49 protein-coding genes (2 of these 49 only partly in view) are annotated in these 57,671 nt (G+C 51.9%); 15 read left to right on the plus strand and 34 right to left on the minus strand.

The window, feature by feature from the left end:
- From pssA to ACJJIV_RS08095, 4 genes are all read right to left on the minus strand, one after another.
- Positions 1–543: the 5' portion of a CDP-diacylglycerol--serine O-phosphatidyltransferase gene (pssA, locus tag ACJJIV_RS08080; protein WP_252084473.1), read on the minus strand. The gene continues 333 nt to the left of window position 1, outside the view; 543 of the gene's 876 nt are visible here — the first part of the coding sequence; it begins with the start codon at positions 541–543; its stop codon lies beyond the left edge, outside the window.
- 112 nt (positions 544–655) lie between these two features.
- On the minus strand, positions 656–1,681 hold the full coding sequence (gene ilvC, locus ACJJIV_RS08085; protein WP_444891386.1) for a ketol-acid reductoisomerase: 1,026 nt from the start codon (positions 1,679–1,681) through the stop codon (positions 656–658).
- Positions 1,682–1,705: 24 nt separating this feature from the next.
- Positions 1,706–2,197, minus strand: coding sequence for an acetolactate synthase small subunit (gene ilvN / locus ACJJIV_RS08090; RefSeq protein ID WP_252084471.1), 492 nt, complete (start codon positions 2,195–2,197; stop codon positions 1,706–1,708).
- Between the two features lie 11 nt (positions 2,198–2,208).
- A complete protein-coding gene (locus ACJJIV_RS08095) occupies positions 2,209–3,945 on the minus strand; it encodes an acetolactate synthase 3 large subunit (protein WP_444891387.1) in 1,737 nt (578 codons plus the stop codon).
- 459 nt (positions 3,946–4,404) lie between these two features.
- Here ACJJIV_RS08095 and ACJJIV_RS08100 point away from each other — a divergent pair, with 459 nt between their 5' ends.
- Positions 4,405–4,884, plus strand: a complete 480-nt coding sequence (locus ACJJIV_RS08100; RefSeq protein WP_444891388.1) for a DUF4124 domain-containing protein — start codon at positions 4,405–4,407, stop codon at positions 4,882–4,884.
- Between the two features lie 10 nt (positions 4,885–4,894).
- Here the strand turns inward: ACJJIV_RS08100 and ACJJIV_RS08105 are convergent, their stop codons facing one another.
- The gene (locus tag ACJJIV_RS08105; protein WP_444883730.1) at positions 4,895–5,974 is read right to left on the minus strand and encodes a DUF4785 family immunoglobulin-like domain-containing protein; all 1,080 of its coding nucleotides are present in this window, start codon (positions 5,972–5,974) and stop codon (positions 4,895–4,897) included.
- Positions 5,975–5,993: 19 nt separating this feature from the next.
- Positions 5,994–7,211, minus strand: a complete 1,218-nt coding sequence (locus ACJJIV_RS08110; RefSeq protein WP_444891389.1) for a hypothetical protein — start codon at positions 7,209–7,211, stop codon at positions 5,994–5,996.
- A 252-nt stretch (positions 7,212–7,463) separates the two neighbouring features.
- Between ACJJIV_RS08110 and ACJJIV_RS08115 the strand changes: the two genes are divergently transcribed.
- The gene (locus ACJJIV_RS08115) at positions 7,464–8,528 is read left to right on the plus strand and encodes an AraC family transcriptional regulator (protein WP_444883728.1); all 1,065 of its coding nucleotides are present in this window, start codon (positions 7,464–7,466) and stop codon (positions 8,526–8,528) included.
- 20 nt (positions 8,529–8,548) lie between these two features.
- On the opposite strand, the gene ACJJIV_RS08120 is transcribed toward ACJJIV_RS08115, so the two are convergent.
- The 5 genes from ACJJIV_RS08120 to rluD all read right to left on the minus strand — a co-directional run bounded on the left by ACJJIV_RS08120 (position 8,549) and on the right by rluD (position 17,857).
- The gene (locus ACJJIV_RS08120; RefSeq protein WP_444891390.1) at positions 8,549–11,620 is read right to left on the minus strand and encodes an efflux RND transporter permease subunit; all 3,072 of its coding nucleotides are present in this window, start codon (positions 11,618–11,620) and stop codon (positions 8,549–8,551) included.
- Between the two features lie 18 nt (positions 11,621–11,638).
- Positions 11,639–12,745, minus strand: coding sequence for an efflux RND transporter periplasmic adaptor subunit (locus tag ACJJIV_RS08125; RefSeq protein ID WP_252084464.1), 1,107 nt, complete (start codon positions 12,743–12,745; stop codon positions 11,639–11,641).
- A 338-nt stretch (positions 12,746–13,083) separates the two neighbouring features.
- Complete coding sequence (gene clpB, locus ACJJIV_RS08130) at positions 13,084–15,687, minus strand: ATP-dependent chaperone ClpB (RefSeq protein ID WP_444891391.1); 2,604 nt, start codon at positions 15,685–15,687, stop codon at positions 13,084–13,086.
- A 359-nt stretch (positions 15,688–16,046) separates the two neighbouring features.
- The gene (gene pgeF, locus ACJJIV_RS08135) at positions 16,047–16,820 is read right to left on the minus strand and encodes a peptidoglycan editing factor PgeF (RefSeq protein ID WP_444891392.1); all 774 of its coding nucleotides are present in this window, start codon (positions 16,818–16,820) and stop codon (positions 16,047–16,049) included.
- Positions 16,821–16,900: 80 nt separating this feature from the next.
- Positions 16,901–17,857, minus strand: coding sequence for a 23S rRNA pseudouridine(1911/1915/1917) synthase RluD (gene rluD, locus ACJJIV_RS08140; protein ID WP_444891393.1), 957 nt, complete (start codon positions 17,855–17,857; stop codon positions 16,901–16,903).
- 118 nt (positions 17,858–17,975) lie between these two features.
- Between rluD and ACJJIV_RS08145 the strand changes: the two genes are divergently transcribed.
- Positions 17,976–18,908: an outer membrane protein assembly factor BamD gene (locus ACJJIV_RS08145; RefSeq protein ID WP_252084460.1), complete on the plus strand. Its 933-nt coding sequence runs from the start codon at positions 17,976–17,978 to the stop codon at positions 18,906–18,908.
- Between the two features lie 58 nt (positions 18,909–18,966).
- Here the strand turns inward: ACJJIV_RS08145 and ACJJIV_RS08150 are convergent, their stop codons facing one another.
- A complete protein-coding gene (locus ACJJIV_RS08150) occupies positions 18,967–20,595 on the minus strand; it encodes an NAD+ synthase (protein ID WP_252084459.1) in 1,629 nt (542 codons plus the stop codon).
- An 89-nt stretch (positions 20,596–20,684) separates the two neighbouring features.
- Between ACJJIV_RS08150 and ACJJIV_RS08155 the strand changes: the two genes are divergently transcribed.
- Both ACJJIV_RS08155 and ACJJIV_RS08160 read left to right on the plus strand, forming a co-directional pair.
- Positions 20,685–22,265 (plus strand): sensor histidine kinase, encoded by a 1,581-nt coding sequence (locus tag ACJJIV_RS08155; RefSeq protein ID WP_444891394.1) that lies wholly within the window; start codon positions 20,685–20,687, stop codon positions 22,263–22,265.
- 131 nt (positions 22,266–22,396) lie between these two features.
- Positions 22,397–23,803 carry a sigma-54-dependent transcriptional regulator gene (locus tag ACJJIV_RS08160; protein WP_444891395.1) on the plus strand — a complete coding sequence of 469 codons (1,407 nt, stop codon included), beginning with the start codon at positions 22,397–22,399 and terminating at the stop codon, positions 23,801–23,803.
- 90 nt (positions 23,804–23,893) lie between these two features.
- Here the strand turns inward: ACJJIV_RS08160 and ACJJIV_RS08165 are convergent, their stop codons facing one another.
- The 6 genes from ACJJIV_RS08165 to ACJJIV_RS08190 are packed head-to-tail and all read right to left on the minus strand — an operon-like array spanning position 23,894 to position 30,405.
- Positions 23,894–24,325 carry a type IV pilin protein gene (locus ACJJIV_RS08165; RefSeq protein WP_252084456.1) on the minus strand — a complete coding sequence of 144 codons (432 nt, stop codon included), beginning with the start codon at positions 24,323–24,325 and terminating at the stop codon, positions 23,894–23,896.
- Between the two features lie 13 nt (positions 24,326–24,338).
- Complete coding sequence (locus tag ACJJIV_RS08170) at positions 24,339–27,752, minus strand: pilus assembly protein (protein ID WP_444891707.1); 3,414 nt, start codon at positions 27,750–27,752, stop codon at positions 24,339–24,341.
- 6 nt (positions 27,753–27,758) lie between these two features.
- Complete coding sequence (locus tag ACJJIV_RS08175; protein WP_252084455.1) at positions 27,759–28,304, minus strand: pilus assembly PilX family protein; 546 nt, start codon at positions 28,302–28,304, stop codon at positions 27,759–27,761.
- Positions 28,305–28,321: 17 nt separating this feature from the next.
- Entirely contained in the window at positions 28,322–29,389 is a 1,068-nt protein-coding gene (locus ACJJIV_RS08180) for a PilW family protein (protein ID WP_444891396.1), read from the minus strand.
- A gap of 10 nt (positions 29,390–29,399) precedes the next feature.
- Positions 29,400–29,837, minus strand: coding sequence for a type IV pilus modification protein PilV (gene pilV, locus ACJJIV_RS08185; RefSeq protein ID WP_252084453.1), 438 nt, complete (start codon positions 29,835–29,837; stop codon positions 29,400–29,402).
- Between the two features lies 1 nt (position 29,838).
- Positions 29,839–30,405, minus strand: coding sequence for a GspH/FimT family pseudopilin (locus tag ACJJIV_RS08190; protein WP_444891397.1), 567 nt, complete (start codon positions 30,403–30,405; stop codon positions 29,839–29,841).
- A gap of 190 nt (positions 30,406–30,595) precedes the next feature.
- Between ACJJIV_RS08190 and ACJJIV_RS08195 the strand changes: the two genes are divergently transcribed.
- Positions 30,596–31,111, plus strand: coding sequence for a GspH/FimT family pseudopilin (locus ACJJIV_RS08195; RefSeq protein WP_444891398.1), 516 nt, complete (start codon positions 30,596–30,598; stop codon positions 31,109–31,111).
- A gap of 35 nt (positions 31,112–31,146) precedes the next feature.
- Here ACJJIV_RS08195 and ispH read toward each other — a convergent pair whose 3' ends face one another.
- The 6 genes from ispH to murJ form a co-directional block, all read right to left on the minus strand.
- Entirely contained in the window at positions 31,147–32,079 is a 933-nt protein-coding gene (ispH, locus tag ACJJIV_RS08200; protein ID WP_444891399.1) for a 4-hydroxy-3-methylbut-2-enyl diphosphate reductase, read from the minus strand.
- A gap of 51 nt (positions 32,080–32,130) precedes the next feature.
- Positions 32,131–32,571: an FKBP-type peptidyl-prolyl cis-trans isomerase gene (locus ACJJIV_RS08205; protein ID WP_252084449.1), complete on the minus strand. Its 441-nt coding sequence runs from the start codon at positions 32,569–32,571 to the stop codon at positions 32,131–32,133.
- Positions 32,572–32,577: 6 nt separating this feature from the next.
- Complete coding sequence (lspA, locus tag ACJJIV_RS08210) at positions 32,578–33,105, minus strand: signal peptidase II (protein ID WP_444891400.1); 528 nt, start codon at positions 33,103–33,105, stop codon at positions 32,578–32,580.
- Positions 33,098–35,902, minus strand: coding sequence for an isoleucine--tRNA ligase (gene ileS / locus ACJJIV_RS08215; protein ID WP_444891401.1), 2,805 nt, complete (start codon positions 35,900–35,902; stop codon positions 33,098–33,100). The genes lspA and ileS overlap by 8 nt, the downstream gene beginning before the upstream one ends.
- A gap of 49 nt (positions 35,903–35,951) precedes the next feature.
- Positions 35,952–36,935 (minus strand): bifunctional riboflavin kinase/FAD synthetase, encoded by a 984-nt coding sequence (gene ribF, locus ACJJIV_RS08220; protein WP_444891402.1) that lies wholly within the window; start codon positions 36,933–36,935, stop codon positions 35,952–35,954.
- 111 nt (positions 36,936–37,046) lie between these two features.
- On the minus strand, positions 37,047–38,657 hold the full coding sequence (gene murJ / locus ACJJIV_RS08225) for a murein biosynthesis integral membrane protein MurJ (RefSeq protein ID WP_444883707.1): 1,611 nt from the start codon (positions 38,655–38,657) through the stop codon (positions 37,047–37,049).
- A gap of 4 nt (positions 38,658–38,661) precedes the next feature.
- On the opposite strand from murJ, the gene ACJJIV_RS08230 reads away from it, so the two are divergent.
- The 5 genes from ACJJIV_RS08230 (at position 38,662) to rpsT (ending at position 43,212) form a co-directional block, all read left to right on the plus strand.
- Positions 38,662–38,970 (plus strand): hypothetical protein, encoded by a 309-nt coding sequence (locus ACJJIV_RS08230; RefSeq protein WP_444891403.1) that lies wholly within the window; start codon positions 38,662–38,664, stop codon positions 38,968–38,970.
- 151 nt (positions 38,971–39,121) lie between these two features.
- Positions 39,122–39,808, plus strand: coding sequence for an OmpA family protein (locus ACJJIV_RS08235; protein ID WP_252084444.1), 687 nt, complete (start codon positions 39,122–39,124; stop codon positions 39,806–39,808).
- Positions 39,809–40,029: 221 nt separating this feature from the next.
- On the plus strand, positions 40,030–40,719 hold the full coding sequence (gene pdsR, locus ACJJIV_RS08240; RefSeq protein ID WP_252084443.1) for a proteobacterial dedicated sortase system response regulator: 690 nt from the start codon (positions 40,030–40,032) through the stop codon (positions 40,717–40,719).
- Between the two features lie 49 nt (positions 40,720–40,768).
- A complete protein-coding gene (locus ACJJIV_RS08245) occupies positions 40,769–42,802 on the plus strand; it encodes an ATP-binding protein (RefSeq protein WP_444891404.1) in 2,034 nt (677 codons plus the stop codon).
- 143 nt (positions 42,803–42,945) lie between these two features.
- On the plus strand, positions 42,946–43,212 hold the full coding sequence (rpsT, locus tag ACJJIV_RS08250) for a 30S ribosomal protein S20 (RefSeq protein WP_020411431.1): 267 nt from the start codon (positions 42,946–42,948) through the stop codon (positions 43,210–43,212).
- A gap of 70 nt (positions 43,213–43,282) precedes the next feature.
- Here rpsT and proB read toward each other — a convergent pair whose 3' ends face one another.
- The 4 genes from proB to rplU all read right to left on the minus strand — a co-directional run bounded on the left by proB (position 43,283) and on the right by rplU (position 46,530).
- A complete protein-coding gene (gene proB, locus ACJJIV_RS08255) occupies positions 43,283–44,419 on the minus strand; it encodes a glutamate 5-kinase (protein ID WP_444891405.1) in 1,137 nt (378 codons plus the stop codon).
- 120 nt (positions 44,420–44,539) lie between these two features.
- Entirely contained in the window at positions 44,540–45,745 is a 1,206-nt protein-coding gene (gene cgtA, locus ACJJIV_RS08260; RefSeq protein ID WP_444891406.1) for an Obg family GTPase CgtA, read from the minus strand.
- Between the two features lie 198 nt (positions 45,746–45,943).
- Entirely contained in the window at positions 45,944–46,201 is a 258-nt protein-coding gene (gene rpmA, locus ACJJIV_RS08265; RefSeq protein WP_067086922.1) for a 50S ribosomal protein L27, read from the minus strand.
- Positions 46,202–46,218: 17 nt separating this feature from the next.
- Positions 46,219–46,530 (minus strand): 50S ribosomal protein L21, encoded by a 312-nt coding sequence (gene rplU, locus ACJJIV_RS08270; protein ID WP_252084438.1) that lies wholly within the window; start codon positions 46,528–46,530, stop codon positions 46,219–46,221.
- 247 nt (positions 46,531–46,777) lie between these two features.
- Between rplU and ispB the strand changes: the two genes are divergently transcribed.
- Positions 46,778–47,740 (plus strand): octaprenyl diphosphate synthase, encoded by a 963-nt coding sequence (gene ispB / locus ACJJIV_RS08275; RefSeq protein ID WP_444891407.1) that lies wholly within the window; start codon positions 46,778–46,780, stop codon positions 47,738–47,740.
- Positions 47,741–47,882: 142 nt separating this feature from the next.
- Here the strand turns inward: ispB and ACJJIV_RS08280 are convergent, their stop codons facing one another.
- Both ACJJIV_RS08280 and galU read right to left on the minus strand, forming a co-directional pair.
- Positions 47,883–49,232, minus strand: a complete 1,350-nt coding sequence (locus ACJJIV_RS08280) for a phosphohexomutase domain-containing protein (protein WP_444891408.1) — start codon at positions 49,230–49,232, stop codon at positions 47,883–47,885.
- Positions 49,233–50,081 carry a UTP--glucose-1-phosphate uridylyltransferase GalU gene (gene galU, locus ACJJIV_RS08285; RefSeq protein WP_444891409.1) on the minus strand — a complete coding sequence of 283 codons (849 nt, stop codon included), beginning with the start codon at positions 50,079–50,081 and terminating at the stop codon, positions 49,233–49,235.
- Between the two features lie 276 nt (positions 50,082–50,357).
- Between galU and fabA the strand changes: the two genes are divergently transcribed.
- Both fabA and fabB read left to right on the plus strand, forming a co-directional pair.
- A complete protein-coding gene (gene fabA, locus ACJJIV_RS08290) occupies positions 50,358–50,882 on the plus strand; it encodes a 3-hydroxyacyl-[acyl-carrier-protein] dehydratase FabA (protein ID WP_252084434.1) in 525 nt (174 codons plus the stop codon).
- A gap of 65 nt (positions 50,883–50,947) precedes the next feature.
- Complete coding sequence (gene fabB, locus ACJJIV_RS08295) at positions 50,948–52,171, plus strand: beta-ketoacyl-ACP synthase I (protein ID WP_444891410.1); 1,224 nt, start codon at positions 50,948–50,950, stop codon at positions 52,169–52,171.
- A gap of 65 nt (positions 52,172–52,236) precedes the next feature.
- Here the strand turns inward: fabB and ACJJIV_RS08300 are convergent, their stop codons facing one another.
- The 4 genes from ACJJIV_RS08300 to ACJJIV_RS08315 form a co-directional block, all read right to left on the minus strand.
- Positions 52,237–53,085, minus strand: a complete 849-nt coding sequence (locus ACJJIV_RS08300; protein WP_444891411.1) for a sugar nucleotide-binding protein — start codon at positions 53,083–53,085, stop codon at positions 52,237–52,239.
- A gap of 14 nt (positions 53,086–53,099) precedes the next feature.
- A complete protein-coding gene (gene ssb, locus ACJJIV_RS08305; protein ID WP_444883695.1) occupies positions 53,100–53,687 on the minus strand; it encodes a single-stranded DNA-binding protein in 588 nt (195 codons plus the stop codon).
- 161 nt (positions 53,688–53,848) lie between these two features.
- On the minus strand, positions 53,849–55,030 hold the full coding sequence (locus ACJJIV_RS08310) for an MFS transporter (RefSeq protein ID WP_252084430.1): 1,182 nt from the start codon (positions 55,028–55,030) through the stop codon (positions 53,849–53,851).
- Between the two features lie 90 nt (positions 55,031–55,120).
- A complete protein-coding gene (locus tag ACJJIV_RS08315; protein ID WP_444891412.1) occupies positions 55,121–56,527 on the minus strand; it encodes a mannose-1-phosphate guanylyltransferase/mannose-6-phosphate isomerase in 1,407 nt (468 codons plus the stop codon).
- 160 nt (positions 56,528–56,687) lie between these two features.
- Between ACJJIV_RS08315 and uvrA the strand changes: the two genes are divergently transcribed.
- A protein-coding gene (gene uvrA / locus ACJJIV_RS08320; protein WP_252084428.1) for an excinuclease ABC subunit UvrA crosses the window boundary here: on the plus strand, positions 56,688–57,671 show its 5' portion. It continues 1,842 nt past the right edge of the window; 984 of the gene's 2,826 nt are visible here — the first part of the coding sequence; the start codon lies at positions 56,688–56,690; its stop codon lies beyond the right edge, outside the window.

Here is a 57,671-nt window from a genome sequence, read left to right on the forward strand (position 1 = left end):
AACCATGCTGGCAACAATTGCCGCAGCTGTTGGACTGGCAAGACCAATAAATACCCCTTTATCGACGGTATCTACCTGGGTATTAAATCGGGCCAAGCGCAGGGCGGCGCAAGCCGCATACAAAAATGCGATAGCCCAGCCAAATTTGCCCAAAGAATCCAACCCCCAGCTAAAAGCTACCAGAGCTGGAGCAAGGCCAAAAGAAACCATGTCAGAGAGGGAATCATATTGCACACCAAAGGCACTTTGAGTGTCGGTCAGACGTGCAACCCGCCCATCCAGGCCATCCAAAACCATAGCCACAAAAATTGCGATCGCGGCAGCCTCAAAGTTTCCGCTCATACCGGCAATAATTGCGTAGAAACCGCTAAAAAGGGCTCCGGTGGTGATTAGGTTGGGCAAGAGATAGACACCGCGCGCGCGCACCTTTTTGCCATTCTCTGCAACCTCTTCCTCAATGTGCTCGTCGACGGGCAGACGAATTTCCTCATTCAGACCACTAATTGGGTCTTCGGGCTGCTTATCATCCCCTTGAACGCTCATAGACTCTCCGTTAATGCATTTTGCAGCCAGCGAGTGTACGCCATTGCCCTGTGTGGGCACAGGGCAAAAAAAAACGGCGGGATATCCCGCCGTTTTTTTAGTTAAACAGTTCTCAACCGTTGCCTTCTGTCCGATCAATAATTTTATTCGCTTTGATCCAGGGCATCATGGCACGAAGCTTGGCACCCACCTGCTCAATTTGATGCTCTGCCCCAATACGGCGCTCAGCCTTTAAGCGCGGCTGTCCAGCGAGAGATTCCAACATAAAGTCCTTTGCGAATTTCCCGGTCTGAATATCCTTCAAAACGCGCTGCATTTCTGCTTTAGTCTCATCGGTAACAATCCGCGGCCCAGTGACATAATCACCGTACTCTGCAGTATTGGAAATAGAATAGCGCATGTCAGCAATACCGCCCTGATACATCAGGTCGACAATCAACTTCAGCTCATGTAGGCACTCGAAATAGGCCATCTCAGGCGCGTAACCGGCCTCAACCAGAGTTTCGAAACCAGCGGTCACCAGAGCGGAAACCCCCCCGCACAATACAGCCTGCTCTCCAAAAAGATCTGTCTCAGTCTCCTCACGGAAATTGGTTTCAATAATTCCAGAGCGGCCGCCACCATTTGCACTGGCGTAGGAAAGTGCCAGTTCTTTCGCATTGCCGGAAGCATTCTGGTAAACCGCAATCAGAGTTGGCACACCGCCCCCTTCAAGATAAGTGGAGCGTACAGTATGCCCGGGACCTTTTGGCGCAATCATAATGACATCTATATCTGCCGGCGGCTCAATCAGTTCGAAGTGCACATTGAACCCATGAGCAAAGGCGAGCGCCGCACCAGATTTTAAATGGGGGGCCACTTGCTCTTTGTAAATATTGGCTTGGTACTCATCCGGTGCCAGAATCATTACCACATCAGCATCTTTGACCGCACTCTCTACCTCGGCAACACGCAGGCCGGCACTCTCCGCTTTGCTCCAGGAGCCAGAGCCTTTGCGCAAACCGACAACAATATTTTCTACACCGGAATCCTTGAGATTATTGGCGTGGGCATGCCCCTGAGAACCGTAACCGATAATCGCAACATTTTTCCCGCGGATTAAAGACAGTTCACAATCTTTATCGTAATAAACTTGCATGACTAAATTCCTATTTCCTGCTATCTAAACACTTAATACTTTTTCACCGCGGGCGATTCCAGAAACCCCGGAGCGCACGACTTCCATAATGGTGTGCTCTCCCAATGCCTGTAAAAATGCATCGAGTTTTTGACCGGTACCGGCAACCTGAACCGTGTACATACTGCTGGTAACATCCACTATCTGCCCACGAAAAATATCTACACTTCGCTTGACCTCATCGCGCTGGGCTCCATTGGCACGCACCTTTACCAGCAATAATTCCCGCTCGATATGAGAGCCTTCAGTAAGGTCAACCAGCTTCACCACATCAATTAATTTGTTGAGGTTTTTGGTTATCTGCTCGATCTTGTGATCATCACCTATGGTCACCATGGTGAGGCGTGACAAAGTAGCGTCTTCTGTAGGCGCCACAGTCAAGCTCTCAATGTTGTAGCCGCGCTGGGAAAACAATCCCACAACTCGGGATAGCGCTCCCGGCTCGTTCTCCATCAAAACCGAAATAATTCTCCGCATTTCCCTAACCCCTATGTCCGTTCGGTTTTGCTCAGCCACATATCACGCATGGAGCCACTCGGCATGACTTGCATCGGGTAGACATGCTCAGAGGGATCGACGTAGACATCGATAAACACCGTGCGATCTTTATGCGCAAAGGCCTCTTGCAGTTTTTCATGCAAGTCTTCTCTTCGCTCAATCTTCACACCCAGGTGGCCATAGGCTTCTGCAAGCTTGACGAAGTCCGGCAGAGACTCTTCGTAGACACTGTTGGAAAGGCGCCCTTCGTACTGCATTTCCTGCCACTGCTTCACCATTCCTAGTGCCTGGTTATTGAGACACAGAATCTTAACCGGCAGATGGTATTGAGTAGCGGTGGACAATTCCTGAATACACATCTGGATACTGCCCTCACCGGTCACACAGACAACTTCTTTATCTGGGTGGGCAATCTTCACCCCCAGGGCAGAAGGCAGACCAAAACCCATGGTGCCGAGCCCGCCGGAGTTAATCCAACGGCGCGGCTTGTCGAAATGGTAATACTGGGCGGCAAACATCTGGTGCTGTCCAACATCAGAGGTCACGAAGGCATCGCCCTCGGTGATATCGTAAACCGCACGAATGACTTCCTGCGGCATGATCAGGGCGCCGTCAGTTTTGTATCGCGGAACGGTATAGAGGCCGTGACGTTCACGCCAGTCGTCTATCTGACGCCACCAGTCAACGATTGCTGACTGGTCCGGCTGTTCCTCACTGGATTTAAAGGCTTCCAGCATATCAGCCAGTACTGACTGCACAGTACCAACGATGGGAATATCGGCGACGATGGTTTTGGAAATAGAAGCCGGGTCCACATCAATATGAATAATCTTGGCTCCCGGACAAAATTTGCTGGGTGTATTGGTAACGCGGTCATCGAAACGCGCTCCCACCGCCAGAATGACATCTGCATGATGCATAGCGGTATTAGCCTCGAAGGTGCCATGCATGCCGAGCATACCGAGAAAACGCCTATCGCTACCGGGAAAAGCGCCGAGTCCCATCAAGGTATTGGTCACGGGATAATTCAGATGGCGAGCCAACTCGGTGAGCAGTTCGGAGCCATCCCCCTGAACCACACCACCGCCAGCGTAAATTACCGGTCGCCGCGCCGATAGCAACAACGCCACCGCCTTGCGTATTTGTCCACTGTGGCCCTTGCCCGCCGGCGTATAAGAGCGCATGCGCAGCTTATCCGGGTAGCGATAGGGAAAGCGCTCGGCGGGGTTGGTTACATCCTTGGGTACATCAATCACCACAGGGCCAGGGCGACCAGTCGTGGCTATATAGAAAGCTTTCTTAACGATCTCGGGAATATCCTCGGCGTTCTTCACCAGGAAACTGTGCTTTACGATTGGCCGCGAGCAACCAACCATATCGGTTTCCTGAAAGGCATCTTCACCGATCTTATCGCTGGGCACCTGACCCGAAATCACCACCATAGGAATCGAATCCATATAGGCGGTCGCAATTCCGGTAATCGCATTCGTGGCCCCTGGACCCGAGGTCACAAGTACAACACCCGCCTTGCCTGTTGAGCGGGCATAGCCGTCTGCAGCGTGGGTAGCACCCTGTTCATGCCGCACCAAAATGTGTTTGATGGACTTCTGCCTGAAAATGGCGTCATAGATATGCAGTGCCGAACCGCCCGGGTAGCCAAAAATCAGATCTACCCCTTCATCCTGCAGCGCGCGAACCAACATATCGCCGCCGGAAAGTAATTCCACTTGAGTCTCCTCAATTCACCTAGTTGGTAGGATAGCCATCACCAAAGAACCGCTAACCGAACGAACAACAAGAATGTTGAACGGCAATTGTAAAGGAAAATGATGACAGATATCAGCCTGTTGCGTGTTTACATGCCGATTTTTAGGATGAGATCATCGCGCGCAGTAAAACACCCAGCCTGAAACCGACACGGCGGTGTCCGAATTGCAGGCTAGCAGGCCTCCAGGGGTAGGGAGAGCCTCTCGGCGGAATTGCGGTGGAGGGGTGGTCCACCTGTGCTAGTGTCCTGGCCGCGGGTGTGCGGAGACGACTACTCGCCGAGGAAACAGTCGATTTTGCCAATCCAACATTGACTGTCAATAGACATGACTGAAAGTGTTAAGAGAGTTACAGGAAAGTCCACCGTTACCGGTACAATATGTCGGGTAAGGAAAGATACAACGATAAGGGGTAATCCAATGCGCGTCGCACTCGCAATGCTATTCTCCGGCCTGGCACTGGCCGCTCAAGCCAACGGCATCTACAAGTGGGTGGATGAGAACGGCGTGGTGCACTTTGGGGAGCAGCCACCCAGTAGCACTGAGGTTGAAGTTATAAAGAAGCCGAAGTCGGAGCGCTACAAACAATGGGAAGCGGAACAACAGGCTGCGATAGCTGCAGAAAAAGCCAAACAAGTGGCTGCCAAGCCCACTCCCGAGAGAAAAAATACCACAAAACAAGAAGCCCAAGGCCCCTCAAAAGTGGATGAGCAAGTAGCCCGCGCCCAGGCAGCAGCACGCGCACAACGCTGTGAGTCCTCCCAGAAAAACCTAAAAGCCCTGACTACCCACGCTCGGGTACGTGAAATCGACGAACAGGGCAATCACCGTATGCTGGGAGAAGATGAACGCCAGGAACGCATTACCAAGGAAAAACAGAGTATTCGCGATAACTGCTAAGCCCTAGCTTTTAAAGCTCTTTATAAGGCGTTTCGTTAAACTGCTCCAGGCTGTAACGCTCGGTGTAATAGCCGGGTTCAAACAGCCTATCTGCCCTGGGCACCGTCACCCGCGCAATACTCAGCTGCTTAACCAGATAGGGGCCATCCTGATCGGCATCGCGGATCATCAGACCGTAAAATTCGAAGGGGATCCAGTGGCGCCCTGGAGAAAGCTCAACCGCATATTGGGTGCTGCCAATGGGCGTCTGCTCATCGTTGTAGAGGGAACCACGGAAGTAAAAACGGCCCTGTTGCAATATTTCCACTTCGGCTTCCACTAGTAAATTACCCTCACTGGTAAGCGAGTCTCGCAAGTTGCCGGTATAGCTGCCCGTATCCTCTGACAGTGTAAATGCCGCTGCATCGCGCAGGCCATCGATATCCGTATCCACGATGATCTTATAAATACCCGTTGGCAGCGACTGCCCTTGGTAAGCTCCCGCCTCTATCTCCGCCTCGTAAACCAAGTCCCCGTTGCCATCTTCAAAGGTCAGTGAACCCAGCACATGTTGGTCATCCAACACCATCAGGGCGGTCAGGTCCGCTGGTACCTTGACACCATCGCTATCGGTCTGAAAGGCGAAGACACGCACGGTATCACCATACAGATAGAACTTCTGATCAGTCCACAGGGTCAAGGTGTCTCCATTGTCACTGTAGGTAGTGCGCTGGTCTGGGGCATGGGTCTGGGAAATCGGATCCTGCGAAGCGCTCTTGATCGCGCGATTTTCCGGTGGATAGCGGTGAAATTTTGCCAGATCAGAGAGCAGTGACTGGTGCAACTCGGTCTTGACCGGCCGCGCCTGGATCTCCTGCCAAACCTGAACAGATTTATCCTCGACCGGTTTCTCTTCAACCAGCGCTACCTCTTGAAGCTCGGCCCTCTGTGGCTGTGGGGCATGGAGCCCGCCAGCTTCCGCCTTGGCAACAACCGCTGTGGATACTTCCCCACCCTCACCAGTGAACCAATAAGCCACGGCTGCGGCGATAAAGACAATGGATCCCAGGATGGCTAAGCGCCCCTTGAGGCGATTGTTGCTGACGGACATGGGCTAGCTCCCGCAAAAATTACTGAGTACAGGCGGCAATTCGGCCGGCGCTGTTTTTACCAACCCCACAATTCAAACCATCGGGAATGCCATCGTAATCCGGAGACAAAATACCGCCATTGCGCTGAGCATCGTGATCGGTATAAATGCTGGCCAGATTGTAGGAACGAGCCGTACCCTTATTGTCGTTGTCACAGGAGAAGGTGGCACTGCCGTAGGCAATACCCATGAAGGTGTCGTACTGCTTGAGGTTTGACCAGAGGCTTCGTTTGCCGGAACCATAACAGTTCATCTGGGAAGCGAGATTAATATAACCATCATCTTCACCATTCAACAGTGCCGAGGAAACGCTTTCTGCACCGGGAAAGCCCGCGTAGCCGCCAATGGTGTAGACAGGCGCACCCAGATTAGTGCCCACGTAATTACGCACGGTATAAATATCGTTGGTCTGCATATAGCGCACCGCGGCACACTCCCTGCCAAAGAAGAGGTCATTGATCACCTCGTCATACCAAGTGCCATTACAGATACGATCCACGCCCTCGGTACCGGTGATTGCTCCACCAGTGGTGAAGATCGCAGCCACTCCGCTAATCGCACTATCAAAATCCACAGTAACCGCGTTGGCATCACTCAGGCTGGCAACCTGCACTTCCTCAGAAACGGTTTTACAGCTCTTGCTGCCCCACCAAGTTGTCGAGCACTTCTTAACATCCTGTACTTCAGTATCAGTGTCGTACTGATTGTAAGCACGGTTGTAGTAAGGTGATCCTTCAACAGCGTTGCCAGCGATATACATCATCTGCGCAGCGCCCTGGCTGTGGGAAATAATCCAGAAGGTATCATCGGCAGAACACTGGTTTTCGTGTTCGAACCTGTCTCCGGCTCCACTGCGGATCTGAATAATTTGCCGTGCAATTTCACCGGAGGTTTTATCGTGCCAGTAGGGCAGCTCACCCTCATCGGTAGAGTTGTACCCCACTACTCCGTAATTGCCGCCGCTGATTAGCAGCTGGTCGATAAAACTGCTGTTTTTATATTCATCGAAATAGGTTTCGCTCCAATAGTCCAGTGCCGGTTGCACTAAACTCCCATCGCTCGCTGTACTGGTTGTATGCCCCTCGACTCCATGTCCATGGACCAGGATGTAGCAGTTCTCCGCTACCGCCGCAGAAGTGCCTACCATCGCAGCAAAAAAAACAGACAGGCCTGCGCCCAGTCGTTTAGACAGTGTCATGGTTATTGACCTTTATAATTTTATAAGTGGATATTTACTGACCGCAGAGTCTCGAGGTATCCGTTTCGCAACACACTGCAGACCCCTGCAACTTATCTGCTGAGGTGGGTGCCGCAATAGGATTTATGGCGCCACAGGATGATCAAGTGCGCCACATGAGGCGACCGGTTCGTCATAATTCACATTATTGTTTTCTTAGATTGATACGCCTTTGCTATGATCGAATTAACGCCACCCGGACGGCAAAGAGTCATGAGAGACCAGAATAAAAATATGTCCGGCCATGCCGGCGTGCCTAAAATATTTGCACCCTATTTCGTTACAGCTGCTGCGCGGCTGGGTATTCCTATTGGTACTCTAATTGAGCGGCTGCCTTTCGCATTTAGCTGGAATCCCCGCGAGAACGAGCGACTTAGTTACAGCGAGTTCAATGCACTGATTGAAAACCTGGTAGCACTTTCCCCAGTTTCTTCACCGGGACTCAGTTTCAGTCGCTTTCCTATTATCTTGTGGCTGGAAGAAACCATTATCGAGGCGCAACCCTCCCTGCGGCGGCCACGGGAAATACTGCGCCCTGCGGAAATTGTTTTATCGCAAACCCTGGCGCCGCTACTAAGATTCGAAACAAGACAAGAAAAAGAATGTGAAGTCCTCACTCTGCAATGGCGCTTAGAATTATTTAGCGAACCGGTAAACCATTTCTTTGCCGAAATGTTAATGGCCCGAATCGCGGAATTATTGCGTACGCTGAACCCCCAGTTTACTGAGGTATGCGGTGTTAAGTTGCGCAGGCCAAAACCCGAGGATGATTCTATTTATGCCCGTATATTCCAAAGCCCAGTAGAATTTGACTGTGATACCAACGCCATTATTCTTGGCTCTGAAACACTGGATTTTCCTATCCCCAGCTACCACAAGTTACTGCGTAGCCAGAGCCGAAATGTTTTAAAAACTGTTTTACACAATACGCTATCGAGTTACAACTTAGCCGCGAGCCTGCGCTCATGGCTGGAAAAACACATTCTCCGCGAGGAAGTCACCATTAAACAGGCCGCCGCTCACTTTCGCACCAGCGGCCGCACCCTGCAAAGGAGATTGAAAGAACAGGGGGTTACTTTTCAGGAGCTAAAAGACAGTGTCACCCTGGCCCTGACCAAACGTCTACTGCTGTCCTCCAGTGAATCTGTCGAGAGTATCGCAATAAAGCTGCACTTTGCCGAGCGCGCGGTATTTACCCGCTTCTTTAAAAAACACGAGGGGGTTACTCCCAGTGAGTTCCGCCGTAGTAACACCACAAGAGGTATCCTCGACGCTTAAAAGAATCATGCACGAGGCCATTAATTGCCCTGCACTTGTGCCCTTATCTTTTCGTAATCCCGCCCCAAATAAAGATACATGGCAGGCACCACAAAAAGGGTAAATAATGTGCCAATCGTCATACCCGAGGCGACGACCAGCCCCATGGCAAAACGGGCCCCACCACCGGGCCCTGAAGCAATCAGCAGTGGCACCATTGCCAGCACCAGTGATGCCGTTGTCATCAATACCGGCCGCAGACGAATAGAAGTAGCCTCCTCTATAGCGGTACGCTTATCCACTCCCCCCATTTGTAATTTATTGGCAAACTCCACAATTAGAATTCCATGCTTGGAGATAACGCCGATTAGAGTCACCAGTCCCACCTGGGTGTAGATATTAAGTGTGGTTAGACCCAGGCTTACAAAGATCATAGCGCCGCACACACTCATTGGGACAGTCACTAACATAATGAGAGGGTCGCGCCAGGACTCAAACTGGGCCGCCAGCACCAGATAAATTACTATCAGTGCGAAGAAAAAAGTTATGACTAATTCAGAACCTTCCGTTTTGAATTGACGGGATTGACCGGAGTAGTCCACAGAATACTCGGCTGGCAGTATTTGCCTCGCCGCATTTTCCAAAACGTCCAACGCTTCACCTAGGGTGACACCCGGGCGCGGCACTCCGGATATCGTAACCGCATTAAGTTGCTGGAAGCGTTTTAATTGCTGTGGTTCAACGATTTGGCGTAGATTAATCAGAGTATTAATAGGAACCAGGTCCCCGTTAATCGCCCGGATATAATATTGCTTCAACTGGGCAGGAGTCAGGCGATCAACTCGCTCGACCTGGGGGATCACCTTATAACTACGATTATCGAGTGAAAAGCGATTAACATAAGCACCGGAAAGCATTGCCCCCAGGTCACGACTAAGATTCACCATATCCACCCCCATAGTCGCAGCCTTCTCTCGGTCTATTTCAATAACGACCTTAGGCTTATCAATTTTCAGATCGGAGTCCAGAAAAATGAACTTCCTGCTTTGCAAGGCCTTTGCCATGATCTCACTGGCAACATCGGCGAGATTCTCCACTGGCTCTGTTGCCCCGATAACAAATTCCACCGGCAGTTGACCACCTGCAGTTGGCAAGCTCGGCGGCACAACCACAGCCACTTTAAGACCAGCGATGTTGCGCACATCCTCACTGATTAGTTCCTGCATTTGTGCAGTGTCACGTTTACGCTTTTCCCAGGGCCCTAATACAAAGCCCGCCGTAGCATTATTGACACCACTGCTAAAAGTACCGGCGCCATTGAGCAGGAAAATATTTTCCACCTCAGTATAGAGATCAGCAATATCCACCAACTCCCCTGTATATTGCTCAACATAATCCAGTGTGGCATAAGCATCTGCTGTGGATATAGTGAGGACCAAACCCCGATCTTCTGTAGGCTCCAGCTCCTGCGGTGAAGTAATAAAAAGAAAATAACAGCTCACCAAAACAATCAAACCGAAAAGCAAAATAACGCTGCGTTCCTCTAATGCGTTGTGCAAGCGCTTTTCAAAACCCTTCTGTAAATTCGCAAAGCGCCGCTCCAACCAGGCCTCCAAGCGTGTCCCCCCACCGTCACGCGGCTTCAGTATCCTAGAAGCCATCATTGGTGAAAGTGTTAGCGCGACCACACCCGATAGCAGTACGGCACCGGCGAGAGAAAACGCAAACTCGATAAACAGAGTTCCGGTAAGGCCACCGAGAAAGCCAATAGGAATATACACGGCGATCAAAGTGGTAGTCATGGCTACTACTGGCCATGCTAGTTCTCGAGCCCCTACAATGGCTGCTTCGCGAGGCGTGAGCCCCTCTTCAATATGGCGGTGCACATTTTCCAAAACGATAATCGCATCATCCACGACTATGCCAATAGCCAGCACCATACTTAACAGAGTTAGCAAGTTGATGGAAAAGCCCATCAACAGCATCAGAAACATTGCACCCACTAGGGAAAGAGGAAGCGCGATGGCAGGAATCAAAACACTGCGCAAAGACCCCAGAAACAGGTAGATGACCACGATAACGATGATCACTGCCTCGACAATGGTACGCACCACCTCAGAAATAGAGTCCTGAATATACTCAGTACTGTCATAGGGAATTTCTCCCTGCATCCCCTCCGGTAGCTGGGGAAAAATTTCACTCTCCAGCTTTTCCCGTACATATTTGATAACATCCAAGGAGTTTGCATTGGGGGCGACTTCAATAGCAATAAAAGTTGCAGACTGCCCGTTAAATGTCACAGAGCTATCGTAAGTCTCCGCTCCCAACTCAATATCCGCTACATCTCTAAGTCTTACCAATTGATCGCCGCTCGCCCGCACCACCAGATTTTGAAAATCCACTTGGCGGGAAATATCCGTGTCTGCACGTATTTCTATTGCTACTCTAGAGCCCTTGGTAGCCCCCGCTGCAGAAAGGATATTGTTATTACGCAGGGCATTGGCTACGTCTTCAGGTGTCACCTCCAACGCAGCCATTTCTTTAGGCTTCAACCAGGCGCGCATAGCAAAAGTACTGTCCCCAAGCAAACGTGCACGCTGTACCCCGGCTATAGTAGCCAGCTTGGGCTGCACAACCCGAACTAAGTAATCGGTAATTTGATTGTTAGCAAGGATCTCCGAGGAAAAAGAAAGGTACATGGCAGCGGTTGTTTCCCCTTGCTGCATCTCCACACTGGAATCCTCAGACTCTTCGGGCAAGTCGCTACGCAATTTATTTACCTTGGCAACAATTTGAGTCAGCACCTCGTTGGGGTCGTAATCAAATCGCACATAGGCATTGATGGTCGAGAGCCCCTGTACGCTGGTAGATACCATGTAATCTATGCCATCCGCCGTTGCAATCTCCTGTTCAAGCGGCGTGGTAATAAATCCCTGTACAAGATCGGAGTCTGCTCCCACATAGACAGTAGTGACTGTAATAACTGCATTCTCCAGTTCCGGATACTGGCGAATATTTAATTCAGTTATTGAGCGCAAACCCAGTAGAAAAATAAATAAACTGACTACTGAAGCTAATACCGGTTTACGAATAAATATTTCTGTAAAATTCACCGCAACACCCAGTAGAAATTAACTGTTTTCAGGAGTGGGAGATGGGTCCTCTGGCGGCTTGTTCTCATTGTTGATTACCGCAGCCTCACCGTTGCGCAATTTGAGCAAGCCGCTGCTGGCCACCTCATCGCCCTGTAGCAATCCTTCTACAATTTCCACCAGATCACCGCGCTCCTCCCCGGTTTTAACAAAACGTTTGTTTGCGGTGACACTGTTATCAGAGGCATCCGTTTCCAACACAAAGACCGATACGCCATAGGGAGCAAACAACAGGGCCGTTCGGGGGACCGAAAGTACTCGACGGCTGGCTTCAATTTTTACAGAAACCTGGGCAAACATACCTGGGCGCAGGTGCTTCTTGGGGTTTTCGAGCGTAGCCTGTATCAGGAAATTGCGGCTGGCCCTATCTACTCTGGGGTCTACCGCGGTAATTCTCCCCAGATAGGTTTTACCGGGAAAAGCATCGGTAGTCAGGCTGATTGGCATCCCCTCCTTAACCAGAGAGTATTTCTGCTCTGGCAGGGAAAAGTCGACAAAGATAGGCGTGAGCTGTTGAAGAGTGACTACCGCGTCCCCCGGGCTGACATTCTGCCCAAGATCAATACGGCGTATTCCTAGAACACCATTAAAAGGCGCCAGCACTCTACGCTGATCCACCCTGGCGCGCTGTACCTCGATATTGGCCACTACCTGATCCAAGGTGCTACGCGCACTATCGAGCTCTGCTTCAGTGGTCACACCACGCGCGGTAAGCGTTTTAATTCGTGCATAATTGCGCCTTGCCAAACGCAGCTCAGCATCCAGAACCTGCAGCTGTGCTTTCTCCGGCTCGGCGAATATTTCCACGAGAAGGTCGCCTTTGTGTACATACTGGCCGGACTTGAAGTGGATAGCACTAACCACACCCTCGGCCTCTGTCGTAACCTCAACACCATTGACGGCACGGACTGTACCAACCCCGCTTAAATCCTCTGGCCAATTTTGCACCTGCGCCTTCGCCGAGGTCACTGTAGGAGCCGGCAAACGCATATTGTCCAGAAATTGGTTCACCATGCGCTGGGCAATAAATTTATACGCAAAAATACCGCCAAAAAGTACCAGGCACCCGAGCAGCATTAGCACCATGCGTTTACTGATAATTTACCCCCGATCATTCACAACAATGCCGCGGATCAACAAGACGGGAAGTCTGACTCTGGGAGCCACCAACTGAACAGACCACCAGATTTAGTTTATAAAGAAAATCCCGTGCGTATTGTTAGACTCTCATTGGATTAGCCTGAAATGATATTTGAACGCCATGGAAGGGACGGAAGTGACGATAATGGTGGAAAGATAGGTACCTGCACCCAATTTTTGAGCGAGATAAAGAAGGAGGAAGAAAACGAAATATCCTACTCTAAGAATCGATGAAACAGATGTATAACTACCTGTTTCATCGACAGACAAACGAATAATACCGACTAGCGGAATACCGCCCGATCACCCTCGACATCCGCGTGGATAGTGGTGCCGGGAGTAAATTTACCTGCGAGCACATCTTGCGCCAGTGGGTTTTCCAGCCAGATTTGTATCGCCCTTTTCAGTGGCCGCGCGCCATAGACCGGATCAAAGCCCACCTCAGCAAGCTTATTCAACAGGCCCTCGGAAACCTCCAGCTTCAGATCACGCTCGCCCAGACGTCGGCACAATTGTCGCAACTGAATTTCCGCAATGGCGCGCACTTCCGCCTTATCCAGCGGGTGGAATACCACTACCTCATCAATACGGTTAATAAATTCTGGGCGGAAGTGATTGCCCACCACTTCCATCACTGCATTTTTCATCTGTCGATAACGAATTTCGGCATCCAAGTCATCTCCACTCTCGGCGCTGGCAAACTTTTGGATCAGGTCCGACCCCAAGTTGGAAGTCATCACTACAACAGTATTGCGAAAGTCCACGGTGCGACCCTGGCCATCGGTCAAGCGACCATCATCCAGCACCTGCAGCAGGATATTGAATACATCCGGATGTGCCTTTTCCACTTCATCGAGCAACACCACTGAGTAGGGTTTACGGCGCACCGCCTCAGTCAGGTAGCCGCCCTCCTCGTAACCCACATACCCCGGAGGTGCGCCTATCAGGCGGGCCACTGAGTGCTTTTCCATAAATTCCGACATATCGATGCGCACCATGGCATCTTCGGTGTCGAAGAGAAATTGTGCCAGAGCCTTACAGAGCTCAGTTTTACCAACCCCGGTGGGGCCCAGAAATAGGAAAGAGCCGTTGGGGCGATTAGGATCGGCGAGACCCGCGCGGGAGCGCCGCACCGCATTGGCGACAGCCTCCACCGCTTCACCCTGGCCTATAACACGTTTGTGAAGCTCGTCTTCCATACGCAGTAATTTTTCCCGCTCGCCCTCCAGCATTTTGGATACCGGGATGCCTGTCCAGCGAGAAACAACTTCGGCCACTTCTTCATCGGTCACCCGATTGCGCAACAGGCGCGGCTCTTCACTTGCCTCATGGGTTGCAGCAGACTTCAACTGCTGTTCCAGCTGTGGGATAACACCGTACTGCAGCTCCGACATTCGGGTTAAGTCACCCGCGCGACGCGCCGATTCCATATCCAACTTGGCCTGTTCCAGTTTCTCTTTCAGGTCGTGGCTACCCGCAAGCTGGGATTTCTCCGCTTTCCAAACTTCCTCGAGATCGGAGTATTCCTTTTCCAGCTGGTGAATTTCCTCCTCCAACTTGGCTAAGCGCTTCTGTGTGGCCTCGTCATCTTTATCTTTTTTGACTGCCTCGCGTTCGATTTTAAGTTGGATTAAACGGCGCTCCAGTTTATCCATCGATTCCGGCTTGGAATCTATTTCCATGCGGATACGACTAGCCGCTTCATCGATCAGGTCGATGGCTTTGTCCGGCAGCTGACGATCGGTAATATAGCGCTGAGACAATTTGGTGGCAGCAATGATGGCCGAGTCGGTAATATCCACGCCGTGGTGCACTTCGTAGCGTTCTTTTAATCCCCGCAATATGGCAATGGTATCTTCCTCGGTGGGCTCATCCACCAGTACCTTTTGGAAGCGACGTTCAAGGGCCGCATCTTTCTCGATGTACTGGCGATATTCATCCAGGGTTGTGGCGCCAACACAGTGCAACTCACCACGCGCTAGAGCCGGCTTAAGCATATTACCGGCATCCATAGCACCCTCAGCTTTGCCCGCCCCCACCATGGTGTGCAGCTCATCAATAAACAGAATGATCCGCCCTTCCTGCTTGGAAAGCTCATTGAGAACAGCTTTTAAGCGCTCTTCAAATTCTCCACGGAACTTGGCGCCGGCTAGCAGAGCGCCCAAGTCCAATGACAACAGACGCTTGTCTTTGAGGCCCTCGGGAACCTCACCGTTCACAATTCTCTGAGCGAGCCCCTCGACAATCGCGGTTTTACCTACACCGGGTTCCCCGATCAGTACCGGGTTGTTTTTAGTGCGACGCTGCAATACCTGTATCGTACGACGAATTTCATCGTCGCGACCAATCACCGGATCCAGCTTGCCGGCAATCGCGCGTTCGGTCAGATCCAAGGTGTACTTATCCAATGCCTGACGTGCCTCTTCCGCATTGGGATCGTCAATTTTTTCATCACCACGCACTTTTTGTATCGCTGCCTCTAATTGTTTTAAGTCGCCATTGGCATTGAGTATTTTGGCAATTTCCCCTGCAGCAGAATCAAACGCAGCAAGTAAAACTGTCTCACTGGAAATAAAACTATCATCATTTTTTTGCGCTTTTTTATCCGTGAGGTTCATCAGGCGCATCAGCTCCTGCGACATACCCACGTCCCCAGTGGGGGAGCTGATAGTTGGCAGGTTATCAAGCCTTTTTGCCAGGTCATTGCGCAGACCATTTAGATTAAATCCGGCCTGCGACAAAAATGCAGGCACGCTGCCGTTATTTTGGTTGAGCAGCGCAAGCAATAGGTGCTCTGGATAAATTTGGTTGTGATCTCTGCCAACGGCCAGAGATTGTGCATCGGCAAAAGCTGCCTGCAGCGGGTTTGTCATTCTGTCTATACGCATGAATGCAACCTCTCCTACTCGGGGATTTTATGTAGTACTGGGTCGATAGCAGCCAAGCGGCGCCACGCTTCAGTGTAGTGTTGGGAAATAAAATAGGGGCGAGAGGAAGGTTTTCAATGATTTAAATCAATTGGTGGGAATTCCTGACGTAAATCACTAATGCGCAAAATAATTTTTTCTTAAATCTAGTTTTAAATCCACACCTGAAGCTTGATTTTTGCGCTTAAGATCCCAATAGAAGTCAAAGGAAAAAGTGGTTCACTCTGCCATAGCCTTACCTCAACTCAGGCAAAGGAAGCGAAAGCGACGTAAGACATAGAAAGCACAGCAAAAATCACTCGCCTTTCTTTACAGTGTTCTCAGCTTTCATCATCCGCCAACCAGATTAATGAAGCCATTCGTCCGGTAGTTCTTTCCCTGCGGTAAGAAAAAAAACGTTCGGCTTCATTCACTGTACAATATTCTCCCCCATAAATATTTTCTATGCCAAGTTCAGCCAATTCAGCTCGCGCCAGAGCATAGATATCAGCAAGAAAGTGCAAGGGTTTCTTACTGTGGGGACGGAAACACTGAGCAATCGCCTCGGTATGCGTGCCACTTTGCGCATGCTCGAAAAAGGCTTCTAAAACATCGACGCCCGTTTCAAAAGCTTCGGGGCCAATCGCAGGCCCCAGCCAGACTAGTAATTCTTTTGGGTCGCAATCAAGCGCAGTAACCGTGTTACGCAAAATGCCCTCGGCCAAACCGCGCCACCCCCCATGTGCTGCAGCTACCCTGGTGCCCGTCTTATCGCAGATAAGCACCGGCAGACAGTCGGCTGTGAGAACCGCGCAAGCAGCGCCACCGCCAAGGTTAAAGCTGGCATCAGCGGTACGCACAAGCCCATCGCTCTGTGCCTCAATGACCTTGTCACTATGAATCTGCTCCAACCACTGAGGCACCGCCGGCAGCTTCAACTCCTCCGACAACTGCTGCCGATTGGCCATTACTGCAGGCTCCTCATCCCCCACATGGGCGCCGAGATTGAAGCTGCTAAAAGCTCCGGTGCTAACACCGCCATTGCGCAAGGTAGTGACGGCACGCACCCTGGCTGGCGCCGGCCAAGAGGGAGTCAGGTAATGATCGAGGGACATAATTTTTCTGCTTTATATCGATGTTGCGGAGCGGGCCGTGACTGCACACTCCACCTCAAGTGAAGATATAGTCACAGATTTCACTCACTCCGATCCCTATTGAGGAGCTCGAGCAACTGAAGCATATCCGTTGGCATAGGAGCACACCAGTGCATATTTTCCCCGGTGCGCGGGTGAACCAGGGCCAACTCTGCAGCGTGTAGGGCCTGACGGGAAAACCCCTGCAGTGCCTCAACCAGCTCCCTGTTAGCCTCGGCGGGCAATTTAGGCCTACCACCATAAAGCGGGTCGCCGACCAATGCATGACGAATATGGGCCATATGTACTCGAATCTGGTGGGTACGCCCGGTTTCCAGCTTGCAGCGCAACAGGGTGTGGGCACGGAAACGCTGCTGCACTTGATAATGCGTGATGGCTTCTTTACCACCAAAATCGAGTACCGCCATTTTCAGTCGATTCTGGCGATGGCGACCGATAGGCGCGTCGACGCGACCGGGGCCGGTGATATAGCCTTGTACCAAAGCGTCATATTGCCGACTGACCGTCCGCTGCTTCAATTGGTCTACAAGGTGTACCTGTGCCGGTAAAGTCTTGGCGACAACCATCAGGCCACTGGTGTCTTTGTCCAAGCGGTGCACAATGCCAGCACGGGGAATCATCTCCTGATTTGGGCAGTGGTGCAGCAAGCCGTTTAGCAAAGTGCCATCAGGATTACCCGCAGCCGGGTGAACCACTAAGCCTGCAGGCTTATTGATCACAATGAGACTATCGTCTTCATAGACAATAGTCAGGTCCAGGGCCTGGGCGCTCCAGCTTCCCTGAGCCTCCAATTCCGCGCGTAGACTGAGCTGCTCACCGCCAAATAGCTTATCCTTAGGCTTGGCAACAGCACCATTCAAGGTGAGCTGGCCGCCTTTGATCCAGGATTGCAGGCGAGCGCGGGAGTAATCGGGAATTAATTCGGCTGCTGCCTGGTCTAATCTTCGACCAGCCATACTGGCCGGAACTTCAATATCGAGTTTTAGGTGGTCATTCATCAAACAATTGCAAATACTTTGGGCAGCTCCGGGACTGTGTTTAAATGTCTGGAGCGCCAGATTAATCTTGGCGGATAGTTTAATAAGGTAGAGTGTGAGAATGATAGAGCGAGGGGCTATGCAAGCCTGGAAAATGCTGTCGCTGGCCTTGGTGTCGGTATTATTGGTTGCCTGTGCCAACACCGATGACTCAGAAGAGGGCCTGCCCACTGGCAACCGCACTGAACAAGCCTTCTACGAGGCTGCCCAGCGGCAACTTCGCACTAGCCAGTGGGATCTGGCGATCAAGAACCTGCGCGCCCTGGAAGACAACTTCCCCTTCGGCAACTATGCAGAACAGGCCCAGCTGGAGCTGATCTACGCCTATTACCGCAACTATGAAAACGATGCCGCCATCGCCGCAGCGGACCGTTTTATCCGGTTGCATCCGCAACACCGCAACGTCGATTACGCCTACTACATGAAGGGACTATCCTCCTTCACCGAGGGCGCCGGCCTGTTTGAGCGCTTTATGCCTACCGACCTCACCAACCGAGATCCAGGCGCTGCTCGCGAATCCTTCGCCTACTTCTCTCAGTTGATGGCCCGCTATCCGGAAAGCCGCTACGCTGCAGATGCGCAGAAACGCATGATTCACCTGCGTAACCTGCTGGCTCGCTATGAGATCCATGTGGCCAACTACTACTTCAAGCGCGGCGCCTACCTCGCCGCCGCCAACCGTGGCCGCTATGTTGTGGAAAACTTCCAGCAGACTCCGGCCGTACCCGATGCACTCGCAGTGATGGTACAGGGCTACCACATGATGGAGATGCCGGAGCTGGAAGCCAACGCCCTGAGCGTGCTGCGCAACAACTATCCCAAGCATCCAGCGTTCAATGAAGATGGCACCTTCAACTATGACTTCTTCAAAGGCGCCAGCGGCCGCAGCCTGGTACACCGTGTTACCCTCGGGTTGTTTGAAAAGTCTGATCCCGAAGGTTTCGATAGCCGCGAGCTGTATAACCCCGAGTACAACCGCAATGAAGCCCCTCTCCCTCCGGAGCTGATGTAACACCCCTTGCTGAACATAAAACGGCGCCTTTCGGCGCCGTTTTATGTTCTAGTCCAGCTTACTCGCCAGCCTTCCAACCATTGGTTATCGGGTAGCGCCGATCTCGGCCAAAACCCCGCTCTGAAATCCGCACACCCACGGCAGCCTGGCGACGCTTGTACTCATTGCGTGATACCAGGCGCACCACACGCTCAACAATGCTGCGCTCAAATCCCTGCTTAACAATTTGCTCGGCACTGAAGTCTCTGTCGACGTAGAGATTCAGAATCTCATCCAACACTTCGTAGGGAGGCAGACTGTCGGTATCCGCCTGATCTGGGGCCAACTCAGCACTTGGCGGTCGTGTGATAACAGTTTCAGGAATGACTTCCGAGACCGTATTTCGATAGCGCGCCAATTCAAACACCAGTACCTTGGGCACATCTTTTAGCGCGTTGAAGCCCCCAACCATATCTCCGTAAAGAGTCGCATAACCGACTGCCATTTCACTCTTATTACCGGTGGTCAGTACCATGGCCCCCTTCTTATTGGAGATCGCCATCAGCAATACTCCGCGAGTTCGCGCCTGCAGATTTTCCTCGGTGGTATCTCTCGCACTACCAGCAAATTCTTCCGCCAATGCCCCCATGAAGGCATCGAAAACGGGCTCGATTCCAATTTCCCGGTAATCGACGCCAAGGCGCTGTGCCTGATCGGCGGCATCGGTCTTACTCAGATCTGAAGTGTAATGGAAAGGCATCATCACTGCTTCCACCCGATCTTTGCCCAGTGCATCCACGGCAATCGCCAGGGTCAAAGCCGAGTCAATGCCACCTGAGAGTCCCAGTACCACACCGTTAAAACCATTTTTATTAACATAATCGCGTACTCCCAGTACCAGCGCCTGATAAACCGATGCCAGATCCCCCATAAGAGGCGCCACCTCACCGGGTAATAGGGTTACTCTTCCACTCTGCTGGGAAACCGATACGGGCAGTAACTGCTCGGCAAATTCTTCTGCCCTGGCGCAGATCTGTCCATCGGCATCCACAACCATTGAACCCCCATCGAAGACCAGCTCATCCTGACCACCACACCAATTCACGTACACAATTGGTGTTTCCGCTACACGTGCCTGAGTGGATATCAACTCCTGTCGCTGAAGAGATTTACCGCGATGAAAGGGAGAGGCATTGATATTCAGAATCAATTTGGCCCCTGCCTCTACGGTCTGCTGTATGGGTTCCCGATGCCAGATATCCTCGCAAATGCTAAAGCCTACCGAAATACCCTTGATATCCACGACACAAGGTTGATCACCTTTGGTGAAATAACGTTTCTCATCGAATACTTGATAGTTTGGCAATTTTTGCTTGGCATACTCCGCCACCAACTCTCCGTTGGCAATCAGGCCCGCCATATTAAACAGCTTGCCGTTTAGATGACGGGGATAGCCGATCAGAATTGCACAGGGCAGTTGAACAGCTTTCAATGCTTCCAGTGCAGCCTCAACGCGAGTTTGCATACTGGGACGCAGCAGTAAATCCTCTGGAGAATAGCCACACAAAGTCAACTCGGGAAAAAGGACCAGATCGGCACCCAATTCACGGTGGGCCCTGTTAGCCACCTCAATCACTCGAGCGGTGTTACCTGGGATATCTCCTACGAGAGAATTGATTTGTGCCAGCACTAGCTGCAAAGTAGACATGGTTAAACCTCGGACAAGACAGGCCGCCATTGTAACCCCTGTGGGCTCTAACGGCAGCGGTCACCATAACAACATACCGGGAAACCACCTTGAGTAGTGCCAACGACACCAGTACAACCCCCTCTTTTCAACACCATGAGCTATTGCGAATTTGCGCAATTTATCGGCTATCTATCGCCCTAGTGTTACTTGGAATTTTCTATTCGGATATAGGAGCCGGCGCCCTTGGAGATACTGCACCGCTACTTTTCTTGTATACAAGCGTGGTGTATTCCCTACTTAACTTTGGCTGGTTAATTTTTTTACGCCAGCAGGCCTATCAAGTAGGCACAGGGCAAATTGGTATCATTCTGGCCTGCGATATTCTGGTTTTCCTTCTTTTAATTGAATCCAGTGGTGGCTTGAACTCCGGTCTCGGCTATCTATTGCTAATCAATTGTTCAATCGGATCTATTCTTTTAGACCGCCGAATGAGTGCCTTCTTCGCGGCGCTGGCAAGTCTCGGGGTCATCGGCCTAGAGTTGTACAATTTGATCTCAGGTAAAGGCACTAGTCAGGATATTGTCGCCGCTGGAAGCCTAGGCCTGTTGCTATTCGCCACGGTAAGCGCATTACAGTATTTGTCTGTACGTATTCGTAGCGCCAATATTCGCGCCGACCAGCAAAGCCGCCAAGCTGCACACCTTCAGCGGCTGGCACAACAGATTATTGAGCGTATGGGTACCGGAGTACTGGTAATGGGCCCTACTGGCCAGCCCGAGCTGATTAATCAGGCAGCCCGGAGGCTCTTGGGAGAACAGTTACACGCTGAGAGCCTCGCAGGGAGCTCACTACTCCAGTCGATTCGCCAGTGGCGCGATACTAAAGGACCCGATACTTCACTGTTACAAGGGGACAATGGTAGAGAACTGCACCTAAACTTCGCGAAGCTCGAGCATGAAAGCGGCAACAGTACACTGGTATTCGTAGAAGATAATCGCAAGCTAGCCGTAGCTGCACAGAAATTGAAACTTGCCTCTCTCGGACATCTCACCGCCTCCATCGCTCATGAGATTCGCAACCCTCTCTCGGCTATCAGCCATGCTGCCCAACTGTTGTCTGAGTCCTCCCAATTGGCTGAGGAAGATCACTATCTCACCGAAATCATCTGTAGGCAGAGCCAGCGGGTTAATCAGATCGTCGAAAATGTTATGCAACTCTCGCGGCGCCAAGCTGGCGATCCGCAGGAACATGACATCAGTAGTTGGCTACAACAGTTGATCCAAGACTATAACGCCGGATCCATTGGGGCAGGTCAAGTTGAGCTCGACTTACCTGAGAACCCCCTCAAAGCCAGGTTTGACTCGGCACAAATGGCCCAGGTGGTCACCAATTTAACCGACAATGCCCTGCACCACTCTCAAGTAGCCTCCGGCAAGAGACATGCCTCAATTAGTGTGTACTACAATTCTGAGCGCGGTTGTACTCAATTGGATGTGAAAGACCAAGGGCCAGGGGTTCCACAGGCACACCAAGACAAGATTTTTGAGCCCTTTTTCACCACCGGCAGCCGCGGCAGTGGTCTGGGTCTTTATATTGCCCGAGAACTCTGTGAAACCAATCAGGCCAATCTCTACCACTGCCGTAGCAAGGATGATATGAGTTGCTTTAGAGTTGAATTTGCTCACTAAAAGAATGTGACTTGATTCTGCTCAGGAATATTTCCCAAAATGTATGAGAATATTCGTAAAGAATTTCTGACATAATCAGAATCGGCACCTTTGCCCACAATCTCCACAAAACAAGAAAAGACAGAGAATTGATGCTACCTCTGGCCCTGGTTGTCGATGACGAATCGGATATCTGCAAACTAATCACACTCACTCTGCAGCGCATGGATGTGAACTGTCACACCGCCGCCAGCTTAGCGGAGGCAACACGCCTGCTTAAAGAGAACCACTATGATTTTTGCCTGACCGACCTGCGTCTGCCAGATGGCGATGGTCTACAACTAGTCGAGCATATCCAGAGTGGTGTTCTTCGAGACTTGCCCATCGCAGTGATTACCGCGCACGGCAATATGGATACTGCCATTAAGGCGCTAAAGCTCGGCGCATTTGACTTTGTCAGTAAACCGGTCGATTTAGAACGGCTTCGCAACCTCGCTCAGCTGGCCCTACGCGTGAATAGGGAGCGAGATCCACAACAGAGCAAGAGCGCGAAGCAGCTGCTCTTAGGGGAAGCCCCAAATATGCGCAAGCTGCGCGAACAGATAGCCAAAGTTGCGCGCAGTGATGCCCCGGTTTATATCAGTGGCGAATCGGGCTCAGGTAAAGAACTGGCTGCCCGGTCCATTCATTCCCAGGGAGCCCGTGCCGACAAACCTTTCGTACCCATTAACTGTGGAGCCATTCCCACTGACCTTATGGAGAGCGAGTTTTTTGGGCATAAAAAAGGCAGTTTTACCGGCGCACATAAAGACAAAGCGGGCCTACTACAGAGTGCTCAGGGCGGTACTCTATTTCTCGACGAAGTTGCCGACCTACCCCTGGATATGCAGGTCAAGCTTTTGCGTACAATACAGGAAAAACGCATTCGGGCTATAGGCGCAAGTCAGGAAACTCCTATCGATGTACGTATCCTCAGCGCTACTCACAAGGACCTAGCCAAAGAGGTCACCGAAGGTCGCTTTCGCAACGACCTCTATTACCGCATCAATGTAATCGAAATATCCACACCCCCTCTACGCGAGCGCAGTGAAGATATACCTTTATTGGTCGATGCCATTATGCAGCGTATTGCCCAAAATTCAGGGACAATACCCCCTGGCATATCTACCGATGCCATGCAAGCCCTACAGGCTTTCCCCTTTCCCGGTAATGTTCGCCAACTCGAAAATATCCTCGAACGCGCCTTTACCCTATGCGATCATCAGGAAATTTGCCTTGATGACCTGCTACTGGAGAAGGATGAGCAATCGCAAGATCGAGAGGCTTCCTCTACTAGCACTAAAGGTGAAGCCTTAAATAGAAACCAATCGGAAGAAAACAATCGCTTTGATCCCAGCCAGTACAACTCCCTAGATGAATTTCTGCAGAATATTGAAAAAGAAGCAATTGAGAGCGCACTCACCAAGACTCGCTGGAACCGTACCGCTGCAGCTCAGAAACTTGGTATCAGTTTTCGCTCACTGCGTTACCGGTTGAAGAAATTGGGGCTGGAGACTTAAGGTGGTCAAGGGATATCACACTGATCCGTGTGATATCCCTTAGACACTCTTTTGAGCCATTAACAAAGTAAAGAGTAAAAAAGAAGAGTCTCACCAGCACTCTGAAGTATTTGATCCAGTTGCCGTCCTAGCCCCTGCTTCATCCAACTTTAGCGCAGTGCATTCACTGTCTTTACTTTGGCTCTTTCCTGCAACAGGTTGCGCAGTAAGATCAAAAGTTGCTGCCGCTAAAATACCTGTGACTGTGTAGTAACCTTTTTCAGATTCAATACTGTTTCCCTCTGTGATTGATGCTGCGACGGCACAATTATCATTATTGTAAGTGCTATAAGTTGTAAAGCAGCGCTGTAACCTATGTGCAACGTCATTTAATACGGTTTGCGCATCAGTTCGATTTCCCTCTCTTATCATTTCCATATACGAGGGGATGGCTACAGCACTGATGACCCCAATAATCAGAACAACAACCATCAATTCCACTAGAGTAAAACCTGAATTTAGTTTTTTAACATTCATTTTCATATGCTACTTTCACCTAACGTATCCGTCTCCAAGAGATCCTTTCAATACCCCCAATCCGAAAACCGCCAGTAGTTCCAGCATTTCCACCAACATCTATGTATGGAGCAATAATTTTTCTTCCCGCAATAATTACATCGGAAAAACCGATAATAGCCTCGTCAACTTTTTTAGATCCACCAATGATCGACTCTCCAGCAAATCTAGGATCACCCAATGCTACTAATTCCATAATCCAGCCTGAGGCACCGGCAACACAAGGATCATCCGAAGGGATCAAAGTTGGGAAAATCAAGCGGTCATTAATCAGCAGGGGTTTACTAATTACTCTCTCTCCGCTTATTGAAGAACCAGTAGAATTAAAATCCAAATACCATCCACTTTTTGTCGGCCACCAACTAGTGTCCCCATCGTTGGTAACGCTCCTAGAATTACCAGTTTCAACTATGCTTTTTTGCATCAAATCAGAACGGTCGGTGCCTGACAAAACCACCCCTTTATCCACTATTCCATAAAAACTATGAATAATGCTGCCAGCGGTTTGATCTGTTTGGCTTACATATTTCCCTGTACCAAAGTAAACCATAATCGCCCCGTCTACTTCCGCATTAGAACCAAGTACCGGGGTAGAAGTTATTGGTTGAACCTTTCCATTTGGGTCCCTGGCAGTAAATAAGGGAGCATTACCTGAAAAAGCTAACTGCCATTTGCTGCCGGAAATGTCGAACTTCCACATATTACCCATCAAGTCCCCAGCATAAGCAGCATGCACCACTCTATTTGAGTCAATCAGTAATGAGGGACCGGCCAATCCATTATCCGTATTAGTATTTGTGGCAATTACCTGGATATCAGCTGGGTCAGCTAAATCAATCACTAGCAACTTAGCTTTATCATTGGCTGAATTATAACCATTACCAAATATAACTTTCCAACCATCCTCTGTAGGGGCAATTATTGGTCGCCCAAGAATATTGCCAATATCAGGATTAGAACCATCAATCTCAAATAGTATGTCAGGATTCTCAGGATCAGTAATATCTAAGGCAAATAATCCTTTAGCCCCTGCGCCATAAGTTCCAACGAGAACATTCATCCACTTTGGGCTACCACTTTTATTCTTGGCAAAGTAGGCATCACTGACAAACAAAGGACCATCAACAAGATATTGATGCGGGTTATCCTCAGTACCATAATCCAGCGCTGCAACATTCTTTAATTTTGAATATATAGCACTGGGGATATATGCAAACTTTTCTGATCCATCAGACGAGTCAAAGGCATGCAGCATGCCATCATTCGAACTTACATAGAGAATTTCACTGCGGTTATTTTTTCGACCTTCAAGGTAGTCCTGATAGCTATTCCCCCCAAGATTGTCTGGAAGTGTTTTAAATTTTTGATCTTTATTACTCGCCAATACAGGGCTTGCATTTACAACATCCCCTAGTAAAACAGCCCTGTCACGTAGACCATCGACGTCTTCACCACGCACCCAATTCAATCTTTGCTTTGCCAAATCTTCATCGTCAGTACCAATTAAGGCAGCCTTCTGACTACTGGTTAAATTTGACCAAGAAAAATTAACTGTATCAGAACCATCAAAAGTTATGATATCTCGATTATTCGTTGGAATTTTTCCCGCTGTTGAGGTACTCCAAAGAGTCGTATCAGAAAGTGTTCCATCACTCTCCAGCCTAATAGATTTTATTTCGCCACTCCAATCACCCGAGTTGAAAATAGCCTGAAAGATTGCACTGTCTGTGCTCAACCTCGTTGAATTGGCTGCAACAGATGAAGAGGAAGCCTCTCTCTCATTTATTCTGGTAAGTAGATCGGAAAGCTGAGATGCAAATACAGTCGCATTTGCCGCATTATAAAACCCACCCCTACTGTTAACCCCAGCGTGGAGTAAATCATCTAGCTTCGCCGCATCACTATTATTAGGGTTTGGCCAGGAAATTGCCGCACCAGATTCAATAGCATTAAAAGCGTTATCAGAGTCAACACTACCTGTAACTCCTAAACCTACACCAAAGGTTACCATATGTTGCCAGTCTGCCGGATCAGCTTCCCCACTATCGACTTTATTATCGAGACTGCCATGTAAATCATTTTCCCAGTAGTACCTGGCTATATCTGCAAGAGTATTCGAACGAGAATCCTGAAATGGATTTCCATCATTACCATCTACATTACCAAAGCTAGATATACTGCTGTAATCATTACCATAACCATCTGTCATCAAAATGGTATAGCTCGCCCTACACGCAACTTGAGCACTGGAGTCATTAGTTCCAGGTTCCCCTGCCCAAGGACCATTCCTATCCGTTCGACTGTAATAGTCACCAACTCGCTTTAAGGCACTTAAGAGTGGAGTACCTGCCTGAGGAATATCTACACCGTAAAGATTTTCAAAAAAATCTTCACGATCATCTCCAGAAAAAGCGCGTACACCACTAATAATGGTACCCGTACTAACCTGATCTACCTTGCTGGTTCCTTTATTTAGGGTTCCAAAACCCACTCTGAGACCTTCTGTTTGAGAAGAAAATGCTTTGCCAATTCCAGCACGGGAAAGTAATACCCGGGAACGGTAATATGAATACCAATTAGCAAAATTCTGGATCTCCTCCTCATAACTACAAGAAGTAGTCGATAGTTTACAATCCGTTCGATCTTCGCTACGAGGGAAAGTTAGGCCGGATCGAATCTCTTTGCGGGTATAGTTTGACGAATCAAAAAGACTACCATTACCGCTATATTGGAAGTAAGTAGCCGGATAAAAATACAAATAGCCATTACCACAAGCATCACTTTTATGGGAGTTCTTATTCGCAGAATCCCATAGCCAGCACTTTGCACGCTGATAATTATCAACCGTTAGATTTCTCCAACCTTTTGAAGTATTTGCAGGGTTATGGTAAGCCGCCTCCGGATTTGCCGCCGGCCAAAGAGATCCATCCTCTTTCGACCACGGTTCGTAACGAATTTCTGGATTATAATAAGTCTTATTATTATAAGCGGAGCGGAAATAAGCCGCCCACTTATTATCAGCTTCAAATCTAGGAATCGCCTGATCACCATTAGCCCAGTAATCACAACTTGATGTATTCCCATCTGCATATGGACAGGGTACAAATTTTACAGAGGAACTATTTGTTTCCGTATTTGGAAAAACATAGACGACCCGATCCAGCTTATTAAAGTAATTAGCCACTTCAGAAGGAGTAACCTCGAACTGCATTGAACCTGAGTCATCAAGAACAAACATAATATTCGGATCAGTACCCTGCTTTAAAAATAAAGGCTGTTGAGATAGCGTTAGGGACGCAGCACTATGGGCAATTCCAAGCGTTAGTGATGCGGCAATTACAGCAGAGAAACTTTTAATTTTTCTAGATATAAATGACATAGCTATTTTTCTCATCACTACTCAATCTTTCATAGTAGATTGCAAAATCACAACCGTATTTTCAGTACCGCCGACACCTCTACTGGTTATTCGGTAATAATTGGGAGGGACACCTTTATCCACAGACTCAAGATCAATAGCACCTCCAGTTTCACCTGTATTACTTGCTTCAGTCGTCACCTTCTCCACAATATAAATTGGCTGGCTGGCTATACTCTCTAGATCAAGATCAGCCTTTACCGACACACCAGACCAGCTAAAATCCAGCCAGAATCCACTATTTTTCGAACCATCTAACTCATCACCATATCCAACAGTATCGCCATCAAAAATTGTACTAATAGGTTTATTAAGCTCGGTTATTATATTTTCTTCAGCAACTCGAAGAGCAGACTCTGCGGCCTGAAACGCCAATTGACGATCCCGCATATTGCCTGCCATAAGTTCCTGCATACCACTCCCACGGATAGCCGCAAGGCCAATAAATGTCATTAGCAACAACATGACCAAGCCAACTAACAAAGTGGCTCCTCGCTCCTGCTTGAAAGTACTGATTTCTTTATACATAGGAGACCTTATTATAATTAGGGCACACGGCTTCTTATTGTTACAACACTGGTAAACACCTGCCGAAGACGACGATCCCCTGGGTTATTTATAACTTTACCGTCAAAAGTGTATGGCTGGGCTTCTTGTAAAACACTGTCTTCAATACTAGCCACTAGTAAATCTAAGCGAACAGTTGAAACTTTCTTCCAATCAAGAATAGAACCGATTTTTTCTGCCGTTTGATAGGCATCAATAACATCATCATCATTGATATCCAAACCATAAGTAATCTGCATATCTTCAACACCTTCGAGCAACTCTTGTTGCTCTCCATTTACTTCCCTAAATAAGCTAGGGCGCCCGGAAGTTCCATTGGCAATATAGTAAAAAGTTGATTCCAAATTAATTACTTGAGCATCTTTTCCAAAAGAATTATGTCCGTCAGTAGTCTCAGCGCCCCAAACTGCTACTTTGTTACCTGGTTCAAAAGAGGCAATATCCGAATGTTGTATTCCAATAGTTTCACTGGAGCTGGCACCAACAAAACCGGTTGCCTGAAAAACTCTCACATAGCTACAACTTGATACTACAACGATATCACCTTCACAAAATCCACTATATTTATCTTTACCTTCATCACACTCTCCACTTTCCACCCCAGTATTCTCTACAAATATCTGGGTCGGATTACTCATATCCGCTACTCCAACGCCACTACCAAAGGCACTACGAATTAAAATCGCATCAGTGCCTGCCAGTGCGCCATTTGGAAACCCTGCGACATCCTTGGAAGAATCCTCACCTTCTACAGCAACATCATATCGATAACTAATCAAGTCGCTGTCATTAAGGAAATTTTTCATATCTCCGCTACCTGAATGACGCGAAGGGTTTGCACATCCAACATAGCCAGCCATTCGAATATCTTCACTCAAAAACTCTATCGCCAAACGCCCAGTTTCCTGAACTCGCGACATTGCATTTTGCGTACTAAAAGTTAGGTTACTCGATAAAAATAGTTGGGTGACACCAGCTAGAAGCACTAGACCTACGGTAATTGATACCATAAGTTCCACCAGGGAGATCCCCGATTGTTCACGCATATACATCCCTCTAAATTCTCGTCATATACTGGAAGTTACTTTTATCCGCATTACCATCTGATCCAGTGGCATCATGTTCAGCCCATTGGATGACCACAGTACAAACATTATTTGTATCACATGAAATACCACCAGAGCCCTCTGGTAATAGCTCATTAAGAGCTTGTCGCCACTCGATCAGGTCAGATTGTGCCTGATTACCACTTGCCATCGGAGGAGCATCATTAATACCTAAATTATAATCAGCTAATCTGCCACGGCTCGCTCTCATTCGATCTAATAAATCGTAAGCAAGGATATTTGCTTGAGATCGCATGTAGGCACTATGATTGTACTGAAGTGCCCTGCTCTGTAGTGCGGCCAAACCAAGTAAAGATGTTGATAAGATCAATACGGTTACCATCACTTCAATTAAACCAACACCATACTGTGCATTAAATTTTTTCATATTATTCACAGCTTGTTTTAGATATTGAAATAACACCGGAGCTAGCGAGCACAATATTATTTGCGCTATCTCCTGTACAGCCAGATGTTTTTACACTGATATTCGTCTGGACAAACCGACCTAGTGTACCCATACCCGTAAACCGCACAAACTTTGTTGCCGCATTTTGCGTAACACCAATAACAGCTTCCTCACCCTTAAAATCCCAACTGCGTAAAACACTATCAACAACAGGGTCAATAGCCTTTTCTGTCAAGGCTCCATCAACAAAAACTATCCAACCATCAGACCATTTATTTTCTCCTGCACAACTAGAGCCATTACTACTTGCACAAATTGATACATTAGTACCGCGCTTTACCGCCTCACTACGAGAATAATGAAGCGCATTAATAAAATCATCGGCTAATGCAAATGACCTGTAATTATTAATCATATCTGTAAAGCTTGGGATAGCGACCGAAACTACAATCGCGAATACTGTCATAGCTACCAACAACTCAATTAAAGTAAAGCCGCTTTGAGTCCGCTTTTTCCCATGAGTACTTATAAATCGCTTGCGATGCATTATTTCCTCAATTTACTCATAACTTACGTTCACTCATCCGCCAAACATCTAGCAGTTAAAAGTCACCCAACGGTATAGTTAACAATTTAGCATTCTCACTTTCTTATCTCTATTAGCGACCGACAAGCGGCTTTTTCTGAGGGTTTAATGGTCTTCATAAGGAGAACTACTTCAAAGAGTAGAGATATGTATGAAGAATAAACAAGGGTTCACATTGCTTGAATTACTGATAGTACTCACTGTATTGGCGGTACTAGTGATAATCGCAACACCAAGCTTTATTCCAATGATTCAAGAGATTCGCCTAAAAGCAGTAACCGAAGAGCTGTTTAATGCTGTTCAATTGACTCGTACAAATGCTATTACCCACAATCAAAGAGTAACCATGAGAAACCTCGGAAGTTGGGAGTTAGGCTGGGAGATTTTTCTGGATCCTGATAATGACGGTTTACGCAGTAACGATGAACACTTAATTCTCAAAAGAGAAGCCCTGAAGGAAGTGCAAATAACACCTAACTCGCCAGTAAAGGACTATATTTCTTTTATAAGCTCAGGTGAAAGCCGGAAAACAGGCTCGCCAATGGGGGCATTCCAGGCTGGAACACTACATGTCTGCGCTCAGGAAGTTCAGGCCGCACAGGCTCTAATCCTATCTAGAAGTGGGCGAATGCGGATTGAAAAGGCGGATATCGGCAACTGCCCCTAGTAAGGAAGTTGCAATTATTAACATTTAGAAAGGCGCTAGCGCAGCTCCTTGGGCAAAGAAAAGCGAATATTTTCCTCACGCCCATCCATCTCTTCTGGCACGGTGGCACCAAGCTGTTGCAATTTGCCAATCACCTCTTGCACCAACACCTCTGGAGCCGAGGCCCCGGCGGTGATGCCAATGGAATTTTTGCCTGTGAGCCAATCAGCATCAATATCAACAGCGCCGTCGATTAACTTGGCATCGGCACCACAGCGCTCAGCCAGTTCGCGCAGGCGGTTGGAGTTGGAGCTATTGGGGCTGCCCACAACCAACACCAGATCACTCTCCAGAGAAAGTTGGCGGACAGCATCCTGGCGGTTTTGGGTGGCGTAGCAGATATCATCCTTGCGCGGACCGCGGATGTTGGGAAAGCGCTGTCGCAAGGCATCGATTACCCGGGCAGTATCGTCCATGGATAAGGTGGTCTGGGTAACATATGCGAGATTATTCTCGTCATTCACCTTTAGCTTTGCCACATCCTCCTCGTCTTCGACCAAGTAGATAGCACCACCGGCAGTGCCATCATACTGACCCATAGTGCCCTCTACTTCCGGATGTCCGGCGTGGCCGATTAGTATGCACTCGGCGCCATCACTGCTGAATTTGCTGACTTCGATATGCACCTTGGTAACCAGTGGGCAGGTGGCATCGAATACACGCAGGCTGCGATCTTCTGCTTCCCTTTGCACAGCTTTGGATACACCGTGGGCACTGAAAATAACGATAACATCATCGGGCACTTCCGACAGCTCGTCCACAAACACGGCACCGCGCTCGCGCAGGCTTTCCACCACAAATTTGTTATGTACCACCTCGTGACGTACATAGATGGGCGCACCAAAGACATCTAAGGCACGGTTAACAATATCAATCGCGCGGTCGACGCCGGCACAGAAGCCACGGGGATTAGCCAGTCGGATTTGCATTTTTACTTCAGCACTCTTTCGATAATCTATTCAACGGGTGAAAAATTGCCCTTATTGAATCGAATCCACTGCGATAATTTTTACGTGGAAGCTCAGTGTCTGCCCTGCCAGAGGGTGGTTGAAGTCAACGGTTACTTCATCTTCCTCAATCTCGCGAACTACACCGGGTAATTCACCACTTCCATTATCAAAGGAAACTACCAAGCCAGGCTCCAGCTCAATATCCGGAGCGAAGCTGTCGCGGCGCACCTTTTGCATATTGGCCGGATTACGCTGACCGAAGCCCAGCTCAGGGGGGATTTCGATTTCCGCCTCATCGCCAGCTTTGAGACCGAAAAGGGCTTTTTCAAAGCCTGGCAGCAGGCTGCCATCCCCCACACTAAAAGAAGCGGGATCGCCTTTGAAAGTGGAGTCCACTTCGGTACCGTCATCCAGCTTAAGGCTGAAATGCAGAGTTACGCGGCTGTGCTCGCCGATAACGCTATTACTCATGGTTCGTTAAACTTCCGCGTTATTTTTCGTCTTGTCGCCGTCTTTTTCTGCAAAGAAAAGCAACTCTATAACCAGCATGGCCGCGCCGATACTGATACCCATATCCGCCACATTAAACACTGGGAAATGCCAGCTGCCGTAGTACACGGAAATAAAGTCCCGCACATATCCCAACAGAATGCGATCCCACAGATTACCGAGAGCACCGCCCAAAATCAGGGCCAGGGCACAGGGTTCCCAGCGCTTTAGCGCAGGCAAACGCCACAACCAGATAATCACAACAATGCTAAACACCATTGCGATCACACCAAAAAACCAGCGCTGCCAACCACCCGCATCAGACAGGAAGCTGAAAGCTGCACCGTAGTTTTCCGCATAGGTGAACTGCAGAAAGCCCGGAATAATTTGCACCGCTGGGCCGTACATAAATTCGCCCACAGCCCAGACTTTGGTAGCAACATCCAGAACCACCACAGCCAGTGCCAGCCAATACCAGCGCCAGGGGTGGCCGAATAGCAGATTAGTCTTAGGCATAGTGCCTTACCTCGCCTTCACCAGCCACATTCTCTACACAGCGACCGCAAATATCCGGGTAATCACTGTTTTCACCCACATCTGCACGGTAGTGCCAGCAACGCTCACATTTGGGGTGATCCACTTTGCTCACACCAATTTTAAGGCCCTCAAGCTCGGTGCTTTCAGCACCCGCCGCATCACTGAGAGGCTGCACTGAAGTGGAAGAGCAAATCAATACAAAACGCAATTCATTCTCCAACTCGAGCAATTTCTCGCGCAGATCATCATTGGCATACAGAGTAACTGCCGCCTGCAGAGACCCACCAATTGCTCCAGCAGCGCGCTGCTCCTCCAATACCTTGTTTACCGCCGTTTTCACTTCGGCCATTACAGCCCAATAGGCCGCACCCTTATCAGCTTCGGCTGACAGTTTGGGCAGCGGATACCACTCTTCGATAAACACGCTATCGGCATTATTACCAGGAATAAACTGCCACAACTCTTCCGCAGTGAAGCTGAGGATTGGGGCAATCCAGCGCACAAATGCCTGCACAATATGGTAGAGCGCGCTCTGTGCAGAGCGACGCGCGACACTATCTTCCTTGGTGGTGTACTGGCGGTCCTTGATGATATCCAGGTAGAAACCACCCATTTCAACCACGCAGAAGTTATGCAGCTTCTGGTAAATCTGGTGGAACTGATAATTATCGTAGGCTGCCAGGATCTCGTCCTGCAGGTGTGCAGCTTTATCCAGCGCCCAGCGATCTAGTGCCAGCAACTCTTCCTCCGGCAACAGGTCTTTTTGCGGATCGAAACCGGCTAGGTTAGATAGGAAGAAACGGGCGGTATTGCGCAGGCGGCGATAAGAATCGGCGGTGCGTTTAAGGATTTCGTCGGAAACGGCCATTTCACCACTGAAGTCGGTGGCCGATACCCACAGGCGCAGTACATCTGCACCCAACTTATTAATTACATCCAGGGGAGCAACGGTATTGCCGATAGACTTCGACATTTTGCGCCCCTGCGCATCCACGGTGAAGCCGTGGGTTAGTACCTGTCTATAAGGCGCGCAACCATTAATGGCGATAGAAGTCTTCAGGGAAGATTGGAACCAGCCGCGATGCTGGTCGGACCCTTCCAGATATAGATCGGCGGGGAAGCGCAGCCCTTCGCGGCGCTCCAACACCGCGTAATGGGTCACACCTGAGTCGAACCAGACATCGAGGGTGTCGGTAACTTTCTCGTAATGTTCCGCCTCATCACCCAGAAGATCCCGAGCATCCAGATCAAACCAGACATCCATACCCTTTTCGTCAACCAGGGCCGCCACTTTATCCATCAACGCAGGAGATTCCGGATGCAGCTCGTGGGTCTCTTTGTTCACGAACAAAGCGATAGGCACCCCCCAGGTGCGCTGGCGGGAAATACACCAGTCCGGGCTGCCATTGAGCATGGAGTCGATTCGTGCCTTACCCCAGCCGGGGATCCACAATACGTCATCGGCGGCTTTTTGCGCCTGATCCAGCAGGTCATTTTGGCGCATGCTGATAAACCACTGAGGAGTCGCACGGTATATCAGCGGTGTCTTTGTTCGCCAGCAATGCGGGTAGCTGTGCTCCAGCTTGCCCTTATGCAGCAGCACACCGCGCTCCTCAAGTAATGCAACAATCTTGTCATCCACTTTGTAGACATGCTCGCCAGCAAATAGCGGCACGCTGTCGCGATAAACACCATTATTATCAATGTAATTGAGGGTCTCGATACCGTAACGTTTGCCTACCTGGAAATCGTCCGGACCGTGGTCTGGGGCTGTATGTACACAGCCGGTTCCAGCATCGGTAGTGACATGATCGCCCAGGACAATGGGCAGCAACTTGTCGTAGAAGGGGTGATGCACTTTCAAGTGCTCCAGGGACGCGCCGCGAATGCGACCCACAACTTCCCCTTCGAAGCCTGCGCGGGCCAGTACCGCATCCTTTAAGGCTTCTGCGATCAACAGGCGGCGCTTGCCTGCCTGCACCACCACATATTCCAGTTCACCGTTTACGGAGACCGCCTGGCTCGAAGGTAAGGTCCAGGGTGTTGTAGTCCAGATCACCACCGACAGTGGGCCTTCTCCAGCGTGGCCACCAGAGGCATCGGCTATGGCCAGATCCGCCTCTTCACTCACCGGGTAGCAAACGTCAATGGAATAGGAAACTTTATCTTGATACTCCACTTCCGCTTCCGCCAACGCGGAACCACCCACCACACTCCAGTAAACCGGTTTGAAACCGCGTGCAAGATGGCCATTTTTCACCACACGGCCGAGGGCGCGAATAATATCGCCCTCAAACTGGAAATCCATAGTGCGGTAGGGGTTGTCCCATTCGCCAAACACTCCCAGGCGTACAAAATCTTTCTTCTGCCCATCCACCTGCTTGGCGGCATATTCACGGCACTTCTGACGGAAAGTCTTATGGTCCACCTTGCTGCCAGCTTTGCCAATTTTCTTCTCTACGCGGTGCTCAATCGGCAGGCCGTGGCAGTCCCAGCCAGGTACGTAGGGAGCATCGAAACCACTCAGGGTTTTCGACTTGATAATGATGTCTTTGAGAATCTTGTTAACTGAGTGACCAATATGAATATCGCCATTCGCATAGGGAGGGCCGTCGTGCAGGATAAATTGCTCGCGCCCGGCACGCGCCTCGCGAATTTTTTCGTAGAGCTTGTTGTCCTGCCATTTTTTCAGAATTGCCGGCTCACGCTGCGGCAAATTGCCGCGCATGGGAAAATCGGTCTCAGGCAGATTCAGGGTCGCTTTATAATCAGTCATTGGGTGTCTACTTCAGCTCTAGTAGAAAAATAAATTAGGTCGTCTCAGTTTATTGGTGCGGTCTAGGATTTTGTTTAAACCACTGCCGGGCATTTTCAATATCCTCGGCGATACGAGCCTTGAGAATATCCAACGAGGCAAACTTCTCCTCGTTGCGCAACTTGTGGCAGAACTCCACGGCGAGCTCTCGCCCATAGAGATTGCCATTGAAATCAAACAGGTTCACCTCCAGCAGGGGGCGCGCGCCCTCGCCCTCTACAGTGGGGCGAAATCCCACATTGGCCACGCCATCTATGTCTTGGCGCCCCGTAGCAAGCTCAGAACCATCTGTGGCAGTGGTGCGCACCGTATAAACGCCAACTAGCGGGGAGCGGTAACGCTGCAGGCGCACATTGGCCGTGGGCGCACCCAGCTGACGACCGAGTGAACGCCCTGGCGCCACCCTGCCGGTAATCTTGTAGGGCCGCCCCAAGAGGGTTTCAGCCAGCTCAAAATCACCATTCTGCAGGGCTTCGCGAATACGGGTACTGCTCACCCTGGAGCCACGTATTTCCATAGTCGCGGTATCTTCCACGGTAAAGCCATGCTGGGCGCCCATCGTTTGCAGGAGGCTATAGTCTCCGCTGCGGTCGCAGCCAAAACGAAAATCATCGCCCACCACCAGATGGCGAATGCCCAGGCCATCAAGCAGTATCCGCTGGATAAATGCCTCAGCACTGAGGCCGCGCAAGGTATCGTTAAACTGCAGGCACAAGACTCGCTCCACGCCCACATCGAACAGCGCCAGCACTTTTTCCTTAAAACGCATCAGCCTCGCGGGAGCCTGCTCGCCAGAGAAGAACTCGTGAGGCTGGGGTTCAAATATAATGGCTACCGAAGGAAGGCCCTGCTCAAGCGCACGCTGTTGCAACTGGGCAATGATCGCCTGATGACCAAGATGTACGCCGTCGAACGAGCCGATCGTCGCCACGCATCCACGGTGGCGGGGGCGCAGGTTGTGCAACCCGCGAATTAGTTCGCGTTCCTGGGCCAAAACGATCTTCCCATCCTCATAAAATCGAGCCGCACAGTATAGCGGATTCCCACAGGGCGGCCAGTAGCGACTGGCCGATACAATTCATGCCATATTGGCGTCTATTCAAAGTTAACTGGTGGCGCGGAAGTGACGTGGGCGCAGGCCTGACACAAACAGGGTAAACAGGTAGGCCAAGCCCCCTGCGGCTACTATTACACTCATACGCCAGGCCCGTTCAAACCAGCCCCAGGCACTCCAACTTTCCCAGACGTGAAGGAGCCCCATCAGCACAGCGACCATCGCCAAATTCGCCGCTATCAACCGCAATAGGAATCGCCCCCAACCAGCCTCAGGCATGTAAACGTCATCCCGGCGCAAACCCTTGTACAGTAACCAAGCGTTGATTGCCGCCTGGCAGGCGGTAGCCAGCGCCAGTCCCATATGGCCGAGTTTAAAATAATGATTCAGCGGGATAACAAACAGAAGGCTCAGCACCATCTTGGCCGAAATTGCAATCAAGCCAAAACGCACCGGTGTATAGGTATCCTGACGGGCAAAATAGCCCGGCGCTAGCACTTTGATCAACATAAAAGCCAACAACCCCAAGGCGTAAGCTCGTAGGGACCAAGCCGCCATCTGCATATCTCTGGGCTGCATCTGGCCGTATTGGAATAGCGTGGTCAACAGCGGCTCAGCCAATACCACAAGGGCTACCGCCGCAGGCAGGGAGATAAGGGTAACGCTGCGCAGCGCCCAGTCGAGGGTATGGCGAAAGCGGCGCGGGTCTCCATCGCTGTGCAGACGAGACAAGCTCGGCAATATCACCGTTGCCACAGCCACACCAAACACCCCCAGCGGTAATTCGGTCAGGCGATCGGAAAAATACAACCAGGAGACACTGCCACTGGGCAGGAATGAAGCCAGCAGCGTATCCAATACCAAACTGATTTGAGTGACCGAGACTCCAAAAATTGCCGGAGCCATCAGGCGCAGAATTTTGCGTACCCCCGGGTGGCTCCAATCCCACTTGGGCCTTGGCAATAACCCCTCGCGCGCCAGAAAAGGCAGCTGAAACAGCAATTGCACCACTCCGGCCAAAAGCACACCCCATGCCAAGGCCAGTATCTCTGGATCAAACCAAGCCGTACCTATAGTTGCCGCACCAATCAACACCAGATTCAACATAATTGGCGTCAGTGCCGGGATCGCAAAGCGATCAAAGCTGTTCAGAATAGCGCCGGTGAAACCCGCCAGTGAGATCAACATCAGGTAGGGGAAGGTAATTTGCAACATGCCGGTGGCGAGCTCAAACTTTTCCCTTTCGCTGCCATCCCACCACCAGCCAAATGCAAAGATCCCCGTCACCAGAGGCGCGCACAATACGCCAAATAAAGTAACCAACAACAAAACACCGCCGAGTGCTCCCGCGACGCGATCATTGAGCTCTCGTGCTGCAGCAATGCCCCCCTTTTGGCGGTACTCCGCCAAAACCGGCACAAATGCTTGGGCAAAGGCGCCCTCAGCAAACAAGCGGCGGAAAAAGTTAGGGATTTTAAACGCCACGAAAAAAGCATCGGCGGCATCCCCAGCCCCGGCAAAGCGCGCCAGGGCCATATCCCTGGCCAGGCCGGCAACCCGGGACAACATCGTTGCGGCCCCCACCACCGAGCTGCCGCGCAGGAGTCTGGATGTACCGGTTTTTTCGACGGGCTGGTCTTGGGTGGGCGGCGACTGGGGCAACGCTGTGACTCCTGGATTTGGGCGATATCTGCTGGCCGGCAAGTCTACCGCAATTCCACAAAAGTCATTGAGGGGTGGATATCTTTATGCTCCTACGACCTGGAGCCCACGAGCCTATACTAGCTGTGAATTAGTGACGCGTCCCACGGAATCGGTGGCGCGGGGAGAAGACAGGATGACCATTAACGCTTTGATTATTGCCCTGGCACTGGCGATTGTGCTTTACATTGCGATAATGCGTGGCCCCCGCCCCCAGCGTGTGCGTGTCCGCGTAGATTCGCCCCGCGACCGGCGCTACCACCGCCTGAAATAACAGGACACTCCGGTTGCCATCTTTCGCCACAATTGCGCAGCGATTTGCCACCACTGCGCCACGCCAGTGCCTCCTTGGAGCTTTTTAATAGCACTCAAACGGGCCACACACAGCCCCACCGAGTAAAAGAAAGCCTCCAAGGAGAGTAGCAATGAAAAAAACATTAATGGTCGCAGCCCTGACTTCCCTGATCGCCTCTGGTACCCAGGCGAATGAACTCAACGAATCAAAACTGACCCCGGCCAAGCAGGCCACGGTCTTTACCACGGCAGCCGTTGCCGGTGCCGCTGTAGGGGGCCCTGTCGGGTTTATCGCCGGCGCAATCGGTGGAGCCTGGCTCGGCGAACAGGTCAAGCAAGCAGAAGAGGCTGATATGCTGGCAACACAATTGACAGAGAGCCGTGCAGAGCTCAGCAACCTGGCACAGCAACTGGATGCGGCTCGACTGTCCGCGAATGATGCCAGCCAAGTGGCACTGGATTCATTACAGTTCCAGATGCTATTCACCACCGGGGAAGACGAACTCCAGACCACCCAGCTTCAACAGCTGAATGCCATGGCAGACTTCCTGAAACGCCATCCCCACCTGCAGATTCAACTGGAGGGACACGCGGACCCACGGGGCAGCGATGGTTACAACAACGTGCTCTCTGACCAACGTGCCCTAAGTGTTGAACAGGCACTGATCTCTCTGGGCATTGACGCCTCCCGCATCAGCCGTCGCGCTATGGGCTCCACCTACTCGGAGGCCCCCAAGGGCGATGTCGACGCTTACGCCATGGAGCGCCGTGTTGATATCCGCTTTTCCCTACCGGAATCCATGGCCGGACACTTCTAACAACTGCTAAACAGCCGCGATGGACTGCAAATCCTCGCGGCTGCGCAAGGTGACTTCAAATCGCTATTGCGCCTGTGGACTGATTAAAAGTATGGCCACAAACTCTCCTCCGTGAAAAAAAAACCTGTTGTGCTTGCGGGCCATTTGCGCCCGCCTTTTTGCCAATAAGCTGCTATTTCGTGCATGATTCTCCACCACAAAGGAAGCAGCCGGAATCAGCCATGAGTGCAACTATCGCTATTGTCGAAGACGAGCGCGCCATCGCCGAAAATTACCGCGATGCATTGCGCCGTAGCGGTTATCGAGTCGATCTCTACAGCGCAAGGATTGAAGCCATGGAAGCTTTCCGGCAGCGACTGCCAGACCTGGCGGTAATCGACGTCGGGCTCGGCAGTGAAGTGGAAGGCGGTTTTGAGTTGTGCAGGGAGCTGCGCGCTATGGCCCCCAGTCTGCCAATCCTGTTTCTCACCGCCAGAGACTCCGAACTGGATATTATTTCGGGACTACGCCTCGGCGCCGACGACTATCTCACTAAGGATATCTCCCTGCCCCATATGCAAGCGCGTATCAACGCGCTGCTGCGACGGGTCAGCGTACTGCGCGACCAGAGCGATGAAGGGGAAAGCCTTACACAGGGCAAGCTGGAATTGGATATTTCCCGGTTGCATTGCCACTGGGACGGAAGGGTAGTTGATCTCACTGTCACTGAATTCTGGATTGTCCACGCTCTAGCCAAGCGCCCCGGGCATGTGAAGTCCCGCAGTCAGCTGATGGAGGCCGCTCGGGTAGTTCTGGATGACAACACCATCACCTCCCACGTAAAGAGAATCCGCAAAAAATTTCAGGCCCTGGATAATGAATTCAACGCTATAGGTACAGCCTATGGCATGGGCTATCGCTGGCAGCTCTGATTGCCTCGGCAACATAGCAGCCGGTCTACAGCTTTTCGGGGACCCGTAGATGAAACTTCGCCGACAACTCCTATTGGTGAGCCTTGTGGCGCTGGCTCTGCCCTGGGCCGGCTGTCAGTATCTCCGTCAGGTGGATGCGGCACTGGCGCAGGGCCAACTACAGGCCCTCGAGGCCACAGCTGCAGCAATTGCCGCGCGCCTGGCCAGCGCACCAGAGTTAATCGCTCCCGATCCCGCACGCCATGCTAGACCGCCTGGAAGCCAGCTCTACTTAAACCCCCTCTCCCACCCTCCAGTTGTAGATGGTTACGGGGACGATTGGCGTCCCTGGGAGCTTACTCCCCGAGAACTGCTCAATGAGCAGCACATGCCCCAGGCCCAGATCACACTCGGCCAGTATGCTGATCAGATCTACCTACTGCTAACAGTAAGTGATGAGACCCCAGCCTACCGGGACCCTCGCACAAACCTGCTCGCCGGAGGGGATACCGTTCAGCTGTTTACCAATGGGCGCCATTATCTGTTGCCGGTGGCGAGCCGGGGGCCTGTCGAGGCCTTTTGGCACAATCCACGCGAAGGCAGCTACCAACGCGAATTGCGCCTGCGCGGGCGCTGGACCGCTTCACCGAAGGGGTATCAACTAGAGCTCAGCCTTCCCTACACACTCACACGTGGCAGCCTGTCCATTCAAATACTCGACCGCACCAGTAGCAACGGTTCCCCACCAGTTCACAGTACCAGCACCCTTCCCGCCGATGGCCTGCCGGGGCACTTAGTTGCTCCACTGCCCAAGCTGCAGGCGGAATTGGACCACTTTGCCCGCCCAGACCTGCGCTTGGCAGTCGTAGACAGCGAGGGATTCCTGCTCGCCAGTAACGGCCAACCACAGGTGGCCATTGAGGAGCAGAGCACACCACGGCCCTGGCTGCGCAGTTGGATTTATCGCAAACTGCTTGCCAGGGAAGAGCTACCAAAGCTACCCCAAAATGAACTGCCGCTAAGCAGTGGCATTGGACGTGATACAGCCGAGCAGTGGTTTGGCGGGCCACTACAGTCGCGTATAGGAGCAGTCAGTGTGCCCGTGATAACTCGGGCTGACGAAGTCGTAGAAAGGCCTCTGCTGGGACGAGTGCTTGTGTTGCAGTCCGCTGAGGCTATGCAGTCGATGACCGATAGCGCCGCACACAGGTTATGGTTGATTAGCTGTGCGGCAGCAGCAACCGCACTGCTGTTTTTGCTCGGCTACGCCAGCTGGCTATCTTGGCGCATTCGCAAGCTGCACCGCGCTGCGCGCAATGCGGTCGACAGCAGTGGCAAATTGCGTGGCAACTTTCCCCTCTCCTCTGCCAGAGACGAACTGGGCGCACTTAACCGTGCCTTTGCCAGTCTGCTGGGCGAGCTAGATCAGTATCACCAATACCTGCGAACCCTCGCCAGTAAATTGTCCCACGAGTTGCGCACGCCTCTCGCGGTGGTGCGCTCTTCACTCGATAACCTCTCCACCGGCAAACTGGATGAAGACAGCCGCCGCTATGCCGAACGCGCACTGGATGGCAGTGCCCGCCTATCCGGCATCCTCAACAGCCTCTCTGCGGCTAGCAACCTGGAAGCCAGCATTCATCAGGCAGAGCGCGAGCGCTTTGACTTGGCGGACCTGCTGGAAGTTATGGTGCAGTGCTATGGCGACGCCCACCCCCACCAGCAATTTTCTCTGAAAAAGCCAAATGGAGAGCTTCGCTGTGAGGGCGCGCCGGAGCTACTGGCACAGCTTTTAGATAAGCTGGTAGACAATGCCTGTAGTTTCGCCCCAAAGCACAGTGAGATTCAGCTTGCAGTCTACAACGAAAAGGACGGCTACCTAATTAGTGTGAGTAACGACGGTCCATTGCTACCCAATGGCTATGCACACAAGCTGTTCGATTCCCTGGTATCTGTGCGTAAGGAAGGTGACAACGCTGGGCATTTGGGCCTTGGATTGCATATCGCTAAATTGATTGCTGACTTTCACCGAGCCCGTTTGGAGGCTCGAAATCGCACAGATAATAGCGGTGTGGAGTTCAACCTAAAACTGCCGACCCGCTAATCACGCACCAGCACAGGCAGACAAAGCGCAAGCTATCTGCCCAGATGGTTGACAAACAACCAGCTGTGGGGATAATGTCGCGTCCCGATCGGGCCCCAGGGCCTGTTAGTTACAGATTTATAGATTCCAGACAGGAGCAACCGGTGGCCAACTCACCTCAAGCGAAGAAACGCGCGCGCCAGAACGACAAGCGCCGCATGCATAACGCCAGTCTGCGCTCCATGGTGCGCACCTACATTAAGAAGGTAGTTGCGGCCATCGATGCAGGCGACGCTGAAAAAGCAAAAACTGCATACGCAGAAGCGGTTCCCGTTATCGACCGCATGGCAGACAAAGGTATTATTCACAAGAATAAAGCCGCTCGTCATAAGAGCCGCCTGAACGCTCAGGTTAAAGCTCTCGCCGCCTAATTCTTTAGGTAGCAGACACAAAAAACCCCGCAATGCGGGGTTTTTTTATGTCTGAAAGCCAGCGCTTCTGCTAGAGCAAGATAAGATTATCTCTGTGTATCAACTCATCGTCATCACGATAGCCGAGCAACTCAACAAAGCGCTCCGATGACTGCCCGAGAATCCTGGCACTCTCGCTGCTGTCATAATTTACAAGACCACGGGCGATCTCATGACCCGCACCATCAAGACAGGAAACCAAGTCTCCCCGGTGAAAACGCCCCTGCACCGCAGTCACCCCCACCGATAGCAAACTCTTACCACCATCGCGCAATGCCCTCTCAGCACCACTATCGAGGGTGAGACTACCGCGCACCTGTAGCTGCCCAGCTAGCCAGCGCTTCCTCGCCGCCAAGGGGTCCGCCTCCGGAAGCAGGAGAGTTCCCAAATCCTCGCCCTTCCATACCCGCGTTACCACTCCCTCTCTGGCACCCCCAGCAATCACAGTGCAGGCACCGGAACGAGCCGCCAGTTGTGCCGCGCGCACTTTGGTGGTCATACCTCCTCGTCCCAGACCACTGCGGGAGTCCCCCGCCATCCCCAGCAGCCTCGGATCCAGCGCCGAGGCCTCACCAACAAGCTCCGCATCGGGGTTATCGCGAGGGTCTTCTGTAAAGAGCCCATCGGCATCGGTCAAAATCAACAAGGCATCCGCCTCGACAAGGTTAGCCACCAACGCCGCCAAGGTGTCGTTATCACCGAAACGTATTTCATCGGTTACGACGGTATCGTTTTCATTGACGATCGGCACAGCTCCCAATGAGAGTAGTGTTCGCAATGTACTGCGCGCATTGAGGTAACGAGTGCGGTTGGAGAGATCATCATGATCCAACAAAATCTGCGCGCTGCGTATATCGAAGAGACCGAAAGCCTGCTCATAGACCTGCACCAAATGGCTCTGCCCTATCGCAGCTGCGGCCTGCAACTGATGGATCGACTCCGGTCTGCGGTCCCAGCCGAGACGATCCATACCCGCGGCTACTGCCCCAGAAGAAACCAACACCACTTCAACACCCTGCTGGCGCAATTCGGCGATCTGTGCCACCCAGGCGCAGATCGCCGAATTATTGACGCCGCGACCGTTATCAGTAAGCAGGGCACTGCCAATTTTTACCACCCAGCGCTGCCCCTTAGAAAGCCCTCTACGGGACACTGATACGGAGCCCATACTTCCTCCCTGGACACCGGCCCCTAGGGGCCTATCGAATTATCATCACATTGCCGGTAAAGGGCCGAGCTGACAGAAATTCTGCGCGGCAGCACAGATTTGCCACCGGAAACATACGATTCAGGAGCGATACTCAATATCGACATCGTGATCGTCATCATCCCAGTCTTCGTCATCATCGACATGCCCCTTGGCAGCCCTGCGTTTGGCGCGATGGCTATCCCGAAGCTCCTCGATACGCTCGCGGGCTTCGCGCTGCATCTGACGCTGCGCCTCCAGTTCAGCCTCAGCCAATTCCGGATCGCGATCCTCCTGCTCTTGGCGCTCCTCCAGGTAATCCATCAAGCGGCCGCTAAGCACATCCGTACCCTCACCGCGAATAGCCGCCACCCGGAACACCGGCCCTTTCCAGCCCAGCGCATCCACAACCGACTGACAGCGCTCTTCCAGTTCAGCAGCAGGCACCAGGTCAGTCTTATTCAGTACCAACCAGCGCTCTCGACCCGCCAGAGTATCGCTAAAACTAGCCAGTTCACGCTCGATAGCGCGGGCGTTCTCCACTGGGTCCGAACCATCAAATGGCGCCAGGTCTACCAAATGCAGGAGCACCCGGCAGCGAGTCAAATGCTTGAGGAAACGAATACCCAGGCCTGCCCCTTCAGCCGCCCCCTCAATCAAACCCGGAATATCGGCAATCACAAAACTGCGATGCCGCTGTACCTGTACCACGCCCAGGTTTGGCACCAAGGTCGTGAAGGGATAGTTGGCAACCTTGGGCTTGGCCGCCGATACCGCCCGAATAAACGTGGACTTGCCAGCATTGGGCAGCCCCAACATCCCCACATCTGCAAGCACCTTCAACTCCAACTTCAGGCTGCGAAGCTCACCCTCGCTACCATTGGTGGTCTGGCGAGGGGCTCGGTTAGTACTCGATTTAAAGCGCGTATTACCCAAACCGTGAAACCCCCCCTGGGCGACCAGCAGACGCTCACCGGCTCGGGTCATGTCACCAACAGCTTCACCGGTATCCACATCGATTACTGTGGTGCCCACAGGCACTTTAAGAACAAGGTCTTCCCCTTTGGCCCCAGTACAGTTACGCCCGCGGCCAGGCTGGCCGCTCTCAGCGGCGTAACGGGGCTGGTAGCGGTAATCTACCAGAGTGTTGAGGGAATCATCGGCCTCCAGGTAGACGGAACCGCCATCACCGCCGTCACCGCCGTCCGGACCACCCTTCTCTACAAACTTTTCCCTGCGGAAACTCAGGCAGCCATTGCCGCCTTTACCCGCCTGCACAAATATGGGCGCCTCATCGACAAACTTCATAATCACTCCACCGCCACAGCGGTTGTCTCATCCGGTGCGCACATACACACACCTACCATCATATTCATCATACCAGCCGACAAGCCGCCACTCGCAGGCATCTGCCGCCCCAACTTCCCACCACCCTCTATTAGGGCTGCCCCAACAAAAAAGCCCCGCAATAGCGGGGCTTTTTATGAAGCTAGGGCTTGCGACCGCTTAAGCAGTTTCGATAGAAACGAACTTGCGGTTGTTGGGGCCTTTAACTTCAAACTTCACAACGCCGTCCGCAGTGGCGAACAGGGTGTGATCTTTGCCCATACCAACGTTAACACCAGCGTGGAACTTGGTGCCACGTTGACGAACGATGATGTTGCCTGCCGCTACAGCTTGGCCGCCAAAGCGCTTCACGCCCAGGCGTTTACTCTCGGAATCGCGACCATTTCGCGTACTACCGCCAGCTTTCTTATGTGCCATGAGTCGTTACTCCTCTCTTATGCCTTGATGCCAGTGATTTTAACTTCGGTGTACCACTGACGGTGGCCCTGGCGCTTCATGGAGTGCTTACGACGGCGGAATTTGATGATCTTCACTTTCTCGCCGCGGCCGTGGCTTACCACTTCAGCAGATACTTTAGCGCCGTCTACAACGGGAGCGCCGATGTTGATTTTGTCGCCATCAACGACCATCAGCACTTTGTCGAAATCGATGGTTTCGCCAGTAGCTACTTCCAGCTTTTCCAGGCGAAGTACTTCGCCTTCTTCTACACGGTGTTGCTTACCACCGCTCTCAATAACAGCGTACATATTTCTATGCTCCGGTATGGACGACACGAAGCAGCGGGAGGACTATCGAGTCACTGCTCCGCATTTCGGGAGCTTGCGCCGTGTTGTTTAACATCTATTTCGCCGGCGGCACCAGCAACAGTAAAGCCGCGGAGCCCGCAATCGACGGGGCGCAGATTCTAATCAATTCGCCGGGTTGATACAATAGCGGCCCTCTGCCACCCGAGCCTTCGGGGGCGCCTGTCTAGTCGTATTAAGGAACTCTCAAATGCTGCCTTTTCACCGGGTCGCCGCCGAAGACTTTGCCGCGGTCAACCAGCGTATTCTCGACCAACTGCACTCGGATGTCCCCCTGGTGGAAAATATAGGCCACTACTTGGTTGAGGCCGGCGGCAAACGCCTGCGACCCCTGCTGGTGCTGCTATGTGCCAGGGCCTGCAACTACCAAGATGAGGGCCATATTGATCTGGCCACCATTATCGAATTTATCCACACCGCCACCCTGCTACACGATGATGTGGTGGACACCTCCGATATGCGCCGCGGCCGCCTTACCGCCAATGCCAAATGGGGCAATGCACCCAGCGTCCTGGTGGGAGACTTTCTATATTCCCGTGCCTTCCAGATGATGATTGCCCTACAGGACATGCGCATCATGGCAATCCTTTCTGATACCACCAATACCATTGCCGAAGGTGAAGTACAGCAGCTGGTAAACGCCGGCGACCCAGAGGTCAGCGAAGAAAACTACTTCAGTGTAATTTACAAGAAAACCGGAGCGTTGTTCGAAGCGGCCTGTGAGACCGCCGCCGTTTTGGCCGACTGTTCTGCCGAGGAACAAAATGCCCTGAAACTGTATGGACGCCATTTAGGCCTCGCATTCCAGCTGGTAGATGACGCCCTGGATTATCGAGGCAACCCGGAAGAACTAGGCAAAAATGTCGGCGACGATCTTGCGGAGGGCAAGCCCACACTTCCCCTGATCTACACCATGGCCAATGGCAGCCAAAACCAGGCGGCTCTGGTAAAGGAGGCGATTGAACAGCGCAGTGCAGCAAAGCTGGTAGAAATTGTCGAGGCTATTGAGGCCTGCGGAGCACTGGATTACACCATGGAGCGGGCCCGCGCTGCCGTGGAGGACGCCAAAACTCAGCTGGATTTCCTACCCGAGAGTGATCAAAAAACCGCACTACAACAACTAGCCAGCTTTGCCGTGGAGAGAAATGTCTAGCAGGCTCGGAGTATCGTCCTAGCCCTAGATTTGAGAGGGCCAGATATCATAACCCAGCACCCATAAAAAAAGCCCCATAAAATGGGGCTTTTTTTATTTCAAGGCGGCAGCTCATGAAGCCTATTCAGAGCTGATCAGGAAATCATGAACGAATCAGCTTTAGTAGCTCTTCGGTCTTCTCACGCATCAAAGCCTTATCCCCACGGGACTCAACATTGAGGCGAATCACGGGTTCAGTATTGGACATGCGTAAATTAAATCGCCACTCGGCATAAGCCACACTCAGACCATCCACATGCTCGACACTGAGTGCATCTGCACCATACTTTTCCTGTGCAGCTTTAATAACCGCTGCCGCATCCTGCACCTTGGAGTTGATCTCACCCGAGCAAGGGAAAGCCGCCATACGTTCTCCCACCAACTGGGACAGAGTCTTACCGCTTCGGCTGACGAGCTCCGCCACCAACAACCATGGGATCATGCCACTATCGCAGTAGGCGAAGTCACGGAAATAATGGTGTGCGCTCATCTCACCACCATAAATGGCATCTTCTTTGCGCATGCGCTCCTTGATAAAGGCATGGCCAGTTTTACTTTGAACCGGCTCACCCCCAGCAGCACGCACAATATCTTCCGTATTCCACAGCAGGCGCGGATCGTGGACCACTTTGGCGCCTTTGTGCTTGACCAGAAAGGCCTCGGCAAGCAGGCCGACCACATAGTAGCCCTCGATAAAATCACCGTTTTCATCGAAGAAGAAACAGCGGTCAAAATCTCCATCCCAGGCAATACCAAAGTCAGCGCCACTCTCACGCACCGCCTCTGCAGTTGAAGCACGGTTTTCCGGTAGGATTGGGTTGGGGATACCGTTGGGGAAATTCCCATCTGGCTGATGGTGAACCCGCACAAACTCAAAAGGCAAATGAGGGGCTAGCGCATCGACAACTGCACCTGCACCACCATTGCCCGCATTCACTACCAGCTTCAAAGGCTTCAGCGCCTTACTATCAACATAACCCAATAAGTGCTCAACAAAAGCCGGCCTGTGCTCAAAGCTCTGCAGTTCACCGCGCTCTGCAACAGGAGCAAAGCTGTTTTCCTCCGCCAGGCGCTTAATTTCCAATAGTCCGGTATCGCCACTAATCGGACTGCTACCTGCGCGGACAAACTTCATGCCGTTATAATCCATGGGATTGTGGCTGGCAGTAACACAGATACCCCCATCAAAATCTCCATAGAAAGTAGAGAAGTATACTTCTTCGGTACCACATTCACCGATATGAAAAACATCGGCACCGGCATCGCGCAAGCCATTCACCAGGGCATCGGTCAGTTCACCACTGGTAAGACGAATATCATGACCAACCACAACACGTTTCGCCCCCAGAAATTGGGCAAATGCCCGCCCCACCCGATAAGCCACTTCGGTATTCAGCTCATCAGGCACACGACCGCGCAAGTCATAAGCTTTAAAGCAAGTAAGTTCTGACACTTATTTATTCTCCTCGGTTGCCTGTTCCGGCAGATACTTATTTTCAAAAACATAGTTAGTGGCCTCAATAAACCCTTCCACAGAGCCACAATCGAAGCGCCGCCCTTTAAAAGCGTAAGCAAGAACACAACCCTGCCGCGCCTGGGTCAGTAACGCATCGGTAATTTGTACTTCCCCATTTTTGCCCGGCGGGGTATCGCGGATAAGATCAAAAATATCTGGGGTGAGAATATAGCGGCCTATGATTGCCTTGTTGCTTGGCGCATCCTCAGCGGCCGGCTTTTCCACCATATCCGTAACTTGATAGAGGCCCGGCTTGATTTCATTGCCCGCAATTACACCAAACTTGTGAATCTGCTCCATCGGCACTTCTTCGACGGCCACTATGCTGCAGCGAAATTGCTTGTAAAGCTGTACCATCTGCGAAAGCACGCCAAGGTCATCATTCAGGCACAGGTCATCCGCCAACACCACCCCAAATGGCTCATCTCCCACCAGGCGGCGCCCCTGCAGTATCGCATCGCCCAAACCACGCATTTCGCCTTGGCGGGTATAAGAAAAGCTGGCACTGTCAATCACCTTCCGAACAGAGTCCAAATAGCGCTCTTTACCAGTTCCGGCAATTTGGTGCTCCAGCTCGTAATTGGTATCGAAGTGGTCCTCAATAGCGCGTTTACCGCGCCCAGTAACAAAACCTATCTCTGTAAGGCCGGCTTCGATGGCCTCTTCTACCCCATACTGCACCAACGGCTTGTTCACCAGTGGCAGCATTTCCTTCGGCATCGCCTTGGTGGCAGGCAGGAAACGGGTGCCGTAACCGGCAACCGGGAATAAACATTTCTTGAGCATTATGCTCCCCCATGAACTTAAAACGAGCGCTCCCCCGCTCCCGGCGGGAACCTAACATAGCTAAAAAGAGAGTTCACTTACAAAGGATGGCGTCAAATTCCCTCAATGTGTCAGCGCTCTACACAAATGATCATATAAGATGTTGTGAAGGTAATTACTACGACAGTCACAAAAATAATTTTGACTGACTGGACAAGCGACACACAGCGCTTAGAATGCCCGCTCTTACAAAAACGCTCAACATGAGTTGCGTAACCACCCAAAGCCGGGGAGAAGATGAGTAATTTTGTTCAAAAAAGTAGCTACAACAGAGAGGAGCTACTGACCTGCTCCAGCGGAGAGATGTTTGGTCCAGGCAATGCACAATTGCCCGCCCCCAACATGCTGATGCTTGACCGTATCACCCATATATCAAAAGAGGGGGGAGCATATGACAAGGGTGAAGTCATCGCCGAGCTGGATATACACCCCGACCTCTGGTTTTTTGATTGCCACTTTCCCGGTGACCCGGTAATGCCCGGGTGCTTGGGGCTCGATGCCATGTGGCAGCTCCTAGGCTACTTTTTGGCCTGGAAGGGTAATCCCGGGCATGGCCGTGCCCTCGGCTGTGGGGAGGTAAAGTTTACCGGTCAAATTTTACCTACCAGCAAGAAGGTAACCTACCACATTCAATTGAGTCGGCTTGTTGAACGAAAGCTGGTTATGGGTATTGGCGATGGTACTGTGTCAGTGGATGGGCGTGAAATCTACACTGCAAAAGACCTTCGCGTTGGTTTATTTACTCGTACTGATAACTTTTAACTTTATAAAGCTCAGGCGGGCAAAACTTTAAAGGCCTTTACTACCAAGTACTGTTGGAGATCACTATGCGTCGGGTAGTCATTACCGGGATGGGCATCACATCCTGTATCGGTACCAATACAAAAGAAGTTACCGATTCACTAAGAGCAGGCCGCAGCGGTATCCGCTTCCAGGAGGAGTACAAAGAGCTAGGCCTGCGTAGCCAGGTTGCAGGCCCTGTGGATATCGATTTCAAAGAACATATAGACCGCAAGCAACTGCGCTTTATGGGAGATGCTGCCGCCTATGCTTACATCGCCATGCGAGAGGCAATCGAAATGTCCGGCTTGGAGGAGAAAGACATCTCCAACCCTCGAACCGGCATTGTGATGGGTTCCGGCGGCACCTCCACCCAAAATATTATTGATGCCGCACACACGCTCAAGGAAAAGGGGGTTCGCCGTGTCGGCGCCTACCGAGTTCCCCAGGTGATGAACAGCACCGTTTCAGCCTGCTTATCCACACCCTATAAAATCAAAGGTGTGAACTACAGCATCTCCTCCGCCTGTGCCACAAGTGCCCACTGCATCGGCAACGGTGCCGAGCTGATTCAGATGGGCAAACAGGATATTGTCTTCGCCGGTGGCGGTGAGGAACTGGCCTGGAGTCTCACGCACCTGTTCGACGCCATGGGCGCTCTATCGAGCAAGTTTAACGACGACCCCACTAAGGCCTCACGCCCCTACGATGCCGATCGGGATGGTTTTGTTATCGCCGGTGGTGGTGGCTGTCTGATTCTGGAAGAAATGAACCATGCACTCGCCCGCGGCGCAACCATTTACGCCGAACTCACTGGCTACGGCGCAACTTCTGATGGATACGATATGGTGGCCCCGAGTGGAGAAGGCGCAGTGCGCTGCATGCAGCAAGCCCTGGCAGGTATGGATGGCAAAGGGCTTCAAGGCGGTGTGGACTACATCAACACCCACGGCACCTCAACCCCGGTCGGCGATATCGCTGAGCTAAAAGCCATGAGCGAAGTCTTTGCCGGCAAAGTGCCCGCATTTGCCTCCACCAAGTCTCTAACCGGACACTCCCTCGGCGCTGCCGGCGTGCAGGAGGCCATCTACAGCCTGCTAATGATGCAAAATAACTTTATTGCCGCTTCCGCCAATGTGGAGCACCGGGACCCAGAAGCGGAAGGGATGGATCTAGTCACTGAATTGCGCGAGTGCGAGATTAAGCGTGCCATGTCCAACAGCTTTGGTTTCGGTGGTACCAACGCGTGCCTGATTTTCGATAAAGTTTAAAGCCGTTATCTTGATCCAAATAAAAAGGGCGCCACATTGGCGCCCTTTTTACAATCGCTCTAAAGCTATTCCTGCGTCTCCGCATCCAGACGCTCCAACCACAGCTCCACCTGCCTAGTGAGGCCTTGGCGCCAGCTATGCTGCTGTATGCCAAAGACATCGCGCAACTTACCACAGGCCAACACCACCCCTCGGCTCTGGTCCGGCCCGGTTTCCAGCGCGCTGAATTGTGCGAACCTGCCCTCGTCGTAGAGTGACTGGGCTCGCTCCACAACCTCAAGGGCAAACTCCACCGCAGTACAGTCATCCGAGCTGCCGTAGTGATAGATCCCTCCAGCCTCAGCGCCACTGGCTAGTTGCTGCGCCACTGCAACTGCAACACGAGCCAGATCCAGGGCCGTGACCGGGTTACCGCTATTGCAGCCATCCAGTGTGACCGGCTCACCCGTCACAAAACCCCGTAACACCCGCCCCAGCAGAGCATCCGGATTGCTATCCACCATCCAGCCAAAACGCAGAATTGTCAGATTCTCAAATTCTGATAAGGCTTCCTCACAAGCCAGCCATTGCCGCCCACTGTGAGATTGAGGTGCCGCCACCTCATCCTCGTCATATTTCCTCGGTTCACCACCGGCAAAGACCGCATAGGAAGAGAGGTGAATAACATGCTGACAGGAGCACTGTGCCAATGACTCAGCAACCTCTAGGGCTTCCGGCATACCCTGGTCATCCGCGCATGCCGACGCATTAATGACAATTGAGGCGGAGCGCAACTTATCGAGTTCTGTGGGTGCGAGCAGCTGTATACGGAAACCAGCACGCTGCAGGCGTTTCTGCAGCGCGCTATCGATATCGTTTCCGGCGCGAATCAGCGCAACCCGATCCGGCTTATATCCGGTATGTAGATCAGACACAGGACAGGCCTGTTTTAGAACGGGATATCGTCGTCAAAGCTATTATCAAAACCACCGGCAGGGCCCTGGCTTTGCTGCTGCGCAGGTTGCTGTTGGTTACTGGGAGCCTGGCGCCCCTGATTACCCTGCTGATAGCCACCTTGCTGGAAACCGCCCTGCTGTTCGTAACCGCCTTGCTGCCCGCCCATCTGGCTCCCCATAGCTGCACCTGCCGCACCCATTGCGGCACCGCCCATACCCTGACCGAAACCGCCCTGCTCTCCGCGACCATCCAGCATTTGCATTTCGCTGGCAACAATCTCCGTAGTGTAGCGATCCTGACCAGTATTCTTATCCTGCCATTTACGCGTGCGCAGCGAACCTTCTACATAGACCTTTGCACCTTTACGTAAATACTCACCGGCAATCTCTGCCAAGCGGTTGAAAAATACTACGCGGTGCCATTCAGTGCGCTCCTGCTGCTGGCCAGTCTGCTTATCCTTCCAGCTCTCGCTGGTGGCTAAGCTGATATTGGTAACCGCACCACCGCTCGGCATATATTTGGTTTCCGGGTCATTACCCAGATTGCCAATTAAGATTACTTTGTTGATACCCCTGGCCATGGCCCTCTCCTCTCTTCGACCCGGGTCCCACCCGGAGCACTAATCATTCAATATTAAATTTCAGGTACGGTTTCACTCGTACTCTGAGTATGTAAGCACGCAGCCACTTACAGCTGCAGACAGTGTATTTTTATACAGCAGCATACAACAGACACCCACTGTTAGTAAGCGCTACCCTCACGGATATCGGAGAGCCGCTCGCGCAGAGCCCACCAAAGCAGTATCCAAATTGCCACTACAGCAAAACCGAGCCCCGCTACAGCACTGGTGCCACCGAGTCCATACAGATATCCGCCCAGACTGCCGCCGACAAAGGTGCCAAAAAACTGTAGCGTCGCATACAGACCCGAAGCTGCCCCACGGGCATCCTCCGGGGCTTTGCGAGTCAACTGGGCCGGCAGCAGGGCTTCCAACAGATTGAAGCCCACAAAGAAAATACTCAGCAGCAGTACAACTGTTATTGTTCCATTCATCGGCAGTAACGCCGCGCTGCCAGCAACCAGAGCAAGCGCCGCCAGGTTCAACGCAAGCGGCACTTTGCCAGTACGCTCGGCCATTCGCATTAAGGGCAGCATAATGATAAAGGTGCCCAGCATTAGTGGACCATAAAGTTTCCAGTGCTCATCCGCCGGCCAATCCAGGCGATCGACTAGCACCAGTGGCAATGCCACAAACAGCGCCGTCAGTAGTAAGTGAGAAAAGAAGGCCCCGCTGACCAGGCGCCAGGTCAGCCCACTACCCAATACTTTGCGGAAACCACCCTTAAATACCGCAGGGCGCTTTGCTACTTGAGGGGTTGGTACCACCCGCCATACCAGCAACATGCCGAGTACGGCCAGTACTGCTGTCAGCCAGAAAATGGCTGGCAGTCCGCCAACACCCGCGAGTGCCGGGCCCAGTATTACCGCCAACATAAAGGCCACACCGATCGAGGCCCCGATCACGGCCATGGCAATGCCGCGCTTCTCATCCCGGGTCAAATCAGCCACCAGCGCCATCACTGCGGCAGCGATCGCTCCACACCCCTGTAACACCCGGCCGACAATCAGCCCATATACGGAATCTGTCTGAGCAGCGACGATACTGCCTAGGGCGAATAGCGCCAGGCCGGTATAAATTACGGGTTTTCGGCCCCAGCGATCAGACAGAAGTCCCAGCGGAATCTGCAATAAGGCCTGACTCAAACCGTAGGCACCCATGGCCAACCCCAGCAGCATCGGAGTGCTATCACGATAGCCTTCACCGTACACCGTGAGCACCGGCAGCACCATAAACAGGCCGAGCATGCGAAACACATAAAGGGAAGCCAGCCCACCCAGGGCTCGGCGCTCAATAGAATTCATGCAGCTCCCGGAACAGCGTCAAAGTGGGCGCGCATTGTACAGCGAGTGAGCGCCAGGCTGTAGTGGGAGCAGTACAACTTTCGCGGAGATCTAGCCTCGACCATAGTCGTCATCGAAACGGACTATATCGTCCTCGCCCAGGTAGCTGCCGGACTGCACCTCGATCAGCTCCAGAGGGATGGTGCCGGGATTTTCCAACCGGTGCGTAACCCCCAGGGGGATATAGGTGGATTGATTCTCGGTAACCAGTAGCTCTTCATCACCGCGGGTCACCCTTGCGGTGCCACGCACCACAATCCAGTGCTCCGCGCGGTGGTGGTGCATCTGCAGTGAAAGCTGTTGTCCAGGCTTAACCACGATGCGTTTTACCTGAAAACGCGGACCCGCATCGATAGAGTCGTAGTAGCCCCAAGGTCTATACACCTTGCGGTGTCGCTGGGCCTCGCTGCGGCCGGAGCGCTTGAGGCTCCCCACCAGTTTTTTCACCTCCTGAACCCGCTGTTTGTCAGCAATCAGCAGGGCGTCGTCGGTATCCACCACCACCAGGTCCTCTACACCGAGTAAACTGACCAAGCGACTCTCCGCACGCACCAGGCAACCGCTGCTGTCTTCCTGCAACACATCTCCTTGCAGCAGGTTGTCGTCGTCATCCCGCTCGGCCAGCTCCCACAACCCCAGCCAGGAGCCCACATCGCTCCAGCCAGCATCCATAGGCACTACAGCCGCCGACTCCGTAGGCTCCATAACCGCATAATCCACAGATTCATCGGCACAAGCGGCGAAGGCCTCTCTATCCACCCGGGTAAAGTCGAGATCTCGAGCGGCCTGCTCGTAGGCTGTGCGACAGGCACCGAGAATATCCTCTCGATGCTGGCCCAGTTCCTCCAGATAGCGGGAAGCGCGGAATAGGAACATACCGCTATTCCAGCAATAACCGCCATCGGCCAGATAGGACTCAGCTGTCTCGGCATCAGGCTTTTCAACAAATTCTGCGACTGCCCAGGCACCAGCAGAAAGCCCTTCTCCGCGGCGGATATAACCGTAACCGGTCTCAGCTCTTGTCGGAACAATACCAAAAGTCACCAAATGTCCCTGCTCAGCTAAGGCCCGGGCAGGCTTGAGTGCCTCCTGAAAGGCCGCCACATCGGCCACCGCGTGGTCCGCCGGCAGTATCAGTAGCAGGGGGTCTTCACCAGATTCAAGCGCTGCTAGGGCCGCCAGAGCGATAGCGGGTGCCGTATTGCGCGCACAGGGCTCCAGTAAAATAGATTGGGCAGCGTGACCAATCTCGCGCAACTGCTCCGCTGCAGCAAAGCGATGCTCCTCATTGCACACTAAAATCGGAGCCTGTAGCTGTGCCACGCCTTCCAACCGCCTCGCGGTGGCCTGCAACATGGTTTCTTCACCTGTTAGCGGCAAAAATTGCTTTGGGTAGGTTTCCCGGGACAGTGGCCACAGGCGCGAGCCAGTGCCGCCACAAAGAATTACAGGGATCATCAGCGCTTTCTGTTCATCGGTTGGTTTTTTGCGGTAGACGATTTTGGCACATTGGGTCGCGAGTTTATACTCGGCTGTTTTCCCGGCACCGCAGTTGTGATCGCCCCGTGCGGAGCAAGTCCGTGGCCCGGCCCAGTATTAGCAGCAATATAGGTAGAGCGTGGACACGATTTATGTGAGGGGTGCTCGCACCCACAACCTGAAAAATATCGATCTGGACATCCCCCGCGACAAGCTGATCGTGATAACCGGACTGTCTGGTTCCGGTAAATCCTCCCTGGCCTTTGACACCCTTTACGCTGAAGGCCAGCGCCGCTATGTGGAATCCCTGTCCACCTATGCACGGCAATTCCTATCGATGATGGAAAAGCCGGATGTGGATACTGTTGAGGGACTGTCGCCGGCCATCTCCATTGAGCAGAAGTCCACCTCCCACAACCCGCGCTCCACCGTAGGCACCATTACTGAGATTTACGACTACCTCAGACTGCTGTTCGCCCGTGTCGGCGAACCGCGCTGCCCTGAACACGACGAACCGCTACAGGCCCAGACCGTGAGCCAGATGGTGGATCAGGTACTGACCCTGCCGGAGGGCACTAAGCTGATGCTACTGGCACCCGTAGTACGCGACCGCAAGGGCGAGCACCAGCATGTATTTGAACAGCTGCGCCGTGACGGCTTCGTTCGAGCACGTATCGATGGCGTTATCTGTGATCTGGATGACACGCCCAAGCTGGACAAGCGACGCAAGCACACCGTAGAGGTTGTGGTAGACCGCTTTAAGGTGCGCGATGACCTGCAGTTACGCCTGGCGGAGTCCTTCGAAACTGCTTTGAATCTCACCGATGGCATCGCTTCCATCAGCTTTATGGATGGTGACCAGGAAGACCGACTTTTTTCCGCACGCCACGCCTGCCCCGTCTGTGACTATTCACTGGACGAACTGGAACCGCGCCTGTTTTCCTTCAACAACCCGGCCGGCGCCTGCCCCAGTTGCGACGGCCTGGGGGTTAAGCAGTTCTTTGATGAGGATAAGGTGATTCTCGACCCAGAGAGCAGTATCTCCGAGGGTGCTATTCGCGGTTGGGACAGACGCAACATCTACTACTATCACATGCTCGACTCCCTCGCCGAGCACTACGGC

Source organism: Microbulbifer mixtoriginis (SeqCode), assembly GCF_052466765.1.

Excerpts from the sequence above, each read along its gene's own strand:
- ilvC (WP_444891386.1), bottom strand. The coding sequence starts at position 1,681 with ATGCAAGTTTATTACGATAAAGATTGTGAACTGTCTTTAATCCGCGGG.
- ilvN (WP_252084471.1), bottom strand. The coding sequence starts at position 2,197 with ATGCGGAGAATTATTTCGGTTTTGATGGAGAACGAGCCGGGAGCGCTA.
- ACJJIV_RS08100 (WP_444891388.1), top strand. The coding sequence starts at position 4,405 with ATGCGCGTCGCACTCGCAATGCTATTCTCCGGCCTGGCACTGGCCGCT.
- ACJJIV_RS08105 (WP_444883730.1), bottom strand. The coding sequence starts at position 5,974 with ATGTCCGTCAGCAACAATCGCCTCAAGGGGCGCTTAGCCATCCTGGGA.
- ACJJIV_RS08110 (WP_444891389.1), bottom strand. The coding sequence starts at position 7,211 with ATGACACTGTCTAAACGACTGGGCGCAGGCCTGTCTGTTTTTTTTGCT.
- ACJJIV_RS08115 (WP_444883728.1), top strand. The coding sequence starts at position 7,464 with ATGAGAGACCAGAATAAAAATATGTCCGGCCATGCCGGCGTGCCTAAA.
- ACJJIV_RS08125 (WP_252084464.1), bottom strand. The coding sequence starts at position 12,745 with ATGGTGCTAATGCTGCTCGGGTGCCTGGTACTTTTTGGCGGTATTTTT.
- clpB (WP_444891391.1), bottom strand. The coding sequence starts at position 15,687 with ATGCGTATAGACAGAATGACAAACCCGCTGCAGGCAGCTTTTGCCGAT.
- pgeF (WP_444891392.1), bottom strand. The coding sequence starts at position 16,820 with ATGTCCCTCGATCATTACCTGACTCCCTCTTGGCCGGCGCCAGCCAGG.
- rluD (WP_444891393.1), bottom strand. The coding sequence starts at position 17,857 with ATGAATGACCACCTAAAACTCGATATTGAAGTTCCGGCCAGTATGGCT.
- ACJJIV_RS08145 (WP_252084460.1), top strand. The coding sequence starts at position 17,976 with ATGCAAGCCTGGAAAATGCTGTCGCTGGCCTTGGTGTCGGTATTATTG.
- ACJJIV_RS08150 (WP_252084459.1), bottom strand. The coding sequence starts at position 20,595 with ATGTCTACTTTGCAGCTAGTGCTGGCACAAATCAATTCTCTCGTAGGA.
- ACJJIV_RS08160 (WP_444891395.1), top strand. The coding sequence starts at position 22,397 with ATGCTACCTCTGGCCCTGGTTGTCGATGACGAATCGGATATCTGCAAA.
- ACJJIV_RS08165 (WP_252084456.1), bottom strand. The coding sequence starts at position 24,325 with ATGAAAATGAATGTTAAAAAACTAAATTCAGGTTTTACTCTAGTGGAA.
- ACJJIV_RS08170 (WP_444891707.1), bottom strand. The coding sequence starts at position 27,752 with ATGAGAAAAATAGCTATGTCATTTATATCTAGAAAAATTAAAAGTTTC.
- ACJJIV_RS08175 (WP_252084455.1), bottom strand. The coding sequence starts at position 28,304 with ATGTATAAAGAAATCAGTACTTTCAAGCAGGAGCGAGGAGCCACTTTG.
- ACJJIV_RS08180 (WP_444891396.1), bottom strand. The coding sequence starts at position 29,389 with ATGCGTGAACAATCGGGGATCTCCCTGGTGGAACTTATGGTATCAATT.
- pilV (WP_252084453.1), bottom strand. The coding sequence starts at position 29,837 with ATGAAAAAATTTAATGCACAGTATGGTGTTGGTTTAATTGAAGTGATG.
- ACJJIV_RS08190 (WP_444891397.1), bottom strand. The coding sequence starts at position 30,405 with ATGCATCGCAAGCGATTTATAAGTACTCATGGGAAAAAGCGGACTCAA.
- ACJJIV_RS08195 (WP_444891398.1), top strand. The coding sequence starts at position 30,596 with ATGAAGAATAAACAAGGGTTCACATTGCTTGAATTACTGATAGTACTC.
- ispH (WP_444891399.1), bottom strand. The coding sequence starts at position 32,079 with ATGCAAATCCGACTGGCTAATCCCCGTGGCTTCTGTGCCGGCGTCGAC.
- ACJJIV_RS08205 (WP_252084449.1), bottom strand. The coding sequence starts at position 32,571 with ATGAGTAATAGCGTTATCGGCGAGCACAGCCGCGTAACTCTGCATTTC.
- lspA (WP_444891400.1), bottom strand. The coding sequence starts at position 33,105 with ATGCCTAAGACTAATCTGCTATTCGGCCACCCCTGGCGCTGGTATTGG.
- ileS (WP_444891401.1), bottom strand. The coding sequence starts at position 35,902 with ATGACTGATTATAAAGCGACCCTGAATCTGCCTGAGACCGATTTTCCC.
- ACJJIV_RS08235 (WP_252084444.1), top strand. The coding sequence starts at position 39,122 with ATGAAAAAAACATTAATGGTCGCAGCCCTGACTTCCCTGATCGCCTCT.
- pdsR (WP_252084443.1), top strand. The coding sequence starts at position 40,030 with ATGAGTGCAACTATCGCTATTGTCGAAGACGAGCGCGCCATCGCCGAA.
- ACJJIV_RS08245 (WP_444891404.1), top strand. The coding sequence starts at position 40,769 with ATGAAACTTCGCCGACAACTCCTATTGGTGAGCCTTGTGGCGCTGGCT.
- proB (WP_444891405.1), bottom strand. The coding sequence starts at position 44,419 with ATGGGCTCCGTATCAGTGTCCCGTAGAGGGCTTTCTAAGGGGCAGCGC.
- cgtA (WP_444891406.1), bottom strand. The coding sequence starts at position 45,745 with ATGAAGTTTGTCGATGAGGCGCCCATATTTGTGCAGGCGGGTAAAGGC.
- rpmA (WP_067086922.1), bottom strand. The coding sequence starts at position 46,201 with ATGGCACATAAGAAAGCTGGCGGTAGTACGCGAAATGGTCGCGATTCC.
- rplU (WP_252084438.1), bottom strand. The coding sequence starts at position 46,530 with ATGTACGCTGTTATTGAGAGCGGTGGTAAGCAACACCGTGTAGAAGAA.
- ispB (WP_444891407.1), top strand. The coding sequence starts at position 46,778 with ATGCTGCCTTTTCACCGGGTCGCCGCCGAAGACTTTGCCGCGGTCAAC.
- galU (WP_444891409.1), bottom strand. The coding sequence starts at position 50,081 with ATGCTCAAGAAATGTTTATTCCCGGTTGCCGGTTACGGCACCCGTTTC.
- fabA (WP_252084434.1), top strand. The coding sequence starts at position 50,358 with ATGAGTAATTTTGTTCAAAAAAGTAGCTACAACAGAGAGGAGCTACTG.
- fabB (WP_444891410.1), top strand. The coding sequence starts at position 50,948 with ATGCGTCGGGTAGTCATTACCGGGATGGGCATCACATCCTGTATCGGT.
- ssb (WP_444883695.1), bottom strand. The coding sequence starts at position 53,687 with ATGGCCAGGGGTATCAACAAAGTAATCTTAATTGGCAATCTGGGTAAT.
- ACJJIV_RS08310 (WP_252084430.1), bottom strand. The coding sequence starts at position 55,030 with ATGAATTCTATTGAGCGCCGAGCCCTGGGTGGGCTGGCTTCCCTTTAT.
- ACJJIV_RS08315 (WP_444891412.1), bottom strand. The coding sequence starts at position 56,527 with ATGATCCCTGTAATTCTTTGTGGCGGCACTGGCTCGCGCCTGTGGCCA.